Here is a 49,392-nt window from a genome sequence, read left to right as displayed (position 1 = left end):
TCCGGAGGCGATCCGGGCGGAACTGGCGCGGGGCGGGGCGTTGCCGCTGGGCCAGATCCTGCGGTTGCGGATCCGGCACATGACCGACGGGGTGTTCCTGGGATCGAAGGAGTTCGTGGACCAGATGTGGGAGTGGCACCGGGACAAGTTCGGCAAGCGGCGCAAGAGCGGCGCACGGATCATCCGCGGCGCCCCCATCCCGGGGCTGACCGTATTGCGGGATCTGCAAGTGGATGCGGTGGGGTGAGGCGCTTCGTCTGAGCCGCCCTCTCCCGTTCTTCCCTTTCCTCCGGCGCCGTTACAATGGCTGGGCCGGAGGCGGTTCGTCGGAATCCCAACCCTCGAAACTGTGGTTCAACCACCAGTCCGTCTGCCGCGGATTGCCCCGGAACCACCCGGCGCTGTTGTCTGCCCGAACCACATTCATCCCCCCCTGGTGCGGCATGTTCTGCGCCCGATGATACGGGATCTCCCACACCAAAACCGCCTTGGAGGGACTTCGGATGTCCGAGGCCGGCCGGCCGCTGATCGCCTTCTCCCCGTACACCCGCCGGTGCGGGTCGTAATACATGTGGTTCCACACGTAGCTGACCCCGTCGTTGTCGAAGAAGAAGTCTCTCCCGAACGTGTCGTCTCCCGACCCGCGCACCACGATCCTCACCTTGAGGCCCGACGGACAGGCCAGCACGCCCGGAAACGGACGATGCTGCCTTCGATCGGCGACCTGAGGTTTGACCGTGTTGGTTCCGAGATAGGGTTGGAACATCTCCGGCATCCACTGGTCTCCGATCCGGTACCCGTTGCCCCACGCCTTGCCCCAGTTGAGCATGCGCGCAATGCGGTCCTGGTAGTCCCCGGTGTACAGCGCTGATGCCAGGCCGATCTGGCGAACGCTGTTGAGACAGTAGGTCTGGCTGGCCTTCGACTTCGCACGGGCCAGGGCCGGCAGGAGCATGCTGGCCAGGATGGCGATTATGGCGATCACCACCAGCAACTCGATCAATGTGAACCCCGCCGCACCTGTCGCCGGCCGGAGTCTCGGACCCGCAACGCGGTGTCTCCGCCTGAATCGCCAAGGGTTCATGGTTCAAATCCTTCCCCCGTCACTCCCGGAAATCCACCGCCCTGCCACCGCCCTGCCACCAGGCAGCCCAGGCACGCCTACCGCGCTGTACGCACCTCCCGCCAGAGGTCCGTCACGATCGCCTGCGCCTTCAGATACCTGGCATGTCCATCGAGAAAAACCGCATTGGCCCCCTGACTGTGCCGCTGCGCCGCCACCCGTCGCTCCCCGCTCAGCCGTAGGGGTCCAGGCCCCTCGCGGTAAGGCAAATGACCGGGCGCCCAGACGTCGTTGAGGTCGGTGATGGCGTCCCGGTAGCCGGTGATGATCGGGCGCCAGTTCCCGTTCTCGTTGTCCGTCAGGTGAATCGTATCGCTTGGAATCTCGAAGGCCGTGATCTTCGACGGACCCACCTGCTCCGACCCCGTCCGATCGTGCGGTCCAGCGAACTTCCAGGCATTGATCACGTACGTGATGATCTGCCGCCTCCGGGAATCGGTGTTGGGATACCCCGCGCACCGGTAAATGCGCACCGCCCGGTAATCCTGGTCGGTCACCCCCTGGGGCATGTATGGCAGGTAGGCCAGGAACCACGGATATCCGTTCCCCCGCGGGATGTACCCGTCGTTTTCATCCGAATAGAGGAGCATCGCGATGCCCATCTGCTTCAGGCTGTTGATGCAGTGGATCGCCTGCCCCTTCGCCTTGGCCTTTGCCAGGGCGGGCAGCAGCATGCTCGCCAGAATCGCGATGATGGCGATGACCACCAGCAGTTCGATCAGGGTGAACCCCCAACGCCAACGCCCGGTGCCGCCCCCCACGGTCCGGGTCTGAGAATGGAAATAGTGCATGGCCGTTCCGGATTCGAAGGATGCCACTCCGTTTGCCCGTCCCCCTGTGCCCAGGCAAGCTTCGATTTTTTCCAGGCGATCCGGCGTGCTTGACAGACACTCGACAGCAGCCCCACCCTCCGCAGTGGTGACGTAGCCCAATTCGTTATGCGCCTCGATCCACAACTCCCTGTCTTAATCACCCTGGCATGGTTGACGGCGCTGGTTCCCGCAACGGCGCAGATCGTTCCAGTATCCCAGGCCCGGTCCGTGTCCGCGGAAGCCAAGGCGGAAATCCTCGGCAATTGGGATTGGAACCAGGACGCAGCGTCCGCGCCGGATTATTCGCCCTTCCTCGCCGAGGTCGATCCCCTGACGGTCATTGTCTCCGGCTCCGAATTGGTGTTCGCCCAAGGCGTCGCCCGGCAGGATTCGGTCATCGGCTCCTTCGTCGTTTCCGCGTCCGGTGCGGCCAGCTCTTCGACGACACTCCTGCCGATCGTCGAGAAGCGGGGCATCGCTGCGGCTGAATCGATGTTCGATCTGGTGTTCTCCGTGCCCGATCTCAGCACGGCTTCCCTCGTCGGCCTGGTCGATACCCAGGCCATCGTGACGGGCGGCGCGTCCGTTCCCTTGCTGGCAAACGAGCTGTTCCTGTACGATGTCTCCAACGATCTGCTGCTCTTCCAAACGCTGACCAACGACGAATTCTTCTCGTGGAACGGCCTGCTCGATCCCGGAATCTACCGCCTGTTCGCCTCGGCCGATTCCTTCGCCGAGCAGTGGTCGTCCCCCCTGAACGCCCGAACGGTGGTGGGAATCAGTTCCTACGAACTCGAGTTCACCCTCGCAACGGTCCCCATCCCCGAATCTTCAACCGTCTTCGGCGCGGCCGCCCTCGGCCTGATATGCGGATGCACATGGTGGATCCGCCGCCGCGCCCGACTCGACTGAGGACTAGGACCGAGGACTAGGACCGACAAGGAAGGGACCGGCAGGAAACATCCGCGAGTCGCGCATGTTCCCCCGCTCGCGCGTGTGTTCGTTCCCCCGCTCGCGCATGTGTTCCCCCCGCCAGTCCCCCCGCCAGTCCCCCCGCCACCTGACGGTTACACTTTGACCCAGGCCTTCGTCTTCGCGGACTGATCGACGGCGTCGAGGACCCTCTGGCATTCCAGCCCGTCGGCAAAGGTTGGATGGGTGTTGCGACCCTCCACCACATTGGTGATCAGATCCGCCACCGTGTGCACAAAGGTGTGCTCGTACCCGATGATGTGGCCGGGAGGCCACCATGCCTTCCAGTAGGGATGCACCCCGGGTTCGCTCACCAGGATATCCCGGAAGCCCTGCTTTCCGGCCGGATCCGCCGCGCTGTAATACTTCAGGCGGTTCATGTCCTCGAAGGCGAACATGATGGAGCCCTTGTTGCCATTGATCTCGAACTCCATGCCGTTCTTGTGCCCGGTGGCGAAGCGGGTCGCCTCGATGTTGCACACTGCCCCGTTCTTGAAGCGGCCTACAAAACTCACCGCGTCGTCGACGGTCACCTTGCCCATCTTGGTTCCCGCCTTGGCGCTCAGGCCGGCCCCCACCTCGGCGAGAACCGGGCGCTCCTTGACGAAGGTCTCCATCAATCCGCACACCTCCTTCATGCCACCGATCAGATAGTGCGCGACGTCGATCAGGTGCGCCGCGAGGTCGCCGTGGGACCCGGACCCGGCGACGGCCTTCTGCAGGCGCCAGACCAGCGGGAAGCTCGGATCCACGATCCAGTCCTGGGCATACCGCGCCCGGAAGTGGAAGAACCGGTCGCCAAGGTCGCCGTTCTCGATCATCTGGCGAGCGAAGGCGATGGCCGGGGCCCGCCGGTAATTGTGGCAGACCATGTTGATGGTCTTGTTCTTCTTCGCGGCGGCCACCACGGCCTCGGCCTCGGCCACATTCATCGCCAGGGGCTTCTCGCAGAGCACGGCCTTGCCCGCGTGGCACGCCGCAATGGCCATCTCGGCGTGCTGATTGTTCGGGCTGGTGATGTCGATGATATCGATGTCCGGGTTGTCCAGCAGCGCCTGGAAGTCGTGCTCCACATGGTTCCATCCGTACAGGGCCGCGTGCCGGGTGGCCGCCTCGCGGTTGCGCCCGCACAAGGTGTGCATCTCGACGCGGGCGGGCAGTTCCGGAAAGAAATGGTTTACCTGGCGCCACGCATTCGAATGCGCCTTGCCCATGAAGTTGTACCCGACCATGCCGACCCGGAGAACTTTGTCTGCCATACGTTGGTGAAGGTTGAAGTGCTTCCTCGATAGGTGCTGGTTCCGAAATTCCGCGCCGATACTCACCCGGCCCTGCCCGCAGCGTCAACGCCCGCCAAAACGGGGATTGTTCCGCCCGACTCCATCCCTGTACCCTTCCGCATCGATCCGGTGCGCGGTCCGCCGCATCCCGGGCCGTTCGGGAATCCGGCAACCGCCGGACCCCCACCGTTTCATGCTCGTTCACCTCCTCAAATCCAAAGTCCATCGCGCCACCGTCACCGCGGCCAGTCTGGATTACGAAGGCAGCCTGACCATCGCCTCGGACCTGATGCAGGCGGCGGATCTCCTCCCTTACGAGCGCATCCTCTGCGGCAACATGGCCAACGGCGCCCGCTGGGAAACCTACGTCATTCCCGGACCCCCGGGCTCCGGCGCCATCGAACTCAACGGCGCCGTCGCCCGCCTCGGCCAGGTCGGCGACCGCCTTACCATCATGGCCTTCGCCTCCGTCGATGCCGCCTCCGCCGCCGGTTGGCGACCCCGCGTCCTCGTCCTCGACGAACACAACCGACTTCTGCCCACCCCGTCCCGCTCAGCCCCCCTCCCCTCATGACCACCGGCCAAGTCGCCGAATCCCTCGGCGGAACCGTCCACGGCGACCCCAGCCTCCCCCTCACCGGATTCGCCCCGGCCAACCTCGCCCGCCCCGGCGACCTGACCTTCGCCGAAAACGAACTCTACCTCGCCGCCGCCGAATCCAGCGCCGCCTCGGCCATTCTGGTCGGACCCGGCATCGAATCCTCGCCCAAGACGCTCATCCGCGTCCCCAACGCCCGCATCGCCTTCGCCAGGGTCCTGCCCCTCTTCTTCCCGGAACCCGCCTACCCCGCCGGCATCCATCCCTCCGCCGTGGTCGCCCCCTCTGCCATCATCGCGCCATCCGCCCACATCGGACCCCACTGCGTCGTTGGCGAACACACCCGCATCGGCGAACGCTCCGCCCTCCTCGGTGGCAATCATGTCGGCGACGACTGCCGCCTCGGCGACGACTGCCGCCTCTTTCCCAACGCCGTGCTCTACCCCAGAACCGAACTCGGACATCGTGTCCGGATTCATGCCGGCGCCGTCATCGGCTCGGATGGCTACGGCTACGTGTTCGACGAAGGTCGCCACCGCAAGGTCCCCCAGGTCGGACAGGTGATCGTCGGGGACGACGTCGAAATCGGCGCCAACGCCGCCGTGGACCGCGGCGCGCTCGGAGCCACCGTCATCGGTCAGGGAACCAAGATCGACAACCTCGTCCAGATCGCCCACAACGTGGTCACAGGCGAACACTGCCTGATCATCGCCCAGGTCGGCATTGCCGGAAGCACCCGGCTGGGTTCCTACGTGACCCTCGCCGGCCAGGTCGGCCTCGCCGGGCACCTCAAGCTCGGCAACCGCGTCAGCGTCGGCGCGCAGTCCGGCGTCATGCATTCCATCCCCGACGGAGAACGCTGGCTCGGCGCTCCGGCTGTCCCCGAAAAGCAGGCCAAACGCCAGTATATCGCCATCCATCGCCTCCCCGACCTCGCCCGCCACGTCGAGCGGCTCGAGGAACGCATCCGTCTCCTCGAACACTCCCGCGCCGAACCCCACGGCCCCACCCCCACCCCCGCTCCCGCCCCATAACGCAACCCCCGGCAACCCCGCCCGCAGTCCCACCCGAGCCCATGCGCTACATCGAACCCCATGCCCACATGGTCAGCCGGGTGACCGACGACTACCTCTCCCTGGTCACCTCCGGCTGCGCCGCCGTCTGTGAACCCGCCTTCTGGGCCGGCTTTGACCGCAGTTCGCCCCAGGGTTTCCACGACTATTTCCTCCAGCTCACCGAGCACGAACCCCGCCGCGCCGCCCGCTATTCGCTGCCCCACTACTGCTGGCTCTGCCTCAATCCCAAGGAAGCCGAGGACCTCACCCTCGCCCGCGAAGTCCTCGCCCTCATCCCCCAATTCCTCGATCGTCCCGGCGTCCTCGGCATCGGCGAAATCGGTCTCAACAAGAATTCCCGCAACGAACGCGAGGTGCTCGAACTCCACATCGACCTCGCCGCCCGCCACGACCAGCTCATCCTCGTTCACACCCCCCACCTCGAGGACAAACGCAAGGGCACCCAGCTCATCCTCGATTCCCTCCGCAACCATCCCCGCATCCGCCCGGACCGCGTCATCATCGATCATGTCGAGGAACATACCGTCCGCTCCGTCCTCGACCGCGGCCACTGGGCCGGCATGACCCTCTACCCGGTCAGCAAGTGCACCCCCGCCCGCGCCATCGATATCCTCGACCGCTACGGCACCGACCGGCTCTGGATGAATTCCGCCTGTGACTGGGGCGAAAGCGTCCCCCTGGCCATCCCCCAGACCGCCCTCGAAATGCGCCGCCGCCGCTGGCCCGCCGACGTCATCGACCGCGTCCTCTTCCAGAATCCCGTCCGTTTCCTCAGCCAGTCCCCCCACTTCCAAGTCCCCCCCGGCTGACTCCCACCCGCGCCTCGCCCGCCCCGCCCCGCACCGCCGCCCCGCACCGCGGCTCCTGCCGCACTAGAACGGCGGATTCGCCGGCGGCTGATAATCCCGGTGCCAGGAAAGTTCCCACATCTTCCGCGGCCGCACTCCCTCCGCGTGTCCATCCTGGAAGACAAACTGGATCGTCGTCTTCACGCTCGCCCCGGCCGGCAGGGTCCGGCCGCTCCGGGCCTCCGAGGACTGGCTGTGGCGGGCGATCAGGTACCGTCCCATGCCCCCATCATTCCAACCGTAGTATCCGTTGAATGACGGTCGCTGCTCCGCCCGCGGCCAGGCATCCACCCACATCGAGTCGCCCAGCACCGGGGTCATGGCCGCCTGCGTGACGTCGCTCTCCGCCTTGAAGGCCCGGTTCTCCTCCGCCCAACCCGACGGCCAGCCGCCCGCGTACAACCACGAATTGAACGCATACCCGCCATGGTATCCCGGTTCGATCCCGCTCGTGGCCGGCCCGTTGGTCCGCCAGATCCATGCCTCGTCCAGCGTCCCCAGCTCCGCAAACCGCGACGGCCCCGAGCCCTTCAGGGACTTCCGCGGCGCCTTGGCCCGCTGTTCCCGGGACACCGGGCACAACCGCACCTTATGAGCCCCCGCATGGTGATCGACGTACGCCCGCATCCACAGATCCTGGTACTGCGCGTACGGCACGGTCTTTCCGAAGTCGTTCACATACACGAAGTGGGCCAGGCCCATCTGCTTGAGATTGTTCAGGCAACTGATGGCCATCGCCCGCGACTTCGCGCTCGCCAGCGCCGGCAACAACATGCTCGCCAGGATCGCAATGATGGCGATCACAACCAGCAGTTCGATCAGCGTGAACGCCCGTTCACCCCGGGAGGACGGTCCTTTCATGGCTACCCTCTGCTACCCCCTTCCTCCCCCGCCCGGCAAGGCGATTCCCGGGCAAAGCCTGGCGCGTCGTGCATCCCGGAGTTGTGGGGAGCGGTGCGAATTTCGCGAAGCCTCGCCTCGGAGGGCCGGGTTCCACGAGGCCGCAAGGGTGTGGAGCGTTGGGTTGAGGACTCGCGGAGCTCGTCCCTCCGATTCGCTGCCTCCTCACCCACAACTCCGGGATGCACCCCCCCGGCGCATCTTCGGCGTCCTCACGTGCCCGTCGGAGTCCAGGCGACCACCTCGACGACGGCCCGGTTCTTGGCGACGTGACGCGCAGGCAGGACACCCCGCCAGTTGACGTTCGGATAGACCAGCGCGTGGCGCCCGAGAATCGTGCCCGGGTTCAACACCGCGTTGCACCCCACCTGGGCGTGGTCCCCGATCAGCGCCCCAAACTTCCGCAGCCCGCTGTCCACCCGCCGGCCCTCGTGCTCCACAAACACCGTTCCCTCCACGATCTTCAGGTTGGATATCTTCACCCCGGCCCCGAGATGCGCCCGATGGCCGAGGATCGAATCCCCCACGTAGTTGAAGTGCGGCACCTGGCAGCCATTGAAGAGCACGGCGCTCTTCAGTTCGCAGGCGTTCCCCACCACGCAGTCGTCCCCCACCAGGGTGTTCCCTCGAATGTAGGCGTTGTGCCGGATGCGGCAGCGGCGCCCGATGACCGTCGGACCCTGAATCATCGCCCCATCCTCGACCACCGTCCCCTCGCCGATGAACACGTTGTCCCCCACCCACGCCACCCCGTCACACGTGTTCCGCAATTCCGACCGGGCCACCGACTTCACGTAATCCCCCAGTCTCCGCAGGGCGTCCCATGCCGTCTCGCAACCCTCGAACAAGGCCGCGTGCTCCGTCTCGCTCAAATCAAACAGGTCCGAAGGCGCAAACATGACCCCCGATCCTGCGCCGTCCCCCGCAGTCCGTGCGAGTCCCCAATTCCAGCCTGGGCTGCTGGCTCCTCGGAGCGGCCATGATCGCCGCTGCCATCTTCACCTCGCGCCGGGATTGAACCGGCGCCTCCCGTCGCAGTTCGTACCCGCGACTCGAACCCGCGACTCGAACCCGCAGTTCCAACCCGCGGCCCGTCACTCGACCCGGGGAGCCGGCTGGTTTTGCCGGGTCTGCCGGCGGGAACTGGGCAGGAATGGCAGGACGAAGACCTCCTCGAAGTCGTAGCCACCCTGGAAATCCTCCCGGCGGTCCTCGTCCCGCTTCCGCAGGAACCGGTGCTCCACCAGGTTGAACACGATGTCCCCAAAATCCTCGCAGCGACGGATGCCCCAGGCATCGAGCACGGTCATCGTCATCGGGCCGAACTGGCGCAGGGCCAGATCCCGGATCCCCTGCAAAAGCTGCTGCCCCGTGACATGGCGGGGAACTTCGCTCGGGAGGTCATTGACGATGTGCTGCTGGGTGTAGTCGAGCGCTTCCCTAAGAAAGTCGTACGCATCCGCGTGATAGCGCGGATCGGCCTCGACAATCCGCTCGACCACCTCTTCAAAGCTCACGTTCTGCATCGATTTCCTGAATTGGCCGGATCTCGTCCGTCGGGTGCGCCAAACGCCACGTCTGCACCGCCCACCCCACCAGCAGCAGGAGCAGGACGCCTGCCAAAACCTTTTGTTGCTGCCCCGTCAGCGCCAGCACGCGCGGACGCTACCAACCCCCTCCGCTTCCGGCAATCCCTGCGGTTGACTTTTCCCGCCCACCCCACTCGTCCCCGCACGACGCGCAATGCCCGGCCCATCCGGGGGCCTGGCTCCGGTTCATCCCGGCCAGACGCTCCAACCGGCGGTCGAAACAGGGACTGCACCGCCGGAACGTCTCGAGTCCCCAGAGGTCCGCGAAAACCCGACCTCGCCCCAGTCGATGCACCCCTTCCCAGGCCTGTTCCAACGCCCCCAATCGCGGAGCGGTGAACTGTCCGAGCCGTTGCAGCGCTTCCAGTGCCCCGTTGCCGGGTCGGACGGGGATCAGCGACACCACTCCGGCACCGCACTCGAAGGCGAAGGCCGCCGAACGCACCGCCCAGGCGACGGTCTCGGACGGCTCCTCGAACGGAGGCTGCACCAGCACGAAGACGCGCAGAGCAACCCCTTCGCGGCGCAACGCCGAGGCGGCCCGCCGGAATCCATCGAGGGTCACCCCTTTGTTCAGCCGCTCCAGCACCGCCGGATTGGCGGTCTCGAGTCCCATCGCGACTTCCAGTTCCGCCCCCCCGCCTTCCGCCCCGCCCCGTCCCTGCCGAAGCAGATCCCGCCAGCGCCAGACACGGTCGCCGATCCAGCGCGGGTGCGACTCGACAATCACCCGATCGAACCCTCGCACCCGCTCCGCCAGGGACGCCCATTCCCCACCGGGAATCGCGCCGGGATCGAAGAAACTCCCGGCGTTGTACAGCTTCACCCATCGCGGCCGGGCCTCCCGGACAGCCTCGTCCCCGGACGCCACCTCCCATTGCGCCGCCAGATCACCCGGACCAACCCGCCGTTCCAGGGTGTGCTTCCACAGATCGCAGAACACGCAGCGCCACGGGCACTCCCGGTTGGTGAGGAACACCGTCAGGATCGGAATCTCCCGCCCCTCGCCGTCCGGCTCCGTCTCCACCAGCCAGCCAGCCGGCCGCCGCGGATCCACCGGAACCCGCGCCCCGCGTCGCTCGACCACCCACCGATTGCGATCCCGGACGGCCTCAGGATAGGCCTCAAGATAGGCCTCGGGATGGGAGTCTTCACCGGGTGACCCCGACTCCCTCGGGCCACCCATGGCAGCGGGCGAAGGTGCCGTTTTCTCGGTGGACATGAGGATCGACCGGCGATCGGCGCGACCCGGCCCGGAGTCCCCGTCCGGGGTCCGACCGCCCACCGGCACTAGATGAACTCGTTGTAGAGCGCTTCCAGCCACTCCTGCCGGCCGGACTCGAGGTCCTTGACCTCGCCCAGATTGAGCGCATGCCGTTCGCAGTCGGCGAAGCCCGCCTTGCCCGACTCGATGCGCGCCCCGATCCCGTCATCCCAGCTTCGGTACCGGTTCCGGACAAACTCGGCGAGGCGCCCGTCCTTGCGGATCGCCGCGGCGATCTTCAACCCGCGCGCAAAGGCGTCCATGCCGGCGATGTGGGCATGAAACAGATCCTCGGGCGTGAAACTTTCCCGCCGGACCTTGGCGTCGAAGTTGGTCCCGCCCGTGGTGAATCCCCCGTGGTTCAGCAGGGTGAGCATCACCTGGCTGGTGAGGTAGAGGTCGGTCGGGAACTGGTCGGTGTCCCAGCCCAGCAGCACGTCGCCCATGTTGGCGTCGATCGACCCCAGCGCCCCGGCGGCGGCGGCCACCTCGAGTTCATGCTGCATGGTGTGACCGGCCAGCGTGGCGTGGTTGGTCTCGATGTTGAGCTTGAAGTGGTCGAGCAGCCCGTATTCGCGCAGGAAGTTCAGACACGCCGCCGCGTCGGAATCGTACTGGTGCTTGGTGGGTTCCTTGGGCTTGGGCTCGATGTAAAACGGCCCCTTGAACCCGAGCTTCTTCTTGTAGTCCACCGCCATGTGCATGAACCGCCCGAGATGGTCCATCTCCCGCTTCAGATCCGTGTTCAGCAGCGTCGAATACCCCTCGCGCCCGCCCCAGAACACGTACCCGGCACCCTTCAGCTCGTGCGTCCACTCCAACGCCTTCTTCACCTGGGCCGCCGCGAAGCAGAAGACGTCCGCGCTGCAGCTCGTGGCCGCCCCATGCATGTAGCGGGGATGCACGAAGTTCTGCGCCGTCCCCCACAACAACCCGATCCCCGTGTCGTCCTGGAGCGACTTCAACACCTTGCCCACCGCGTCGAAATTCCGGTTCGACTCCGCCAGCGTCTTCCCGTGCGGCGCCACATCCCGGTCATGCCAGCAGTAGTACGGCGCCCCGATCTTCCCGACGAACTCGAACATCGCCCGCGCCCGCGCCACGGCGTCCTTGACCGTCCCCTCCCCGGTCTGCCACGTCCGCCGGGCCGTCCCCCACCCGAACATGTCGGCCCCGCTGCCGCGCATGGTGTGCCAGTACACCACGGCGAATCGCAGATGGTCCTTCATCGGCTTGCCCTCGACCCGTTCGTCGGGGTTGTAGTGCCGGAACGCCAGCGGGTTCTTGGTGTCGGGACCTTCGAAACGGATGGCCCCAATCCGGGGGAAAAATGCCTTGGGCATGGTGGTTCAGGTTCTCTTTCAGGAACCCGCGAACCCTACGAACCCCCCGCCCAACGTGTCCAGCGGCGTCGTGTCCTGCCAATTCACCGCTCCCGCCCCAGCACCCGCAGGTATTCCCAAATGGCCTCGAACTGACGCGCCGCGTCCCCCCCCAGAATCCCCTCCAGCGCCGTCCTTCCGTCGTCCCCAATGAACCGCGGCATCATCGTGTCCGGCACCAGCCGCGACGGATCGCGCACATAGCGCCAGTAGAACTCCCGACGCAGCCGGTCCGTGACCACCGAGAAGTTCACCGTCTCCGTATCCGGCCCCGCCAGCGCCGCACGTTCTCCCACCCCGTGACAGGAGACGCACGAAAACCCTCCCTCGACGCCGATCAACCGCCGCCCGATCTCCGCCAACGCGGCATCCGGCTCCCCCGGCCCGGCCCGGTCCGACAACCGATCTCCATACCCGTGCTGCCGGGCCATCCCCTCCGCCATGCCCGCCGAAATCCCCCGAAACGCCGGCATCCGGACCACCGAACCCGGACGTGTGGCATAGCCCAGTTCCCCGGCCAGCAGACGCCGCACCCAGTCCGTCCGCAGCTTCTCACCTGCGAAGGTCAGGGACGGTCGCTCCCGATGAACCCGGCTTCCGGCGCCGCTGCCATCCTCGTCCAATGCCTCCTCCCGTCCGCCAATCCACCCCGCCAACCGGTCCGGAATCCCGTCCCGCCCGTGGCACGCCGCACAGTTCATGGCCGCATGCTGACGCTCGGCGAACTCCGCCGGCGTGTCCCACCTCAGTGCCGCGTCCCATCCCCACCCGCCCAACGCCCTCAAGGCCGACAGCTCCTCCTCCGCCCAGCGCCAGCGGGGCGCCCCGCCCCGGTCCGTGGCGTTGTCCGCCAGACAGCCCCGGGATCCGTCGGCCGCGGCAAGATCCGACAACGCCAGCCCCGGTCCCGGCCGCATCCCGCCCGGCACCTCGTGGCATTGCAGACACTGCCGCTCCGCCACCAACCGCCGTCCGCGCACCGGATCCCCAGGCCGGCTGTGACCGCCTTCCAACCCCTGCCCCCCCGTGCCCGACAGCAGCCAGGCGGCCAGTTCCGCGCCTTCCTCCTCGCTCAACCGAAAGTCCGGCATGCGCGTGGCCGCGTGATGCCGGTCGGGCTGCCGCAGGTATTCCGCCAGCGCTTCCGGCCGCCACTTGGCCCCAACCTGACCGAGACTCATCCGCACGTCGTCCGGGCCGGACCCCGCCTCGCCGGGCGCGAGATGGCACGCCACGCACCCGAGATCCACGAATCGCCGCGCCCCCTGCGCCACGCCCTCACCCTCCGCACCCACGCCCCGGCGACCCTCGCGCCCCGTCGATCCACGGTCCGGCCCCTCCGATCGCAAGGTCGCCAGGTACGCCGCCAGGTCCCGGGCCTCGTCCCGCGCCCCGACCCCATGCAGCACCGCCGGCATCCGCGCGTCCGCCCGCTGTTCCTGCGGATCGAGAATCCAATCGGCCATCCACGCCTCGTGCAACCGGTCCCCGATCCCCTCGAACGAAGGCCCCTTCCAACCCAGTTCCGGCATCGCGCCCGCGTGCCATCCCGCACCGGGCTCGTGGCAGGCACCGCAATGGCGTTCCCCAAACAGCCGTCGTCCCTCCCGCACGACGTCCCACGGCCCGGCTTCCGCCAACCCGGCATCATGACTGAAGGACGTCGGCGGGATCGGTTCCCGTGGGTGCCGTTCCGACCTCCAGTACACCCGGCACACCGCATCGCCCGTGACCGGACTCTCATACTCGAGTTCGAAAGGGTTGCGCCCCCCCGACAACGCCACCGGCGCTCCCGACAGCACTTCCCCAACCTCCACCCGGCCCCCCAGCACCAACACGCCGCCGATCCGCAGCCGAACGTCGCCCCGTCCCTCCACCTCGAACGTCATCCGATCGTTGAGATCCAGATTCAGAAATCCCTCCCACCGCGCCCGGAACGGACCAGGCGGCACCAATCCCGACGGCGATTCCCCGGACGCCACCCGCAACGCGGCCAACCGCACCGTCTGCACATCCTCCCGCGCATCGCCCGCTCCGCCAGAGGAACGCACCGTCCTCCGCAACCCCGGCTTCTCCCGATCCGCCCCGATGCCCGCCCCCGCCAGTCGCGACGCCGCCACCGGACCGATCACCTCCGCGCCTTCACGCGACCCCTTCCAGTGAATCGTCCCGTGGACAAAATTGCGGACCGGCGCCCCGTCCTCCCCGCGCACCTCGAACTCCAGGTGCCACTGCATCACCGGCTGAAGTTGCGGGACCCGAAGAAACACGGTCCTCCGATCCGCAGCCAGGAGGACCTCCGAAATCCGCCAGGTGTCGCGCCCTTCCTGCCCGTCGAGCCGCAGATCGGGCGAGCCATACCGCGCCGACCACCGGTAGTTCCAGGCCTTCAGATCGTAGTTTCCCGGATCGGTTGCGCTGACCGGGTCCAGCGGATCACTAAAGCCAAGTACGATCCCGTCCCGGGCGATATGCAGGCGGTCGGGCATGCGCAACGGCTGCCCCGTGTGGCGGATCCGGACAAACGCCCCCGGACGCGTCTTGTTCCCGGCCCATCCGTACAGACCCGCCGTGTAAAGCTGCCGGTTCCAGGGATGAAACACGCCCCGCATGATCCCGGTGTCGAACTCGACCGGGAACCGGGTGACCGCCCCTTGACGGCGCCCGTCCTCCCCCCGCTCGTGCAGCACCAGGAACATCTGCCCCATGCCGTAGGACAGCGTGATCAACTGGTCCCGCAAGGGTCCCCAGCGGTCGGTCGGCACCCACAACTGCGTCCCGCCCGACCGGTCCACGAAGTTGTGCATCCAGCACAGCGGCTCGTCGTAACCCTCACGCCCGTCCGGATTCGCCGCCCAACTGTTGCCGTACCAACCGCCCTCCCGGACCCAGTTGAGCCGGTTCGCCGGCATCCAGTGGCCCTGGTTGTCGATGGTGGTGAAGTCCCCGCCCGGCCCGATCCCCAGCCCGCTGACCGCCCGAAACCCGCGGGCCACCACCTCCGACCGCGTCCCGTCCCGCGACACCCGGATCAGACTCCCATGCTGCGCATGCAGCGACGGCAGGGCGTGCCGGGCGCACTTCACGTAGTAGAAATCACCGTCCGCACCCCGTTTGAGATCCACCGCGAACTCGTGGAAATGCTCGCTGACCAGCGCGTCGTTGTTGAAGTTCTCGTAGAAGTCGGTCTCCCCGTCCCCATTGAGATCGTGCAGCAGCGTGATCTGGTCGCGGCCCAGCACAAAGATCCGCCCGTCCACAATCTGGAGTCCCAATGGCTGAAACAATCCCGTGGCGATCCGCCGCCACGTCAGCCGCTCGAGGCCTCCTCCAATTCCCCCCACAATCCACACATCCCCGCTCCACGTCGCCACCGCGGCCCGGTCCCCGTCGGGGAACAATTCCAACGCCCCGAACCGCATCCACGACCGCCAGGGGTTGTCCTCGGGCACCGTCAGTTCGTCGATCGCGTAAGGCCCCTCCTCCGCCCCAAGGCGCCCCGCCGTCACCAACTCCTGCTGCCACAAGCCCGGCCCGCCCCGCGTGTACCGCCCCAGTTCCTCCGGAGACGCCGTCCCCGCCACCTGCGCTGCAAATTCCTGCAGCCCCGATTCCGGCCCCCGCCAGATCAACAGCTTCCACCGCGAAACCGCACCCGACGGAATGGCCAGCCGCAGTCTCCCGTCGCCGCCCGTCCGCCACTGCGCGTCGCCCGGCCCGCCCCGGACACCCACCGCCAGCAGACCGCCCCCATCCCCCCCCTCTCCCGTCTCCCGCCCCAGAATCGCCAATAGCCCGGTGGCCGGTCCCTCCCCCGTCACCCCGGACACATCCGCCACGCGCCGGAAGGAGATCCGGCCGCCCGGTTCACCCGCCACCTGCACCTGAAGCCCTCGCGCGCCCGCACCCACCTCGAGGGACCGGGTGAACACCGTCCCCGCCCCGCCATGTTCCAGTGAAGGCCGGTCGAGCACCGTCCGCTCGCCCACGGTGTACGAAAACACCACCGTCCCGCCGTGCCGGTAAAGTCCCTTCCAATGCGCCCAGTCGCGTGGCAGCGGTCCGAACGGTTCGGGACGCGGATCCGCCCACCCCTCCTCGTTCGATGCCCAACCGGGTTCCGCCGGATTCGTGAACACCGGGGTCCCGTCCAGGTTCGGGTAGGTCCAGTGTTCCCCGTCGTACACCAACCCCCTCAGGGCCACGAAATTCCCCGTCCATCCCGCCGCATACCGCAGCAGATCCGTGTCGAACACCACCGCCTCGTTCGCCGTGCCGCCGTGCGCCCGGCCCAGGTTCACGGCAATGCCCTTGTAGGCGATATTGGTCCGAGCCCCCGGAATCCCGATCGAAGCGGTGAGATACGGCCCGTAATCCATTGCCTGCCATGGCGGAAGATCCGCTGCACCCACCGCGCCCGCCCACGCCACCCCCCCCCATCCAAGTCCTCGCCAAAGCAGCCGCCCCACCGCCCGGCCCAGACTCCCAATCCCTTGCCGGCCTCCGCCGGTCCTCCTCCCGGTCCCGGTGTCTGAATCAAGCATGGCCATGGCGTGCCCCTCTTCTGCCCGGTTTCGCCCCTGCTTGTCACTCCCCACCACCCATCCAGCCCAAACCCCGTGCATCCCGAAGTCGAGGGGAGAGGTGCGAACGTCGCGAAGCGTCGCTTCGGAGGGCCGAGTTCCACAAGACCGCAAGACTGTAGTGCGTTGGGTTGAGGACTCGGGGAGTTCGTCCCTCCGATTCGCGCACCAGATAGTAAGACAGACTAATTATTATTGACCCGGAGTATTATTGACCCAGAAAATAAACCAGTCTTGTTTTATAGACTATAACCAATGCATTACGTCAGACTCTTTACTATTGACGATTGACGAACCCGAACGAACGGAACGTGGGCGCCCGACCGCGTCACGTCGTCAATAGCTCAGAGCCTGCCTTATTATTGAACGGTGGAAGTACACGAAGCCGATCTGCTGGAAGTTCCCTCTCGTCAGGCTTCAGGCTCGCCAGGAATGCGGACCCACGCCCGGAACCCACGACGCCCGGCCAGGTCAGTCCGTTCCCACCGGGCGTCGTCCCGCCTTCTTCTCCCCGCGCCGCGCCTTGTCGGCCAGGATGCGCGCCTTGGATCGACGGCTCCGCGGCCGGTTGCGGCGACGCTGCTTCTCCCGTCGAGCCCGCTCCTCATCCGCCCGCCTCACCCGCTCGGCCTCGAGCTTCTCGATCATGAGGCGCCAGGCGAGCGCCCGGTTGCGCCCCTGCTGGCGCGTGTCCTGACATCGCACCTGGGTGCCGGTGGCCCGATGCACCAGCACCACGCAGGTCGAGGTCTTGTTCACGTTCTGACCCCCGTGCCCGCTGGATCGCACGAACGTTTCATCGAAGTCCGCCGGAGCCACCCCCAACGCCTCCATTCGGCGCATCAGCGCCTCGTCCCATGCCCCGCTCTCGGTCATCGTCGTTTGCCCCTCCGTCCGCGCCCCTTCGGATACGTCATCTCACGCCCCCCTCCCCCGTCGCCTCCCAACCCACTCCCCTGCTTCAGCGCCTGGATCTGGTCCCGCAACAGGGCCGCCTTCTCGAACTCGAGCCCGTTCGACGCCTCGATCATCTCCGCCTCGAGTTCCCGGAGGGTCTCCACCACGTCGTAGTTCCCGCCCGCATCCCGGATCACCCCGATCGCCCGCGAATTCTCCGCCTGTCCCGGCGCCAATCCCTCCTCGACCGCCCGTTGCACGCTCCGCGGCACGATCCCGTGTTCCCGGTTGTGGTCGAGCTGCCGCTGCCTCCGGTGCGCCGAAATCGTCAGGAACCGGTCGATGCTCCCTGTCCGCACGTCCGCATAGAGAATCACCCGCCCCTTGAGATGCCGCGCCGCCCGCCCCGCCGTCTGCATCAGACTCGTCGTGGACCGCAGATAGCCCTCCTTGTCCGCATCCAGAATCGCCACCAGCGCCACCTCCGGCAGGTCCAGGCCCTCCCGCAGCAGATTGATCCCCACCAGCACGTCGAACTCCCCCTTCCTCAGCGCCCTCAGGATTTCCACCCGCTCGATCGCATCGATCTCGCTGTGCAGATACCGCACCCGGATCCCCAGGTCCCGAAGGTAATCCGTCAACTCCTCCGCCGTCCGCTTCGTCAGCGTTGTCACCAGCACCCGTTCCCCCGCCTCCACACAGCGTCGGGCCTCCTCGATCAGGTCGTCGATCTGACCCTTCAGGGGGCGCACCACCACCTCCGGATCCACCAGTCCGGTCGGTCGCACAATCTGCTCCACCACCCGCCCCCCGGCCCACTCCATCTCCCGCGCCCCGGGCGTCGCACTCACATAAAGCGTGTCCGGCTGCATCCCCTGGAACTCCTCGAACCCCAACGGCCGGTTGTCCAGCGCGCTCGGCAACCGGAACCCGTGATCGACCAGCACCTTCTTCCGCGCCATGTCCCCCGCGTACATCCCCCCGATCTGCGGCACCGTCGCGTGCGATTCATCAATCACCAGCAGGTAGTCCCTCGGAAAGAAGTCGATGATGCAGAACGGCCGCGACCCCGGTGGCCGCGCCGCAATGTGCCGCGAATAGTTCTCGATCCCCGAGCAGAACCCCAGCTCCTCCATCTGTTCCAGATCGTACTCCGTCCGCATCTTGATCCGCTGCGCCTCGATCAGCTTCCCGTGCTTCTCGAACCACGCGACCCGCTCCCCCAACTCCTCCCGGATGGTCAGGATCGCCCGCTTCATCTTGTCCAGCGGCGTGACAAACTGCTTCCCGGGGAAAATCGTCAGCGCCGTCAGCGTCTCCGTCGCCTGCCCCGTCAGCGGCTCGAACCGCGTGATCCGCTCCACCTGGTCCCCGAAAAACTCGATCCGCACCGCGTCCTCGCTCGCCGCCGGCCGCAACTCGACCGTGTCCCCACGCACCCGGAATTCCCCGCGCTCGAAGGCGATGTCGTTCCGGCTGTATTGCAGATCCACCAGCCGCCCCAGCAGGGTCTCCCGGCTCATCTCCGCCCCGGTCACCACCGGAAACAACATCGCCTCGTAGTCGTCCTTGCTCCCAATGCCGTAAATGCACGACACACTCGCCACCACGATCGTGTCCTGCCGCGACAGCAGCGAACTCATCGTCGAAAGCCGCAGCCGCTCGATGTTCTCGTTGATGCTCGAATCCTTCTCGATGAACGTGTCCGTCCGCGGCAGGTACGCCTCCGGCTGGTAGAAGTCGAAGTAGCTCACGAAATACTCCACCGCGTTCCGCGGGAAGAACCCCTTGAACTCCGCGTACAACTGCGCCGCCAGCGTCTTGTTGTGCGAGATCACCAGCGTCGGCCGCTGCACCTGCTGGATCACGTTCGCCACCGTGAACGTCTTCCCCGAGCCCGTCACCCCCAGCAGCACCTGGTGCCGGTGCCCCTTCTCCAACCCCGCCGTCAACGCCTCGATCGCCGCCGGTTGGTCCCCCGCCGGCTCGTACGGTGCCTCCAGTTCGAATCGCACCCCCGCACCCTACCCGCCGCCCCAGCCCCAGGCGAGCCGCCGGAATCCACTCGAGATCCCCAACCGCAGCCAATGGGAAGGTCGTCAACCCAGTGCATCCCGGAGCTGTGGGTAGAGGTGCAAACTCCGCCAAACGGCGCTTCGGAGGGCCGAGTTCCACGAGGCCGCAACGGTGTGGAGCGTTGGATCGAGGACTCGCAGAGCTCGTCCCTCCGATTCGCTGGCTCGGTGCCGACAACCTGGGGATGCACCGTCGTCAACCCAGCCTTGCCCTCACACGAAGGATGGCCCGATCTCAATTCGCCAGCGGCTGACTGCTCCGCAGGTAGGCGAACAGGTCGCGGATCTCCTGGTCTTCCATCCCGTCCAGCAGCCCCTCCGGCATCAGCGACATCCCCGTGCCCCGCATCTCCGCAATCTCGTCGCGCCTCAACACCACGTCCTGCCCGTCCAGGCCGCGCATCACCAGCACCCGCTCGTCCTGCCGCACCAGGAATCCGCTCAACGACCGGTCGTCCCGCGTCTCCACCAGCAGGTTCTCGTACCCCTCCCGGATCTCCACACTCGGATTCACAATCCCCAGCAGCAGGTTCTCCAGGTCGTCCCGCCGGAACGGTGTCAGATCCGGCCCGATGTCCCCCCCATCATGAAACAACCGATGGCAGCTCCCGCACGCGGCCCGGAACAGCACCTTGCCCCGGTACGGATCCCCGGACCCTCCGCGAATAACCCGCACCCACCGCGCAATCTCCCCGTCCTTCTCCGTGTCCACCGGCCGCTGCGCCTCCGGCCAGCGCCGCGCAATCCTCTCCCGCAACCCCTCATCCCGGTGCCGGACCATCCGCCTCGCCCAATCCAACGTCACCCAACCCGGGTCCACCCGGCCCGCCCCGACCGCCTCCACCAGTTGCACCGACCATCCCGGCCGCGCCGTCAACAGACTCAGAGCCGCCGTCCGTGTCGCCGGTGTCGCCCACCCCTCATCGCCCAGTCTCGCCACCACCGCCGTCCCGATCTCCGGACGGTCGAACCCCGACAGCGCAGCCAGGGCGGCCACCCGGACCGGTTCACGGGACGAATCCACCGCGGTCATCAGGGACGGGATCGCCCCAACCTCCCTGAGTTCCCCGAGCGTCTGGATCACCTGCACCCGCTGCCCTCCGTCCCCCCCCTCGTCGATCACCTGCCCCAGCGCCGCACCCAGCGCCTCGCGCCGCCCCGTCCGCAACTGCAGGGCCAGCGAGCCGCCCCCGGCCTTCGCCAATTCCTCCACCAGCGGCCCCGGCAACCCCGCCAGACTGCGATCCCGGAACGCCTGCTCGAATCCCGCCACCAACCGCGCCCGCGCCTCCGCATGCGGTGCCCGCCTCAGCCACTCCGCGCAGGTCATCAAGTCCTCCGGCGTCCCCGGCATCGCGTACCGCCGCATGATCCGCTCCAAGAGATGCCGCCGCACCAGCGGACGGTCCCAGGTCGTCGCCGTGTCCATCAACGCCATCACCGCCCCCCGCTCCGCCGCGTGGGCCTCGATCGCCCACCACACCATCAACGGCTGGCGCGCATCGTCCGCATCCTCCGCCCTGTCCAATAACCCCCTCACCAGGGCCATCGCCTGATCCGTCGGCAACCGCCGCGCCGTGGCCGCCAGTTGAAGACGCACTTCCGGATTGGACTCCCCGGCCGCCAGCGCCAGCACCCCGGGAAACAACCCCTCGGGCACCCGTCCTTCATCCCCCAGCAACCGCACCGTCCACTCCCGCACCGCCGCCTGCCCATGGCGCAATCCTGCCCGTGCCGCCTCGCCATCCAGCCCGCCCACCGCGTGCAACGCCCAGAGATGCTCCAGCGCCCGCGGCCCGTCGATCGACCGCAATCCCTCCCGCAACATCGCCGTCACCGACCGGTCCCGCCGGTCCCCCAACACCCGCAACGCCGTGTGCCGCACCCACCGGTTCGGATCGGACAGCAATGCCACCAGCCGGGTCCCGCTGGCCCGTCCCAAATCCTCCGCCCGCACCGGCCGCCCCCCGGCCTCGCGCAGCCGGTACACCCGGCCGTTCCCCGCATCCATGTTCCCCTGGTAATTGCGCCAGTGGTTGATCTGGAAGTCGTACCAGTCCGCCACATACAACGCGCCGTCCGGCCCGTGCTTGATGTCCACCGGCCGGAACCACGGATCCGACGACACCACCGCATGGCCCACATCCCGTGTCCGAAACGTCGATCCCTCCCTCTGGACCTCGCTCATCACCACCCGTCCCTGCATCGGTTCCACCCCGAACAACCGCCCGTCAAAGGCCCCGCTCAACGCCGCCCCTCCGTAGATCACGAAGGTGTGGGTGAACCGCTCGACGTTCGGGTGGCTCATCATCGGGTAGTACCCGAACGCATGCGGATTCGAAAGCTGCCCGTGCTTCTCGAACCCCTTCTGCAAATACCCGCCCTGCACATAGTGGAAACCCCGCGTGTTCCCGCCGTTGTGACCCGAGAAAATCCTCCCCCGATCGTCGATCTCCAACCCGAACGCATTCCCCCCGCCCTCCGCAAACACCTCGTACCGGCGCTGCTCCGGATGATACCGCCAGATGTTCTGCCCCAGCGTGTGCACCGGCTCGTCGTCGCTCCCCGGACGCCGCACCCGCCCCGACACCGTGCTGCCCTGCGCCGCGTACAGCCATCCGTCCGGACCCCAGGTCAGGCTGTTCACCACGGAATGCGTGTCCTCCAGTCCGAATCCCTCCAGATGCACCTCGGGATCCCCGTCCGGCACATCGTCCCCGTCGCGATCCGGATAGAACAACAGGTACGGCGGGTTCAACACCCACACCCCGCCCCGCCCCACCGCCACCGCCGTGGCAATGTTCAACCCGTCCACAAACACCGTGTGCCGGTCATACCGCCCGTCGCCGTCGGTGTCCTCGTGGATCGAAATCCGGTCCCTCCCCCGGAAGTGGTTCGGCGGCGGCGGCGGCACCCGGTCGTACACCGCCCGCCAGAACTGATCGTGACTCACCAACGTCAGTCCCGCCGGCTCCGGATACTGCCGGTACTCCACCAGCCACAGCCGCCCCCGCTCATCGAAACTGATGTGCAACGGCTGCGCGATTCGCGGCTCGCTCAACAGCAGCTCCCACTCCAGTCCGTCCCCCACCGTGAACCGCCGCGCACTCTCCGCCGGTTCCAACGGCGGTGCCGCCGGCTTCAACCGCTCATATCGCGCTTCCCCCGACCCGGCCCCCACCCCCGCCTCAGGCACCGCCCGCCCCATCGCCCAGAACATCCCGTTCAACAGCAACCGCCGGAACGCCGCCCTCTTGAAGTCCTCCGGATGCCCCAGCGACGTGTAGAACACCCTCGCCTGGCGCGGCCCAGCCAGGTTCAGCCACGCCACCGGTTCCTCCGGCTGACCCGGAATCGCCCCCACCACCAGCGGACGCGCCCCCTCCCCCAGAGGACGCACCCGGTACAGCGATCCCACGCTCGTCTCCCCCGTCCAGTCGATCCCCGCCAGCACCGGATGTCCCTCCCCCTCGGGCGCCGCCCGCAGTGCCGTCACCGGACCCGACCCATGATGTCCGCGATAATTCCCACCCAGCACTTCCGGATCGAAGGTCTCCCAGGACGCCCCATGCCGCGCCTCGTCGCCCCGCGGCGCAAACGCATGGCTCGCCGTTCTCAATCCCACCAGCGGCCGCCCTTCCGCCACATGCCGCCGCACCGTCTCCAGCGCCTCCGGCGCCAACGCCCGCCGCCGCACGCTGACCACCAGCAGATCCGCCCCGTCCATCGCTTCCATCAACCCCGGAAACCGATGCTTGAACCCCGGGTCCGCGTGGATCACCCGCACCTCGAATCCCCGCGACCGGATCTCCTCCTCCGCAAACACCGGCAGCGTCTCCCACGTGAAATACTCGTCCTCCCCGATCAGGAACACGACCCGCGGACGCCGCTCCTCCTCGTTCCCGCTCCCGCCTGTCGTCCCCTGCGCCCAACCCGACGCCCCGACCCCCATCAGCACCAATGCCAATGCCACCACCGCCACACCACGGATGGCTCCTCGCCCCGCCGTCACTCGCATCGCGCTCATGGGAATGCCGCGACCCTACCCGCCCCACCGCGCCGGACAAAAGCGTGAACCCACCCGCCGCATGCCCCCCGGTGCATCCCGAAGTCGCGGTTGAGGAGGCAGCCAATCGGAGGGACGAGCTCCGCGAGTCCTCATCCCAACGCACCCCATCGTTGCGGCCTCGTGGAACCCGGCCCTCCGGGGCAACGCTTCGCGAAATTCCCACCCTCCTGGCGACTCGTACTCAGCCCGAAGGGCGGTACTCGTCCTCGTCCTCGTCCTCGTCCTCGAACCCGCAGGCGCACCTCTTCGATTGTTGCCTTGTGGCGGGTGCGATGGGTTCGGTCTTGTTCGAACCTCCCGTTCCGCGTGGGCGCTCGGAAGGGCGATCACGATTACGATTACGATTACGAGTACGAGTACGAGGGGAACCCGGGCGCATCTCCATGGTGTCGGTGAGGAGGCAGCAAATCGGAGGGACGAGCTCCGCGAGTCCTCATCCCAACGCACCCCATCGTTGCGGCCTCGTGGAACTCGGCCCTCCGAGGCGATGCCTCGCGAAGTTCGCGCCTCTACCCACAACTCCGGGATGCACGGCCATTCCCCCGTTTTACAGATCCGAATCGCCATGATACGCTCGCCACCGTCAGTGTCCCCATGAACTCCTTGCTGTGCCGGACGGTGATGGTCCTGAGTCTCCTGCTCATCCCGGCCGGCCCCGCCGCCAGCCTCCCACCCGCCGATCCGTTTCTCGACCCGGTTCCACCGCGGCTGTCCCTCCACCCGGGCCCGGAAGCCTGGCGGATCGAGTGGACGCCCTATCCCCACGCCGAAACCTATCGCCTGCTGCGTGCGCCTGCGGTCGTCGGTCCCTATGTCGCGGAAACCGACCGGATCGAAGGCCTCGATTGGCCGGTGCCCGTCGGCGGTGCGATGGAATTCTATCAGGTCGAGGCCGTCCCCCTCTCCCCGGCCAGTCTCCTTACCTCGATTGCACTAAGTCGCCTTGCCTACGGACCCACACCCTCCGAACTGGACCGCGTCCGCGCCATCGGCCCGGAAGCCTATCTCGCCGAGCAACTCAGTCCCGAGTCCATTCCCGAAGATCTCCCGCACGACCGGCGCACGCCGTCCGCAGACTGGCAGTTCGTCACGACAACCGGCACCGGATCCAGCTCGACGCTCTACATCTACCTCATCGCCTCCGGGGAAGGTTATCTCGACGACCTCCAACTTGTCGCCGGCACCGAACCTGGCGCCGGCCCCAACCTCATCCGCAACGGAGACTTCGAGGAACCGCTGTCCGGGGAGGACTGGGTGGTCGGCGCCAACCATGCCGCCTCGGAACGCACCGCCGCGGTGCGGCGTTCCGGGCAGTACGCGCTGCACCTGCGCGCCTCCTCCCCCGGATCCACCCGCGCCTCAGCCATCGTCCAGACCCTCACTCCCAGCCTCTCGTCGAGCCGCTCCTACACCCTGAGTTATTGGTGGCGCCCCTCCGAATCCCGGCCGGCGCCCCTGGTGATCCGCCTCTCCGGCAGCGGCATTGTCAGCCAGCCCGGCACCCTGCGCGACCGCTTGAGCGAGGGTTCGGCCGACCTTGCCGACCTGCGCGCCTGGCACACCCTCAACGCCATCCACGCCCGGCGCCAGCTCCTCCAGATCCTCCTCCAGTTCTTCGACAATCACTTCGTCACCCAGCACTCGAAATCCGCCCGGTATCTCGATGCCTACCACAGCGGCGGCGCCGAGGAGTATCTGGCAACGGAACTCGAGTTCCGGGAACTGGAACGCTGGCGCCAGGTGCTGCTCCGCCCCGACGGCACCTTTCGCGAACTTCTCACCCTCAGCGCCGAAAGCCCGGCGATGATCCTGTATCTCGATACCGTCAACAACCGCGGCGGCAACGGCCGCATCGCCAACGAAAACTACGCCCGCGAACTCCTCGAACTCTTCACCTTCGGCGCCGACAACGGCTATGACCAATGGGACATCGAACAGATGGCCCGCGTCTGGACCGGCTGGTCCGTCCGCTATGTCCGCCCCGACCAGGCCGCCAATCCCTTCGCCCCCCTCTCCGACCTGCGACGCCCCGGGGCCGCCCCCAACGCCACCCGCCCCAACGATCTCATCGGGACCTGGTCCCTGGTCTTCAAGGATTACAACCACGACACCGGCCCCAAGCATCTCTTCTATCTCGTCCCGCCCTCCGGGGATCCCGCCGACCCCGGGGTGCCACGCACCTACCCGGCCCGGTTCGGCCCCCAACTGGCCGGCCTTCCCTATGCCCTCACCGTGCCGGGCCTCCGCGGTACCAACGGCATCCGCGAAGGTTACCAGGTGCTCAACCACCTCGCCGACCAGCCGTTCACCCAGGAGTACCTCAGCGTGAAGCTGTGCCGCCTGTTCGTGCACGATGACTTTCATCACGGTCACTACGACTACTCCGCCCCCGATCTCTCCCCCGAGGCCGCTCTGGTGAAGGCCTGCATGGACGCCTGGGCCGCCACCGAACCCAAAGGGCAGATCCGTCATGTCCTCACCACCCTCTTCGCCTCCGATCCCTTCCGCCGTCACGGCGCCGCCCAGCAGAAGGTGAAGACCCCCTTCGAATTCGCGGTCAGCGCCGTCCGCGCCCTGATGACCGACCCGTCCCAGGGCGCCCCCGCGACCCTGGTCGATCCGGCCGCCCTCCATGATCTCATGGACCGCGCCGGCGCCATGGAACTCTTCGACCGCACCGATCCCGACGGCTATCCCGAGTCCGGCCCGCCCTGGATCAGCGCCGGCACCCTCGCCGAACGCATCCGTTTCGCCCAGGCCCTGCTCATGCCGGTGGCGTCCGGGTATTCCGCGCGGACGGGCGAGGTCGGCTTCAGCCTGGTCCATCCTCTGGCCCTCGTGGAACAACGGCTCCCCGCGGAACTCCGCGCCGATTCCCACGCCGTTGCCGATCTCTTCCTGGGCCTGCTCTTCCCCGCCGAAGGGCGCGCCAACCTGGCGTTCTACCGCGACCTCGCGGTGCGCTTCCTCGACACTTCCAACGACGGTGTCCGCTCCGATCCCTTCGCCCGGCTCGCCACCACCGGCGCCCCGTCGCCCTACGAAATCCGGCTGCGCGGCATGGTCGCACTCCTCCTCTCACTCCCGCTGATCCACGAACAATAGGCCCGCCATGCACTCCCGGTTCTCGATCGTCTCCCGGCGCCGGTTCCTCGGCCGCGTCCTGCCCCTCGGCGCCTGGGCCGCCCTCTCCTCCCTCACCGACGTTCCGCTCGTCGTCCGACGTGCCCTCGCCGAAACCTCGTTGGGCCGACGCGGCAGGAAGCTGCTCTTCCTCTTCCTCCGCGGCGGGAACGACGCCCTCAACTCCGTCCTGCCGGTCGGCGACGACGCCTACGGCCCGTCCATCCGGCCCACGCTCGCCATCCCCACCGATCCCGGCCTCGACTACTCGGCCAAAGGCCCCTGCGACTTCCCCGAAAGCGGCCCCAACCGCCCCACCTTCGACTACGGCTACGCCCTGCGCTCAGGCAACGGCTTCGCCGCGCTCCATCCCTCCCTCAAGTTCCTCGCCCCCCTCTACAACGCCGGCGAACTCGCCATCCTCCATCGCGTCGGCTACCCCCAGCAGTCGCGTTCCCACTTCGACTCCCAGAACTACTGGGAGACCGGCAATCCCAACGACGACTTCAGCCGCGACGGCATCCTCTACCGCACGCTCATCGAGTCCGGGCTCACCCAAACCTCCCCCCTCACCGGCGTCTCCTTCCAGTCCTCGCTCCCCCTCATTCTCCGCGGCTCCCAGGCGGCGATGACCAACCTTTCCGACCCCGGCCGCTACAGCCTCCGCGGCATCCCCAACAACGCCGCCGGCACCGCCAAGGCGGAAGCCGCCCTCCGCGCCGCCCTCGAAGCCCCCCTCCCCGACAAGCGCAACCGCGACCTCCTCCACCTCCAGTACCGCAATCTCGCCGAGACCCTTTCGATCTTCGCCTCGCTCGACTTCAGCGAGGCGGGCAACACCTTCCGCGATGCCATTGCCACCGACGGCGACACCGACCCCTACCACCTGTTTCCCACCACCAACGCCAAAAACGGCGGCTACGCCCTCCATGGCAATGACCCCTCGAAATACGTCGTCCCCACCGGCAGCAGCAGCTTCTTCGCCCGGCTCAAGTCGGCCGCCATCGTCCTCAACAAAACCGATGCCATCGTCGCCGGCACGGAGTTCGGCGGATTCGACACCCACAGCGACCAAGGCGGCGTGACCGGTTCCCACGCCAACCTCCAACGCCGCATCGCCTGGGCCCTCTACGCCCTCCAACGCTACTTCACCCGCTACGCCGATCGCGCCCACTGGAGCGACGTGGTGGTGGTCACCCTCTCCGAGTTCGGGCGCACCACCCTCCAGAACGACGATGCCGGCACCGACCACGCCGAGGCGGGCGTCATGTGGGTGGCCGGCGGCGCCCTTCGCGGGTACGGCCGTTCCGACCATGGCTCCGGCCTGTTCGGCATCTCCCCCGGCGACCGTGCCAACGGCCAGTCAGTCCCCTGGATCAACGGCCCCAACGGCTCGATGTTCGGCGTCAAGCGTCGCTACCTGAAACGTGCCATCGACTACCGCTCCGTCCTCGGCGAACTCATCCGCGATCACCTCGGCGCCTCCCCCGACCAGCTCGGCCGCATCATCCCCGGCTACCGCGATCCCGCCGAACACCTCCAGTCCGGCGGCATCTCCGGCCTCGATGCCGCCCGCATCCTCGGCGAACTCAACCTGGTCCCCACTCCCCCCCTTCAAGCCCGACGCAAATCCAGCGTGAACGGAAGATCCGCATCCGGATGAGGTTCGGCCTTCCGAGGCGTCATCGGCCCGGGCGTGTGCCCGTGCCGGAAGAAGCGCGACAGCCGCCGGCTTTCCGCTTCGTAGGCGTTGACCGGCAGGGTCTCGTAACTCCGCCCGCCGGAATGCATCACATGGTACGTGCATCCGCCCACACTCCGGCCGTTCCACCCATCCACCACGTCGAAGACCAGCGGCGCATGCACCCCGATCGTCGGATGCAGGCAGCTCGCCGGCTGCCACGCCCGGTAGCGGACGCCCGCCACCCGTTCCCCCCGCGTGCCAGTCGGATGCAGCGGCACCGCCACCCCCCCCACGGCGAGGACAAACCGTTCTGGAATCCAGCCCCGCACCCGGACCTGGACCCGTTCGAGCGACGAATCCACATAACGCACCGTGCCCCCCGCCGCCGGTTCCTCCCCCAGCACATGCCAGGGTTCCAGCGCCTGCCGGACTTCGAGGTGGATGTCGCGCACCTCGAGATCCCCGATCTGCGGAAACCGGAACTCGAAGTGCGGCGCAAACCATTCCTCCCGCATCGGACATCCGTCGTCCCGCAGTTCCGCGATGACCTCGCCCAGATCCCGCCAGATGAAGTGCGGCAGCATCCACCGGTCATGGATCTCCGTGCCCCACCGCACCAGGCCGCCCTCGTAAGGTCGCTTCCAGAACCGCGCCACCAGCGCCCTCACCAGGAGCTGCTGCGCCAGGCTCATCCGGGCATGCGGCGGCATTTCAAAGCCCCGCATCTCGAGCAGACCCAACCGTCCCGCCGGCCCCTCGGGCGCGTACAGCTTGTCGATGCAGAACTCCGCCCGATGCGTGTTCCCGGTCCCATCCACCAGCAGGTTCCGGAACAGCCGGTCCACCAGCCATGGCGGCACCTCGCCCGACCCGGGCACCTGGCGGAACGCGATCTCCAGCTCGCGCAACGAGTCGTTCCGCGCCTCGTCCACCCTCGGACTCTGACTCGTGGGCCCGATGAACAGGCCGCTGAACAGAAACGACAGGCTCGGGTGATTCTGCCAGTACGCCACCAGGCTCCGTAACAGGTCCGGACGCCGCAGCAACGGCGAGTCCGCCGGACTCGCCCCCCCGATCACCAGGTGGTTCCCCCCGCCCGTCCCCGAATGCCGCCCGTCCAGCATGAACTTCTCCGCGGTCAACCGCGTCTCCCGCGCCTCGGCGTACAGCACCTCGGTGTTGCGCGTCAGTTCCTCCCACGTCCGTGCCGGATGCAGGTTGACTTCGATGACGCCCGGGTCGGGCGTGATCTTGAGCGTGTTCAACCGCGGGTCGCGCGGCGGCGGGTAGCCCTCGATCACCACCGGCCGATCCAGCGCGCCAGCCGTCTCCTCCACCGTCGCCAGCACTTCCAGGTAATCCTCCAGCGTCTCCATCGGTGGCAGAAACACGTGCAGCCGCCCCTGCCGCGGTTCCACGCACAGGGCGGACCGGACCACCCAGGACGCCGATTCGCCCCGCCGCAAAGGCGCCATGCCCTGCGGATCCCCTGCCCGGGTTCCCGACTCGGCCCCCATCGGCCTCACCATCGGCCGACGTGGCGGAGTCGCGCCGCTCACCCACCGTTGCCGCGCCGGCAACGGACCCCGCGGCTCCCATGGATCCCTTTCGATCACGTGCGGATACTCCCCCTCGACCACCCAGGGCAGCGAATCGAGCGGCAACCGGAGGCCCATCGGGGAATCGCCCGGAATCAGGTAAAGCCGTTCCGGCCGGACCGTCCACGGGCCGCTCACCCAGACCCCGTTTCCATCCCGCCCGTCGCGACGCAACGGAAGCACATGCCCCACCACCCGGTCCAACCCGGCCTCGAATAGGCGGGCCAGCCGCGCCCGCTCCTCCTCGTCCCGCAGGTTCGACTCGAAGGGATCCACATTCGCCGGCAGCCGCCGTTCCTTCCACAGGTGATACCAGACATCCTCGTAGGCCGGCCGGATCCACGTCACCCCGCACCCCAACCGCTCCGCAAGCGCCTCGATGAACACCGCCGAATCCCGGTCCGTGAATCCGTAGTCCCGCCGCCGGTCGGCCAGCAACTCGTCCCGCACCCACACCGGTTCCCCATCCTCCCGCCAGTAACACACGTGCGCCCAGCGCGGCAGCGGTTCGCCCGGGTACCATTTCCCCTGCCCGTAGTGCCGGAATCCGCCCGGGATCAGGCGCCGCTGCAACCGCTGCAGCAGTTCGTCCGCCATCCGGTCCTTTCCAGGCCCCAAGGCCGCCAGATTCCATTCCTCCCCGTCCATGTCGTCGATCGAGACAAAGGTCGGCTCCCCTCCCATCGTCAGCCGGCAGTCGTGCCGCGCCAGCACCGCGTCCACCCATCGCCCCGCCCGCTCGATCTCACTCCATTCCTCCTCCGTGTAAGGCCGTGTCACCCTCGGTGACTCGTGAATCCGCGACACCCGCATGGTCACTTCGAGGGTGCTCTCACACGCCTCCACCAGTCCCGACACCGGCGCCGCGCTCTGCGGATCCGGCGTGGCCGCCACCGGGATGTGTCCCTCGCCCGTCAGCAGCCCCGAGGTGGGATCCAGCCCGATCCAGCCCGCCCCCGGCAGGTACACCTCGCACCATGCATGCAGATCCGTGAAGTCCTTCTCCGGACCGCTCGGGCCATCCAGCGACTTCACATCGGGCGCGAGTTGGATCAGGTACCCGCTCACAAACCGCGCCGCGAATCCCAGGTGCCGCAGCACCTGGCACAGGAGCCAGGCGCTGTCCCGGCACGAGCCGGTCCCCTTCTCAAGGGTCGTCTCCGGTGTCTGAACCCCCGGCTCCAGCCGGATCAAATACCCGATGTCCTTCCACAACCGCTGGTTCAGTCCCACCAGGAAATCGATCGTCCGCATCCGCCGGTCTTCATCCTTCCGCGCCGCCGCCGTCCCCGCCACAGGCAGATGCCCTCCCCCATGATGAACGTCCATCCCCACCTCGGAATGAGCGGTCCCCGTCAGCGTCCCCGCCTGCCCGCCTTCCGCTCCGGCAACGGGCGCCCCGAGCAGCCAGGCCCGCAGTCCCTCCAGGTACGTCGCCAGCCGCGGCGTCTCCGGCAGCCGCACCTGGAATGGCGCCAGCTCATGCGCCAACTCCGGGGCGTATCGAAACGGCACATGCTCCGCCTCCGGTTCGAGAAAGAAATCGAACGGGTTGAACACCGCCATCTCCGTCACCAGATCCACCTCGACCACCAACTCCCTCGCCGGTTCCGGGAAAACCACCCGCGCCAGGTAGTTCGACTGCGGATCCTGCTGCCAGTTGATGAAGTGCCCCCCCGGCTCGACCCGCAGCGAATAACTCAGCACCCGGGCCCGCGTATGCGGCGCCGGACGCAGCCGGATGACCTGGGGGCCGATGGCAACAGGGCGTTCATACCGGTAGTGGGTGCGGTGATGCAGGGCGACATGGATGGCCATGGGAAATGGGAGGGTTGATCCGACGAAACAGGCTCCGTCCCCGCACCGCCGCCCAGGGGGGCTCTGGTCGGTACCGTCGGGGACAGGAAACGGGGGTTGGCGCTACGACTGCTGTTGTTGCTGCTGCTGCTGCTGCTGCCGTTCCACTTCGGGATCGGCATCGAGATAAGGCAGGAAGATGTAGGCCTCGAACAGCGCGTCGCCGATGGCGTTCAGCCGCACCTGGACCTGGTCGAGATACTCGTGCAGGCCCATGTCGAAGATCTCCTCCACCGTCCCGAACTGCAGTTCCCCCAGCAGGCGCCCGGAATGCTTCTCGGCGTCGTTGGTGAACCGGTGCGACGGCGTCCCCCCAATCCGCCGCAAGGCGGCGTCCAGGGTTCCAACACAGGTCCGCACTGATCGCGGAAACTCATCCGACAAGACCAGCAGCTCGACGATCCGCGCCGGGTGGAGATCCGCGCCATACGTCTGCCGGTATCCGTCCATCGCGCTGCACGACCGGAGCACCGCCACCCATTCCAGGGCGTCCGTTTCGTTGATCGGCCCCGGCATGCCCCGGGTCGGCAGCGTCTGGTACCGCACATCCAAAATCCGGGTGGTCTTGTCGGCCCTCTCGATCATCCGTCCCGCCCGCATGAAGTGCCACCCCTCGTTCTCGAGCAGCGTGCCCTGCACCAGCCCCTGCAGATACAGCGACGACCGTTTCACCTCGCTGCAGAAGTCGTCCGGAGCATTCATCCAGACCTCCCGCGCCTGCGCCGAACGCAGGAACAGGTACAGCCGGTTGATCTCCTCCCACATCTCCTGGGTGATCTGGTCCCGCACCATCCGCGCATTCTCCCGCGCCTGCGCCACCGAACTGACGATCGAGTTCGGGTTCTCCGGACGGAACACCAGGAAGTCGGTGATGGTCTGGCCATTGGCCTCCGGGTACAGCTCGAAGAAGACCTTCTCGTCCCCGGTGCTCTGCACGATGGGCACCCAGTGCTCGGTCAGCCGCCGGTCATCCAGGTTCCGAAAATCCAGCAGCATCTGCAGATTCACATCCACGATGCGCGCCGTGTTCTCGGCCCGCTCGATGTAGCGGCTCATCCAGAAGAGGGAGTTCGCAACGCGGCTCAGCATGGTCGTTCCCCCCGTGTCATTCGTCCCCGTACAACACCCAGGTGTCCTTGCTCCCCCCGCCCTGGGAGGAGTTCACCACCAGCGACCCCTCCCGCAACGCCACCCGCGTCAACCCGCCCGGCAACACAAAGATCTTCTCCCCGCTCAATACAAACGGCCGCAGATCAATGTGCCGCCCGCTGAACGCCCCGTCACAATAGGTCGGGTGCCGCGACAGGCTGATCACCGGCTGGGCAATGTAGTTCCTGGGATCCGCCACAATGCGCTCCCGGAACGCCGCCAGTTCCTCCCGCCCCGCCTGAGGCCCCATCAGCATCCCGTACCCCCCCGACTCATTCGCCGCCTTGACCACCAGCTCCGGCAGATGCTCCAGGATGTATCGCCGGTCCTCCTCCTCGCTGGCCAGGTACGTCGGCACGTTCTCGAGTATCGGGTCCTGGCCCAGGTAGAACCGGATGATCCGCGGCACGAAATAGTACATCACCTTGTCGTCCGCGATCCCCGTCCCGATCGAGTTCGCCAGACTCACATTCCCCGCCCGGTACGCGTGGATCAGCCCCGGCACCCCCAGCGTCGAGTCCTTCCGAAACACCGTCGGATCCAGGAAATCGTCGTCGATGCGCCGGTAGATCACATGCACCGGCTTCAACCCCTTCGTCGTCCGCATGAATACCCGCGCATCCTGCACCACCAGATCCCGCCCCTCGACAATCTCGATCCCCATCTGCCTCGCCAGATACGTGTGCTCGAAATACGCGCTGTTGAACGGCCCCGGCGTCAGCAGCACCACCGTCGGTTCCGCCACCCCGGCCGGCGCGATGTAACGCAACGTCTTCAACAGCACGTCCGGATAGATCGCCACCCCCCGTACCCCCACCGCCTCGAACATCCCCGCAAAGCTCCGCCGCATCGCCCGCCGGTTCTCCAGCACGTACGACACCCCCGAGGGACATCGCCCGTTGTCCTCCAGCACCAGGTACTTCCCATCCCGGTCCCGGATCAGATCCGTCCCGCAGATGTGCATGTAGATGTCCCGCGGCACCTGCGAATTGACAAACTCCCTCCGGAAATGCCTCGCCGACAACACATACGACGGCGGGATCACCCCCTCCCGCAAGATCCGCTGCTCGTGGTAGATGTCGTGCAGAAACAGGTTCAACGCCGTGATCCGCTGGATCAACCCCGCTTCCACCCGCTCCCATTCCTTCGCCGGAATGATCCGTGGAAACAGGTCGAACGGGAAAATCCGCTCCGTCCCCTCCTTCTCTCCGTACACGTTGAACGTGATCCCCTGCCTCAGAAACGCCAGGTCCACCGCCTGCCGCTTCTGCTGGAACTCGTCCACCGTCAATGAGTTGAATCGCTCCAGAAAACGCCGGTAGTGCGGACGCACCGCGCCCTCCCCGTTGACCAGTTCGTCGTAGAACGCCCCGCCCTCGTATCGGTCCAGCAACACGCACGCAAAACCTCGCGTGCCGCCCGTCCGGACTCAAGCCCAAGCCATCGCCCATTTCTGAATTCCGTTCATTCGATCCATGAACGGGAAGCACCATGGAGCCCCCACCATGGAGCCCCATCCGTATCGTCGGTCCTTCCGCCGCCCTTGTCGCGCTATCTCGATCGGGTTCCTCCTCGACCGGGAATCGGTCCGGAGACTACGCTCGTTCCCCCGGTCGGCGCATTGTTCCGGAAGGGCAACAAGGAAGGCCCCAACACGAAAGGCCCTTGCGGCCTTCGGAAGGGTTGAAGATCGGTCATCCATGGAACCACCCGAACCGGGCCAGCACCCGACAGGAGATCGACCGGAACCGCCGGAGGGTACCCGGCCCCGGGAAGCATCCGAGTGGGACACGCTCGTCGCCTTCTTCCGGCGTCTGGGTCCCGCGGCGTGGCTGGGCCTGGCCTGGGGCGCGCTTCCGCCCCTCGGTGGCTTTCTGGTGCTGTTCAACCTGGGACCGATCTCCGAGGTGCTCCGCGGCGAAGCCGAGGCCGGGACGGTGCGGCTGGCCCTGGGCATGGCGGTGTACATCGCCTTCTTCATGGTGAGCGCCGGTTGCGGGTTCCTGCCCACCTACTCCCAGGCGATCCTCGCCGGCTATGCCTTCGGGGTTCCGGCCGGGTTTGGCGCGGCCTGGGTCGGATTCGGCGGCGCGTCCATGGTGGGCTTTCTGATCTCCGGGAGGCTCGCCCGGGCCCGTATCGAGCGCGAGATCCAGCGCGAGGCCAGGGTCCGGGCCATTCGGGATGCGTTGGTGGGATCCGGTTTCGGCAGGGCCCTCCTAATCGTGACGCTCGTCCGGGTGCCGCCCAATTCGCCGTTCGCGCTGATGAACCTGGCCCTTTGCGCCTCCGGGGTCGCCAGGCACACCTACCTGCTGGGAACGCTCCTCGGCATGGCGCCCCGGACCTTTGCCGCAGTCCTGGTGGGCAGCCAGATCGTCGATTGGTCGGATGTCGGGAAGCCGCGCTGGATGATCGTCGGCGGGATTATTCTGACGATCACCGCGCTGGGGTTGATCGGGACCATGGCGAACCGGGCCCTGAAGCGGGTGACCGGCCCCTAGCCGGCTCTTCGGCCCGTTCAAAGTTCGGACCCCGACGCCCCCGCAAGCACCTCGTCCAGAATCTTGAGGAGCGACGCCGCCGAATACGGCTTCGCCAGAAACCGATGACACCCCGCCTGCGTGGCGGCATGGGTCTGGCTCTCGTTCCCCACGCCGCTGGTCGCCACCGTAATCACCGCCGGGTTCATCGCCTTCAACGCCCGGATGGTGGAGGCCCCGTCCAGCATGGGCATCATCATGTCGGTCAGGACCACGGCAATCTCCTTCCCCTGCTGCGCGTACAGGGCCAGCGCCTGCGGACCGTCCTCGGCCAGCAACGTCCGGTACCCGAACGCCTCCAGCGTGCACTGGGTGATCTGCCGGATCGCCGACTCGTCATCCACCACCAGCACCAGCTCGCCGCGGCCCCGAGGCAGAATGCCCGCCGTCGGCGACGCCGGCACGTCCCGCACATCCTTCCCCGCCGGCAGATACACACGGAAGGTCGTCCCCTTCCCCACCTCGCTGTACACCGTCACGAAGCCGCCGTGCGCCTTGACAATCCCCTGCACCGACGCCAGCCCGAGACCCGTTCCCTTCCCGATCTCCTTGGTCGTGAAGAACGGATCAAAAATGCGCTCCAGCAGCTCCGCCGGAATCCCGGTCCCGGTATCCACCACCGTAAACACCACGTAGGGACCCGACGTCGCCTCCGGATGCATGCGCGCCTGATGATCGTCCAGGACCAAATTGCCCGCGCTCAAGGCCAGCACCCCCCCCGCTCCCATCGCATCGCGGGCATTCAAGGCGAGGTTGGTGAACACCTGGTGCAGTTGCGTCCGGTCCCCCAGGATCGTCCAGGCATCCGGATCGACCGTGACCCGGATCTCGATCGCCTTGAGGAACGTATCGTTGAAGATCCGTGCCAGGCTGGCCAGCAGTTCGGCCGGCCGGATGGGCGCATGCTGCCCCTCCACTCCCCTCGCAAACATCAGCACCTGCCGAACCATGTCCGCCCCCCGCTGCGCACTCTCCGCCAGCGTCTGCAGGATCGCCCGGCCCTCCTCGTCGCCAACCTTCTCCCGCAACATGTCCACCGACATCACGATCGGGGCGAGCACGTTGTTCAGGTCGTGGGCAATCCCTCCCGCCAGGGCTCCGATGCTGTCCATCCGCTGGGATCGCAGCACCCGAACCTCCAGTTTCTTGCGTTCGGTGATGTCGGTGGCAATCAGCAGCACCGACTTCGCCGCCCCCCCTTCATCCCGCACCAGCGTCATCCGGGTATCGGTCAGGACTTCCTGCCCCGACCGAGTCTGGGTGGTCAACTCGCCCATCCATTCGCCAGTCTCCAGGACCTGGCGCCACGCCGATTCCACCCCCCGCGGCTCCCGGTACAAAAATTCGCGGACATCCCGGCCCATCACCTGGTCCGACATCCACCCATACGACCGCTCGGCGCTCCGGTTCCAAAACCCCACCTTCCCCTCCATGTCGATCGCCAGAATGGCGTCCCGCGCCTCGTCGAGGAGCACCGCCTGCTCGCGAATCCTCATCTCGCTCCGAACCAGCTCCCGCGTGCGCCGGTCCAGTTCCACCGCAACCCGGTGCCGCTCAACCGCAAACTGCAACGCCTTCCCCAGCAGATGCGGATCGGCATCCCCCTTCACCACGTAATCCTGCGCCCCCCGCGCCAGTATCCGCGACACCAGGTCGGCGTCCCGCGTCCCCGTCAGAACTACCAGCGGCAGCTCCGGCGCCTCGCGCCTCAGCCGATCCACCGTCTCGATCCCCTGGCTGTCCGGCAGGTTCAAATCCAGCAGCGCCGCGTCGTACCGGACATCCCGCAGCCGGTCCAGGGCCTCCGTCAAACGCGCCACACTCGTCAGTCGAAGCCGGGGTGTCTCCAACTGCCCCGCCATGTCGCACACCAGCAGGGCATCGGTGGGATTGTCCTCCAGAAAGAGGACCTCCAAATGCCGCCCGGTCTTCTCGCCATTCATGAACGCCTCCTGCTCCTCCTTTGCCGCCCTACCTGCCGACGCCGACTCCCGCCCGGCCCGGGCCACGCCTTACGGGTCCTGGCGGGGCAGCGACACCACCCCGAACCAGAACTCCCGGATGGACTGGATGACTTCGGCGAACTTGTAAAACTCCACCGGCTTGGCGACGTAGCAGTTGGCGTGCAGATCGTACGACCGCGCAACGTCCTCGTCCGCCTTCGAGGTGCTCAGGATCACCACCGGAATCGACTTCAGCTTCGGGTCGGCCTTGATCTCCGCCAGCACTTCCCGCCCCCCCTTCCGTGGCAGATTGAGGTCCAGCAAGACCAGGTCTGGCCTCGGCGCATCCGCATGCCGGCCCGTGCGCCGCAGAAACGCGATCGCCTCGACGCCGTCCTCCACCGTGAACAGGCGGTTCATCACCTTCGAGAACTCCAACGCCTCCCGCGTCATCAAGGCGTCCGTCGGACTGTCCTCGACCAGCAGAATGTCGATCGGCTTGTCGCTGCCCGTCATCTTCATGTCGTGTGACTCGCGCCGAATGCCGCCACCCTTCGAGTTTCAAGATGCCCCCAGCAAGGTAAAAAAAAAGGTGGTTCCCTCGCCCGGCTTCGATTCCACCCAGATGCGTCCCCCATGCCGCTCCACGATCCGCCGGCAGATCGCCAGCCCGATCCCCGTCCCCGGATACTCCCGCCGCGTGTGCAGCCTCTGGAAGATCCGGAACAGTCGCTCGAAGTACTGCGGCTCGATCCCGATCCCGTTGTCCCGGACCGAAATCTCCCACCACCCCCCACGCCGCTCGGCCCCAATCTGCACCCGGGGCGCCTCCGGACCCCGGAACTTGATCGCGTTCCCGATCAGGTTCTGGAACAACTGCGTCAACTGGGTCGGGTCCGCCTCCACCTCCGGAAGCGGGTCGTTCACGATCCGCCCCCCGCTCTCCTCCAACGCCACCGCAAGATTGCGCAGCGCCTCCGCCAGGGCCGTCCCCACCGTGATCCTCTGGAACTTCCCGCCCCGCGTCCCCACCCGGGAGAACTCCAGCAGATCGTCGATCAACTTCCGCATGCGCTGCGCCCCGTCCACCACATGCCCGATCAACTCGTCCGCCCCCGCGCCCATCTGTCCCCCATACTTCCGTTGCAGGATCTGCACGCACCCCGCCACCGCCCGCAACGGCTCCTGCAGATCGTGCGAGGCCACATAGGCGAACTGCTCCAGATCGTGATTCGACCGCGCCAGTTCCTCCGTCCGCCGCTGCAACGCCTCCTCCGCCAGTTTGCGCTCGGTGATCTCCGCCCGGATCGCCACGTACTGGCGCGGGCGCCCCGCCTCATCCAGAAAGGGCACGATCGTCGTGTCCACCCAGTAGTGCGTCCCATCCCGGGCCCGGTTCTTGAGTTCCCCGTGCCACACGCCCCCCCTGCCGATGGTCCGCCACAGGTCCCGGATGAACTCCTTCGGGTGATGCCCCGAGTTGATCAGCCGGTGGTCCTGCCCCAGCAATTCCTCCCGCGCATACTTCGATATCGCACAGAACTTGTCGTTCACGTACGTGATCCGGCCCCGCGCATCCGTGATGGCCACGATCGCATGCTCGTCCAGCGCCGCCTTCAAGTCCTCGATCTCCCGAAACGACACCTTCAACCGCTCCTCCACCTCCGCAATCCGCCGGTTCTGCTCCCGCCGATCCTCGCTCACGTCCCGCGCAATCTCCGACACCCCCGCCCATCCACCCGCCCCGTCCCGAATCGCCGACCGCGTCACCGACACCTCGACCTCCCGCCCGTCGCGACCCAGTCGCACCGTCTCGTAATGCGGCACCCGCTCTCCCGCCTTCAATCGCCCCCACACCGCCTCCTCCCTCGCCCTCGACGATTCCGGAATCAATTCCGCCAATGCCCTCCCCAGGATCTCCTCCGCCTCATACCCCAGCAGCCGGACCGCCCCGTCGTTCCAGAACATAACCCTTCCAGAAGCATCGGTGCCCAGCACCGCATCGTCGGTACCCCGCAACAGAGCCTCGCTCAGCCCAGCCCCGGGAATCGCCACCTCCAATGAGTCGGACTTCTTCACGTCAGTGTCCCCACCCATGCCCGCCCCGCCCCGTTTTCGCAAGCCCGGTCTCGTCCCCCCCTCCGCATTCCGGAGTGACACCTTCCGGAGGGACGAGCTCCGCGAGTCCTCATCCCAACGCTCCACACCGTTGCGGCCTCGTGGAACTCGGCCCTCCGAAGCGCCGCTTCGAGGAGTTCGCACCCCTCCTCCCAACTGCGTGATGCACGGGGACGTTCCACCACACCGGACCCATTCTTGCACCCGGCACCCGAATCGGTACGCTGCCTGCATGGAACTGGACAACGCCATCGGTCAGGCCATCAACAACCAGATCAACCTCGAGTTCGCCTCCGCCTACGCGTACCTCGGGATGGCGGCCTACTTCGAGCACGAAGGATTTCCCGGCTTTGCCGCCTGGATGCGCCTCCAGGGCCAGGAGGAACTCGGTCATGCCTCCAAGTTCTTCGACTACCTCCTCGACCGCGGTGGCCGCGTGGACCTCAAGGCCATCGGCGCCCCTTCGGTTTCCTACGGATCCCCCCTCGCCGCCTTCGAAGCGGGCCTGGCCCACGAGCAGAAGGTCTCCGCCTCGATCTGCGCCCTCTACGAACTCGCCCAGCAGCACAAGGACTACCCCACCCTCTCCTTCCTGCGATGGTTCCTCGATGAACAGGTCGAGGAGGAAAAAACCGCTTCCGACATGATCGCCCGTCTGCGTCTGGCCGGCGATTCCGCCCCGGGCCTGTTCCAGCTCGACCGCCTCGCCGCCACCCGCGCCGAAGCCAAATGACAGGCAAGGGCCGTTGGCCCGCCACAACCGGCTCCGCCGCCGGCTCGGACAGGCCCCCGACCTTGCTGCTTGGCCACAGCTCAGGAGCGGTCAACCCCGACCCCGCCCGCCCGCCGCCTCCGTCGTGGCGTCCTGCGTTCCGTCCGGCATGAGCCGGGCCACCGGACGCTGTCGCCATCGCGGAATCTCGAGGTGGTACGCCGCCTGCGCCAGCAGATGGCTCGCCACCGGAATGGTCCCCAACTGGAACAGGATGGCCAGCGCCAGCTTCAGTCCCGAGCCGGTGTCGCCCAGCTTCACCCACGTCCCCATCAGAATCAGCGCGATGCCCAGACTCACCGCCTTGGCCACCGCGTGCGCACGGCATAGCGGATCGGGCAGCCGCAGCAGTCCCACCGCGGCGATCAGCATCATGATCACCCCCGCCACCAGCAGGATCCCCGTCATCACCTCAACCACGAGCCCCTCCTTCCCCAGCCGGCCGCTCACGCGTCCGCCGTTCAAGATTCCTCTGCAAGAACCGCGTCAACGCCACCGTCCCCAGGAACCCCAGCAGCGAATACACCAGGATCAACTCGAAGTACGCCGCCGTCTCCCGCAGCACCGAGACGATGGCCATCACCCCCACCCCCGATACCGCGATCAAGTCGAACGCCAGCATCCGGTCCACCACCGTCGGCCCCTTCGCCAACCGTACCAGGCCCAGCAGGACGGTCAGCCCCAGCGCCCCCAGACAAATGTGTAGCAGCGTGTCCATCATCGGGTGCACCGAAGCAGGGGGTTTCTCAAACCCACGTCAATCGACCGTCGCACCGCCTCCGGATCCCCCGCGTCGAAGGCATGCAGCAACAACGTCCGCCGGTCCGCCGACACGCTCACCGTCGTCGTCCCCGGCGTCAGTGTGATGCAGTGCGACAACACCAGGATCTCCAACGGCGTCAGTCCCGTCACGTCGTACTCGATGAAGTTCGGATCGATCCGGTCCCGCGAACGAAACAACACCGCCCTCGCCAGCTCGAGGTTCGCCGCCACAAACGCCCTCACAAAACAGACCGCAAAGGCCATCTGCGCCAGCAGCCGCCGCGAATAGTGCCGCCCCGGAAACAACCGCTCGCCAATCGCCACACACCCGAAGCCCAGCGCAAATCCCACCACGAAGGTCGCCAGCGACGGCTGCGGACTGATGAACGTCCACAACAACGCCAGAGCCAGATTGAGCAGGAACGGCGTCATGGCGTCCCTCCCGGAAACGGCAGGAACTCCCCCCCCGCCGCCGCTCCGTCCCCTGGAAGCGGTACCGGCAACACCCCCGGTATCCCCTCCTCCAGGCTCTTTCCACGCAAACCGAAAACCGCGTCCCGGTACCCCTCCTGGTCCAGCGTCATCTCCGCCGCCCGCCCGGCCAGTCGCAACAGCGGCTCGGCCCCCAACCCGATGGTCAGCGAAATCGCCGTCATCGCCCCGGCCACCACGGTCAGTGGCCGCCACCGCCGGTCCTCCCGCACCACCCGCACTTCCGCCTCCTCACGCCAGAAGGCCGCCAGCCAGATCTTGAGCATGCTGAACAACGTCAGGACGCTGGCCACCAGCGACGCCCCAACCAGCCAGTACTCCCGCTGCGCCAGGCCCTCGACGACGATCAGATACTTGCCCCAGAACCCGCTCAACGGCGGCAGACCCGCCAACGACAACGCCTGTGCCAGAAACACCACCCCAAGCCACGGCGTCGCCTTCCACAGGTGGCTCATCCGGTTGAGATCATCCGTCCGGTTCAATAGCGCAGCCACGCCCCCCACCAGAAACAACGACGATTTCACGATGATGTGATGCGCAATGTAGAAGATGGCCGCCGCCACGCTCAACGGCGTGAACAGCCCCAGCGCCAGCGTCATGAAGGCCACCTGGCTCAGAATGTGGAATGACAGAATGCCGCGGATGAAGTTCCTCGAGATCGCCCCCAGCACGCCCAGCAGCATGGTCGCCCCCGACATCCACGCAATCAGCCCGTGCAACGCGCTCATGTCGTGCGGCAACACCGTCGTGCACATCCGGATCAACACATAGATCCCCACCTTCGTCAGCAACCCCGCAAACACAGCCGCCACCGGCGTCGCCAGCGTCGGGTAGCTGTGCGGCAGCCAGAAGTAGAGGGGAAACAATCCCGCCTTCAGACCGAACACCAGCACGAACACCAGCCCCAGCGCCATCAACCGCGGGTCGCCCGACATGTCCGCCGCCCGCGCCGACATGTCCGCGAAGTTCAACGTCCCCAGCATCGCATACGACAACCCGGCCGCGCACAGGAACACCGTGCTCCCCACCGCATTCAACGCCAGATACGGAAATGCCTGCTTCACGTCCCAGTCGTCCGCCTCCAGCGTCAGCAGCGCGTAGCTCGCCAGCAGCAGCACCTCGAAGGCGACAAACAGGTTGAACAGGTCGCCCGTGACAAACGACAGGTTGATCCCCATCGCCAGAAACTGCAGCAGCGGCAGCCGCAACGGATGACTCCTCCGCCCCGGCATCTCGATGACCCCGTACACCGCCCCGGCCAGGATGGTCACCGCCGACAGCGTCAGCATCAGCCCCGCCAGCAGATCCGCGACAAACACAATCCCGTACGGCGCCACCCACGCTCCCAGGGGCAACGCCAGCACCCCCTCGTCCCAGCTCCGCCCCACCAGCATCACCGCAATCACCAGCTGCCCCGCAAAGGAGCCGATCGCCAGCACCCGCTGAAGCGTCGGGCGGGTCCCCAGAAACAACAGCACCAGCGCCGTCATCATCGGCACCAGCACCGGAAGCGCCACCAGGTTCATTTCGACTTCTCCCGTTCGTCCGGTTCGTCCGCAAACAGCTCCCGCGCATCCGTCGTCCGGCCGTCCAGGAACAGCCGGTACAGCAAGGTCACCAGATACGCCGTCACCCCGAACCCGATCACGATCGCGGTCAGAATCAGCGCCTGAGGCAGCGGATCCACCGCGTTCACCCCGGGTTCCATGATGGGTGCCTGCCGCCCTCCCGGTTCGCCCGACATCATCAGCACGAACAGATTGGCGGCGTTGGTGAAGATGATGAACCCGAAGAGGATCCTCACGAAGCTCCGCTGCAGCACCAGCCACAGCGCCACCGCAAACAACACCCCGGTCAGCACTGCCGTGTCAGCCTGCATCGTCCCCCTCCTTTCGAGCCGCCAGCGGGTCCCGGCCCAGTTCGTCAATCGCCTCCTCCACCGCCGCCGCATAGTGCCCATCCTCGCGCGGCCCGAACGGATGCATCCCCTCGGACGAGCGCCCCAGCACGACGATCATCTTCACCGACACCCCGACCACCACCAGGAACACCCCGGCATCGAAGGCCAGCGTCGTCCCCACATGCCACTCCCCAAACCAGGGCAGCTCCAGATGCCACATGAACTGCTCCAGCGGCGGCCGCCCCACCACCATCGGACCCAGCGCCGTCAACCCCGTCAGAAACAACCCCACGAAGGCCACCCGCGCCGCATCCACCCGGATCACCTGCTCCATCTCCCGCCATCCCAACGCGAGACTCAGCATGATGAACGCGATCGCCGAAACCAGGCCCCCGATAAACCCGCCCCCGGGCAGGTTGTGGCCCCGCAACAGCAGGTACACCGCCAGGATGTGCAGCACGAAGAACAGCGCCTTGGCCACCAACCCGAAAATCATCGAGCGCGACGGGTTCATCGGGCTTCCCTTTCCTCCGGTTCAAGCTGTGTCCCCAATCCCGGCGGCCCCATCGCTCCCGCCGCCCGCTCCTCCGGACTTCGCCGCCGCCGGAACAGCAACCCCAGGCATCCCAGCATGGCGATCACCAGCACCGTGATCTCCCCCATCGTGTCCACCCCGCGGAAATCCACCAGAATCGTGTTCACCGCGTTCATCCCCTCCGCCAGCGGCACCGTCGCCCGCGTGAACCACGGACCGATCGGTTCCGGATGCGGCCGTGCCGTCATCAACAGCCCCAACAACGTCATCATCGATCCAAACCCCACCGCCACCCCCGTCACCCCGGCCTGCTTCCACGACCACCGCCGGTCCCGCTCCTCCCCCTCCTGCGCCGAACGCGGGAACCGCGCCAGCAACACCACCACCAGGATCAGCGTCACCGTGTCCACCAGGATCTGCGTCAACGCCAGATCCGGCGCATGGTAGAGCACGAAGTACAGCGTGTTCAGAAACCCGAACACCGAGAGCGAGATCAATTGCGCAGGCCAGGTCCGCAACACAATCACCCCCAGCGCACTCAGGGCCATCAACAGCGCCACCACCACCCGCAACCCGTCCCAGTGCTGGCGCGACAGCCGTTCCCCCAGCATTTCGGTCAGGGGCGAAGCCGGCAACCGTACCGCCAGATACCCCCCCACCATCAGCACGGCGAAGGTCGCCGTGATCCGCAGCCACGCCTGCGGCGTGTCCGACCCCACCGCCTTGGTGAGGCCCTTCGCCAGTTGGCCCAGCCCGTCCACCCCGCGCTCAAACAGCAGATCCCACCGCAGCCACTTCGGCGTCCTCGCCCATCGCCAGCGCGCCCGTGTCCCCAGAACCACCAAAATCGTCCCCGCCGCCACCAGCGCCACGCTGGTCAGAAACTCCCGGTTGATCCCGTGCCACACATGCAGCTCGGACAGCGTCTCCACATGAAGTCCCGCGACGACAAACCGCTGCAACCCCGCGGACAACCACCCGGGCGCCACCCCGAAGATCAGCGCGGCCCCCGCCAGCAGCAGGGGCGGCACCAGGATCGGCCACGTGGGCGCGTGGAAATGCTCCTTCACCCGCGGCCCCTCCGCACCCAGGAAGATCCCCACGAAAAGCCTGAACGAGAACGCCACCTTCACCAGGGACGTCAGCACCACACTGACGATCGCCCACCACCCCAATCCCCCATGCACCAGCGGGCTGTCGAAGATCTCCTTCAACATGAGTTCCTTGCTCAGAAACCCGGTGGTCCCCGGCAACCCCGCCATCGACGCACAGGCCACCGCCATGACCGTCCCCACCACCGGCATCCGCCGCCACAAGCCCCCCAATTCGCGGATGTCCTTGAGATGCGTCGCGTGAATCACAATCCCCGCCAGCATGAACAGCGACCCCTTGTAAAACACGTGATTCAAAATGTGCAGATAGTCGTGCTCCACCCCACCCGCCCCACCCAGCCCGTAATACCCGATCAGGAACCCCAGCTGGCTGACCGTCGAGAACGCCAGAATCGCCTTCAACTCGCAGGCCAGCAGTGCCAGCACCGCCCCCAGCAGCAGCGTCGTGAAGGCAATCGTCCCCACCAGCGGCGGCCACCACGGATGCTCCTGGAAAATGGGAAACAGTCGCGCCGTCAGAAACACCCCGAGCTTCACCATCGTCGCCGAATGCAGATACGCACTCACCGGCGTCGGCGCCGCCATCGCGTTCGGCAGCCAGATGTGAAACGGGAACTGCGCCGACTTCCCAAAGGCCCCGAGCAACATCAAGACCATCGCCACCCCGGCCAGCGGATGCTCGAGGATCCCCGGCGTGACCATCAATTCCCGCAAACTCAGCGTCCCCCCGATCTCCCGCAGCAGCACAATCCCCGCCAGGGCCGCCAGCCCCGTCCCCGCCGTCACCAGCAGCGCCATCCGCGCCCCCCGCCGCGACCCGTCCTCCCCATGCAGGAACCCGATCAGCAGAAACGACGCGATCCCGGTAAGCTCCCAGAAGACAAAAAGCAGCAGCAGATTGTCCGACAACACCGTCCCCAGCATCGCTGCCATGAACAGCGTGAGATACGCGTAGAACCGGCCGTGATGCTCGTAGTGGTCGTCCAGGTAATGCCCCGCATAGAAAAAGATCAGCACCCCCATCCCGCTCACGATCAGCCCGAAAAACAACCCCAGCCCGTCCGGAAGGAATGCCAGGTCCAGCCCAAGCGTCGGGATCCAGGCCCACCGCACGTCCGGCACCGGCCCGCCCGCCTGCGCCTGCAGCGCCAGGCTCAGCAGCGAAAGGAAGGACACCAGCGGCAGTGCGATCGCCACCCACGCGGTCTTCCGTCCGAGGCGCCGCCCCACCCAGGCCACCGGCAACGCCGCCACCAGGGGAAGAAACACCGCCAGAAGAATCGCCAGGGAGGGAGTCATGTCGATTGCGCCCACAAGTAGCCCACGTATCCACCGTATCCGGCCAGCAGAAGCGCCCCCTCCGGCCGGCTCACCCGCAGCCCCGTCCGCATCAGCGGCAACAGCAGCACCGCCACCCCCGTCATCACCAGCAGGTCCACCGCCGCCATGCCTGTCGCCTCGATCGGCCGCAACACCCCGCTGATCCCAAGGATTCCCAGAAGATTGAAGACGTTCGACCCCACCACGTTCCCCACCGCGATCTCGTTCTCCTTGCGCCACGCCGCAAGCAGCGACGTCGCCAGCTCCGGCAGACTCGTCCCCGCCGCCACAATGGTCAGCCCAATCACCGCCTCACTGACTCCAAGGCGCCGTGCCATCCCCTGCGCACCCTCCACAAAGTAGTGCCCGCCCGCAATCAACAGGGCGAGCCCGCCCACGATGAACAACACGTCCCGGCCCAGGCTGCCTCCGGACGCCGGCAACTCCGCCGCGAACTCGCCGGCCAAGGGATCCGTCCGCTGACGCCGGGCATCGCTCAGCGTCCACACCGTGTAGCCGGCCGCTCCCACCAGCAAAACCATCGCCTCCCAACGCCGCAGCGCCCCGTCCCACAACAGCAGCGTCCCCACCGCCGTGACCCCGATCATCACCGGAATCTCCCGGCGCACGATCCTCGAATCGGCCCTCGCCGGTTCGATGAGCGAACATAATCCCAGGATGCACGCGATGTTCATGATGTTGGAACCGACCACGTTCCCCACCGCCAGGGATCCCTGCCCCAGCCAGGCAGCCTTCACCGAAACCACCAGCTCCGGCGCGCTCGTCCCGTAGGCCACCACCGTCAATCCGACCACCAGCGGCGATACGCCAAACCTCATGGCCAGCCGCGAACTGCCCCCCACCAGCCCCTCGGCCCCGAAATACAGCAGCGCCAGTCCCAACCCAATCCATCCAAGATCAGCCAGCATATCGGTGATTTCGGTGATATTGGTGATCTCAGAACACGCTCGGTCGCGGTCGCTGCTCCCCGCACCCCATCCCGCTCGAAAGCACCGCACGCCTCGCAGGACCCGCAGGGATTCCGGGATCGGAAGAAGCCTCCCTTCCGGCGCCGGTGCCCGCCTCGTTCGCGACGCTCTCCCGAGCCCCGGCGCGGAAATCAGATGTCAGCTTCCCGCCCCGTGTCAAACCGCGGATGCATCTTGCAGACCTTTTCCCGCAAATGCACCCGATCCACTCCGCTTCGCCACGAACTCGTTGTCGCTGCGACCAACGCCGTTACGCTCTCAAACGCGATGGCGCCCTTCCTCGCCCTCATCCTCCTGCTCCTCGCTCCGCCCGGCGCCGACGCGGATTCCGTCCCGACCTCCCAAGCCTCGTTCCCGCCCTCCCTGGACCACTACGCCGACACCCACCTCACCCGCCTGCCGGAGATCCTCGCCCACCGGGTCCGAGCCCATCCGTTCAACGCCACCGCAACCTTCCTCTTCGCCCTCGCCATCACCCACACCTTCGCCGCCCGTCGCTTCCGAAGCTGGGCCAGCACCATCGAGGAACACCACCAGTCCCGCTGGTGGAACGAGGTCCGTCAGGCCGAACTCGAAGGTCGCCCGCCACCCCGAAAAACAACCTCCATCCGGGGACGTTCCCTCCACTTCTTAGGCGAGATCGAGGTGGTCTTCGGCCTCTGGGCTGTCCCGCTCCTCGCCCTGCTCGGCTGGCAGCACGGTGTCGCCAGCGCCGTCGAGTACCTCGAGAACCGTGTCCAGTACCACGAACCCCTCTTCGTCGTGGTCATCATGACCCTCGCCGCCACCCGGCCCGTCGTGCACCTCGCCGAATCCCTCCTGCGTCGCGTCGCCAGTCTCGGCGGCGCCACCCCCGTCGCCTGGTGGTTCGTTCTCCTCACCCTCGGCCCCCTCCTCGGCTCGTTCGTCACCGAAGCCGGAGCCATGACCCTCACGGCCCTCCTCCTCGGCCGCCACTTCTATCGCTTCAATCCCTCGCCCCGCCTCGCCTACGCCACCCTCGGCCTCCTCTTCGTCAACATCTCCGTCGGCGGGACCATGACCCATTTCGCCGCGCCCCCGGTCCTCATGGTGGCCGATCGTTGGAACTGGAACCTCCCCTTCATGGCCCTTCACTTCGGATGGCAGTCCGCCCTCGGCATCCTCGTGTCCACCACCGTCGTCCTCACCCTGCTCCGCCGTGACTTCGCCATCCTGACCGACCCGGCCCGCCCCGAACCCGCCGGGATCGAACCCGCCGAAACCAATCTCCGCCCCGTCCCCGGCTGGATCACCCTGGTCCACGTCCTGGCAATGGCCTGGACGGTCCTCAACAATCATCACCCGGTCCTGCTGGTCGGAGGCTTCCTCTTCTTCCTCGCCTTCTACACGGTGACCGAGGACTTCCAAAGCCCGTTGGAACTGCGCGGCCCCATCCTGGTCGGGTTCTTCCTCGCCGGCCTCGTGGTCCACGGTGGCCTCCAGCAATGGTGGATTGCCCCAGCCCTCGGCGGCCTCGGGGAATGGCCGCTATTCCTCACCTCCGGAATCCTCACCGCCTTCAACGACAACGCCGCCCTCACCTACCTCGCCACGCTCGTACCCGGCCTCACCGAATCCATGAAACACGCCGTCGTCGCCGGCGCCGTCGCCGGTGGCGGCCTCACCGTCATCGCCAACGCTCCCAATCCCGCCGGACAGTCCATCCTCGCCAGCTTCTTCCCGGGCGGGGTCTCCGCCCTCCGCCTGTTCCTCGGCGCCCTCCTTCCCACCCTGGTCGTCGGCTTCTGCCTCATGCTCCTCCCCCACTGACCCGCCTCGGCGCTTCGCACCGCATGCCCATCGTCCAAATCGCCATCGCCATCGCGCAACGACTGGGCCAGGCCCTTCCACCCCTCCCCACCCCCCAACCCCACCCGCAACACTCCACCCAATCGCCAGGAACTCCGTGCATATGCACGATTCTTACGTTCATTTCCAGGTCCCTCCGCCGTCGCCAAGCCCCTTCCCAGCCAACCACGGCCACCACCCCTTCTATGCCACTCCAC

37 protein-coding genes and 1 pseudogene are annotated in these 49,392 nt (G+C 66.9%); 10 read left to right on the top strand and 28 right to left on the bottom strand.

Annotation, left to right across the window (positions count from 1 at the left end):
- Positions 1 to 247: hypothetical protein (locus KF833_20920; protein ID MBX3747778.1), on the top strand; the 247-nt coding region annotated here is incomplete at its 5' end.
- Positions 248 to 298: 51 nt separating this feature from the next.
- On the opposite strand, the gene KF833_20915 is transcribed toward KF833_20920, so the two are convergent.
- Together KF833_20915 and KF833_20910 are read right to left on the bottom strand one after the other, a co-directional pair.
- Complete coding sequence (locus KF833_20915) at positions 299 to 1,084, bottom strand: type II secretion system protein (protein MBX3747777.1); 786 nt, start codon at positions 1,082 to 1,084, stop codon at positions 299 to 301.
- A 77-nt stretch (positions 1,085 to 1,161) separates the two neighbouring features.
- A complete protein-coding gene (locus KF833_20910) occupies positions 1,162 to 1,914 on the bottom strand; it encodes a prepilin-type N-terminal cleavage/methylation domain-containing protein (protein MBX3747776.1) in 753 nt (250 codons plus the stop codon).
- 249 nt (positions 1,915 to 2,163) lie between these two features.
- Between KF833_20910 and KF833_20905 the strand changes: the two genes are divergently transcribed.
- Positions 2,164 to 2,847, top strand: a complete 684-nt coding sequence (locus KF833_20905) for a hypothetical protein (protein ID MBX3747775.1) — start codon at positions 2,164 to 2,166, stop codon at positions 2,845 to 2,847.
- Positions 2,848 to 3,002: 155 nt separating this feature from the next.
- On the opposite strand, the gene KF833_20900 is transcribed toward KF833_20905, so the two are convergent.
- A complete protein-coding gene (locus tag KF833_20900; protein ID MBX3747774.1) occupies positions 3,003 to 4,166 on the bottom strand; it encodes a Gfo/Idh/MocA family oxidoreductase in 1,164 nt (387 codons plus the stop codon).
- A 214-nt stretch (positions 4,167 to 4,380) separates the two neighbouring features.
- On the opposite strand from KF833_20900, the gene KF833_20895 reads away from it, so the two are divergent.
- Genes KF833_20895 through KF833_20885 form a run of 3 tightly spaced genes read left to right on the top strand, consistent with a single transcriptional unit; the run spans position 4,381 to position 6,670 of the window.
- On the top strand, positions 4,381 to 4,761 hold the full coding sequence (locus KF833_20895) for an aspartate 1-decarboxylase (protein ID MBX3747773.1): 381 nt from the start codon (positions 4,381 to 4,383) through the stop codon (positions 4,759 to 4,761).
- Positions 4,758 to 5,819 (top strand): UDP-3-O-(3-hydroxymyristoyl)glucosamine N-acyltransferase, encoded by a 1,062-nt coding sequence (lpxD, locus tag KF833_20890; GenBank protein MBX3747772.1) that lies wholly within the window; start codon positions 4,758 to 4,760, stop codon positions 5,817 to 5,819. The genes KF833_20895 and lpxD overlap by 4 nt, the downstream gene beginning before the upstream one ends.
- Before the next feature lie 41 nt (positions 5,820 to 5,860).
- A complete protein-coding gene (locus tag KF833_20885; protein MBX3747771.1) occupies positions 5,861 to 6,670 on the top strand; it encodes a TatD family hydrolase in 810 nt (269 codons plus the stop codon).
- A gap of 63 nt (positions 6,671 to 6,733) precedes the next feature.
- Here the strand turns inward: KF833_20885 and KF833_20880 are convergent, their stop codons facing one another.
- The 10 genes from KF833_20880 to KF833_20835 all read right to left on the bottom strand — a co-directional run bounded on the left by KF833_20880 (position 6,734) and on the right by KF833_20835 (position 23,426).
- Positions 6,734 to 7,570, bottom strand: coding sequence for a type II secretion system protein (locus tag KF833_20880; GenBank protein ID MBX3747770.1), 837 nt, complete (start codon positions 7,568 to 7,570; stop codon positions 6,734 to 6,736).
- Between the two features lie 251 nt (positions 7,571 to 7,821).
- Complete coding sequence (locus KF833_20875; GenBank protein MBX3747769.1) at positions 7,822 to 8,508, bottom strand: UDP-N-acetylglucosamine diphosphorylase; 687 nt, start codon at positions 8,506 to 8,508, stop codon at positions 7,822 to 7,824.
- 195 nt (positions 8,509 to 8,703) lie between these two features.
- Complete coding sequence (locus KF833_20870) at positions 8,704 to 9,135, bottom strand: hypothetical protein (protein ID MBX3747768.1); 432 nt, start codon at positions 9,133 to 9,135, stop codon at positions 8,704 to 8,706.
- The gene (locus tag KF833_20865; GenBank protein ID MBX3747767.1) at positions 9,116 to 9,265 is read right to left on the bottom strand and encodes a hypothetical protein; all 150 of its coding nucleotides are present in this window, start codon (positions 9,263 to 9,265) and stop codon (positions 9,116 to 9,118) included. Before KF833_20865 ends, KF833_20870 begins: the two co-directional genes overlap by 20 nt.
- 9 nt (positions 9,266 to 9,274) lie before the next feature.
- Positions 9,275 to 10,420, bottom strand: coding sequence for a radical SAM protein (locus KF833_20860; protein ID MBX3747766.1), 1,146 nt, complete (start codon positions 10,418 to 10,420; stop codon positions 9,275 to 9,277).
- 68 nt (positions 10,421 to 10,488) lie between these two features.
- Positions 10,489 to 11,805 carry a xylose isomerase gene (gene xylA / locus KF833_20855; GenBank protein MBX3747765.1) on the bottom strand — a complete coding sequence of 439 codons (1,317 nt, stop codon included), beginning with the start codon at positions 11,803 to 11,805 and terminating at the stop codon, positions 10,489 to 10,491.
- Between the two features lie 83 nt (positions 11,806 to 11,888).
- Positions 11,889 to 16,223 carry a c-type cytochrome gene (locus tag KF833_20850; GenBank protein MBX3747764.1) on the bottom strand — a complete coding sequence of 1,445 codons (4,335 nt, stop codon included), beginning with the start codon at positions 16,221 to 16,223 and terminating at the stop codon, positions 11,889 to 11,891.
- Between the two features lie 675 nt (positions 16,224 to 16,898).
- Positions 16,899 to 17,270: a peptide chain release factor-like protein gene (locus KF833_20845; protein ID MBX3747763.1), complete on the bottom strand. Its 372-nt coding sequence runs from the start codon at positions 17,268 to 17,270 to the stop codon at positions 16,899 to 16,901.
- A gap of 29 nt (positions 17,271 to 17,299) precedes the next feature.
- Positions 17,300 to 19,339 (bottom strand): excinuclease ABC subunit UvrB, encoded by a 2,040-nt coding sequence (gene uvrB, locus KF833_20840; protein MBX3747762.1) that lies wholly within the window; start codon positions 19,337 to 19,339, stop codon positions 17,300 to 17,302.
- A gap of 295 nt (positions 19,340 to 19,634) precedes the next feature.
- Positions 19,635 to 23,426 carry a ThuA domain-containing protein gene (locus KF833_20835; protein MBX3747761.1) on the bottom strand — a complete coding sequence of 1,264 codons (3,792 nt, stop codon included), beginning with the start codon at positions 23,424 to 23,426 and terminating at the stop codon, positions 19,635 to 19,637.
- A 636-nt stretch (positions 23,427 to 24,062) separates the two neighbouring features.
- Between KF833_20835 and KF833_20830 the strand changes: the two genes are divergently transcribed.
- Together KF833_20830 and KF833_20825 are read left to right on the top strand one after the other, a co-directional pair.
- Positions 24,063 to 26,573: a DUF1800 family protein gene (locus tag KF833_20830; protein MBX3747760.1), complete on the top strand. Its 2,511-nt coding sequence runs from the start codon at positions 24,063 to 24,065 to the stop codon at positions 26,571 to 26,573.
- 7 nt (positions 26,574 to 26,580) lie between these two features.
- A complete protein-coding gene (locus tag KF833_20825) occupies positions 26,581 to 28,254 on the top strand; it encodes a DUF1501 domain-containing protein (GenBank protein MBX3747759.1) in 1,674 nt (557 codons plus the stop codon).
- Here KF833_20825 and KF833_20820 read toward each other — a convergent pair.
- The 4 genes and pseudogenes from KF833_20820 to KF833_20805 all read right to left on the bottom strand — a co-directional run bounded on the left by KF833_20820 (position 28,206) and on the right by KF833_20805 (position 34,272).
- Positions 28,206 to 31,202, bottom strand: a complete 2,997-nt coding sequence (locus KF833_20820; GenBank protein MBX3747758.1) for a transglutaminase family protein — start codon at positions 31,200 to 31,202, stop codon at positions 28,206 to 28,208. The genes KF833_20825 and KF833_20820 overlap by 49 nt on opposite strands.
- Positions 31,203 to 31,325: 123 nt before the next feature.
- Positions 31,326 to 31,691: pseudogene (locus KF833_20815) on the bottom strand (IMP dehydrogenase).
- Between the two features lie 102 nt (positions 31,692 to 31,793).
- Positions 31,794 to 32,819, bottom strand: coding sequence for an alpha-E domain-containing protein (locus KF833_20810; protein MBX3747757.1), 1,026 nt, complete (start codon positions 32,817 to 32,819; stop codon positions 31,794 to 31,796).
- 16 nt (positions 32,820 to 32,835) lie between these two features.
- Entirely contained in the window at positions 32,836 to 34,272 is a 1,437-nt protein-coding gene (locus tag KF833_20805) for a circularly permuted type 2 ATP-grasp protein (GenBank protein MBX3747756.1), read from the bottom strand.
- Between the two features lie 307 nt (positions 34,273 to 34,579).
- Here KF833_20805 and KF833_20800 point away from each other — a divergent pair, with 307 nt between their 5' ends.
- Positions 34,580 to 35,383, top strand: a complete 804-nt coding sequence (locus KF833_20800; GenBank protein MBX3747755.1) for a TVP38/TMEM64 family protein — start codon at positions 34,580 to 34,582, stop codon at positions 35,381 to 35,383.
- Between the two features lie 17 nt (positions 35,384 to 35,400).
- Here KF833_20800 and KF833_20795 read toward each other — a convergent pair whose 3' ends face one another.
- The 3 genes from KF833_20795 to KF833_20785 form a co-directional block, all read right to left on the bottom strand.
- Positions 35,401 to 37,365: a response regulator gene (locus KF833_20795; protein ID MBX3747754.1), complete on the bottom strand. Its 1,965-nt coding sequence runs from the start codon at positions 37,363 to 37,365 to the stop codon at positions 35,401 to 35,403.
- Between the two features lie 69 nt (positions 37,366 to 37,434).
- Positions 37,435 to 37,887, bottom strand: coding sequence for a response regulator (locus KF833_20790; protein ID MBX3747753.1), 453 nt, complete (start codon positions 37,885 to 37,887; stop codon positions 37,435 to 37,437).
- Between the two features lie 39 nt (positions 37,888 to 37,926).
- Positions 37,927 to 39,444, bottom strand: coding sequence for a PAS domain S-box protein (locus KF833_20785; protein ID MBX3747752.1), 1,518 nt, complete (start codon positions 39,442 to 39,444; stop codon positions 37,927 to 37,929).
- Positions 39,445 to 39,715: 271 nt separating this feature from the next.
- Here KF833_20785 and KF833_20780 point away from each other — a divergent pair, with 271 nt between their 5' ends.
- Complete coding sequence (locus KF833_20780; GenBank protein ID MBX3747751.1) at positions 39,716 to 40,216, top strand: ferritin; 501 nt, start codon at positions 39,716 to 39,718, stop codon at positions 40,214 to 40,216.
- A gap of 90 nt (positions 40,217 to 40,306) precedes the next feature.
- Here KF833_20780 and mnhG read toward each other — a convergent pair whose 3' ends face one another.
- Genes mnhG through KF833_20740 form a run of 8 tightly spaced genes read right to left on the bottom strand, consistent with a single transcriptional unit; the run spans position 40,307 to position 47,305 of the window.
- On the bottom strand, positions 40,307 to 40,720 hold the full coding sequence (gene mnhG, locus KF833_20775) for a monovalent cation/H(+) antiporter subunit G (GenBank protein ID MBX3747750.1): 414 nt from the start codon (positions 40,718 to 40,720) through the stop codon (positions 40,307 to 40,309).
- The gene (locus KF833_20770; protein ID MBX3747749.1) at positions 40,668 to 40,976 is read right to left on the bottom strand and encodes a Na(+)/H(+) antiporter subunit F; all 309 of its coding nucleotides are present in this window, start codon (positions 40,974 to 40,976) and stop codon (positions 40,668 to 40,670) included. The genes mnhG and KF833_20770 overlap by 53 nt, the downstream gene beginning before the upstream one ends.
- Positions 40,973 to 41,449, bottom strand: coding sequence for a Na+/H+ antiporter subunit E (locus tag KF833_20765; GenBank protein MBX3747748.1), 477 nt, complete (start codon positions 41,447 to 41,449; stop codon positions 40,973 to 40,975). Before KF833_20765 ends, KF833_20770 begins: the two co-directional genes overlap by 4 nt.
- The gene (locus tag KF833_20760; protein MBX3747747.1) at positions 41,446 to 43,035 is read right to left on the bottom strand and encodes a hypothetical protein; all 1,590 of its coding nucleotides are present in this window, start codon (positions 43,033 to 43,035) and stop codon (positions 41,446 to 41,448) included. Before KF833_20760 ends, KF833_20765 begins: the two co-directional genes overlap by 4 nt.
- Positions 43,032 to 43,388 (bottom strand): NADH-quinone oxidoreductase subunit K, encoded by a 357-nt coding sequence (locus KF833_20755; GenBank protein MBX3747746.1) that lies wholly within the window; start codon positions 43,386 to 43,388, stop codon positions 43,032 to 43,034. Before KF833_20755 ends, KF833_20760 begins: the two co-directional genes overlap by 4 nt.
- Positions 43,378 to 43,923 carry an MnhB domain-containing protein gene (locus tag KF833_20750; GenBank protein ID MBX3747745.1) on the bottom strand — a complete coding sequence of 182 codons (546 nt, stop codon included), beginning with the start codon at positions 43,921 to 43,923 and terminating at the stop codon, positions 43,378 to 43,380. Before KF833_20750 ends, KF833_20755 begins: the two co-directional genes overlap by 11 nt.
- The gene (locus KF833_20745) at positions 43,920 to 46,355 is read right to left on the bottom strand and encodes a DUF4040 domain-containing protein (protein MBX3747744.1); all 2,436 of its coding nucleotides are present in this window, start codon (positions 46,353 to 46,355) and stop codon (positions 43,920 to 43,922) included. Before KF833_20745 ends, KF833_20750 begins: the two co-directional genes overlap by 4 nt.
- Positions 46,352 to 47,305: a calcium/sodium antiporter gene (locus tag KF833_20740; protein ID MBX3747743.1), complete on the bottom strand. Its 954-nt coding sequence runs from the start codon at positions 47,303 to 47,305 to the stop codon at positions 46,352 to 46,354. The genes KF833_20745 and KF833_20740 overlap by 4 nt, the downstream gene beginning before the upstream one ends.
- A 327-nt stretch (positions 47,306 to 47,632) precedes the next feature.
- Between KF833_20740 and KF833_20735 the strand changes: the two genes are divergently transcribed.
- Positions 47,633 to 49,156, top strand: coding sequence for a putative Na+/H+ antiporter (locus KF833_20735; GenBank protein ID MBX3747742.1), 1,524 nt, complete (start codon positions 47,633 to 47,635; stop codon positions 49,154 to 49,156).
- The last annotated feature ends 236 nt before the right edge of the window (positions 49,157 to 49,392 follow it).

This window comes from Verrucomicrobiia bacterium, from assembly GCA_019634625.1.
Lineage (GTDB): Bacteria > Verrucomicrobiota > Verrucomicrobiia > Limisphaerales > CAIMTB01 > CAIMTB01.
This window is presented reverse-complemented; position numbering and strand designations above follow the sequence as displayed.

Excerpts from the sequence above, each read along its gene's own strand:
- KF833_20765 (MBX3747748.1), bottom strand. The coding sequence starts at position 41,449 with ATGACGCCGTTCCTGCTCAATCTGGCTCTGGCGTTGTTGTGGACGTTC.
- KF833_20780 (MBX3747751.1), top strand. The coding sequence starts at position 39,716 with ATGGAACTGGACAACGCCATCGGTCAGGCCATCAACAACCAGATCAAC.
- KF833_20820 (MBX3747758.1), bottom strand. The coding sequence starts at position 31,202 with ATGGACGTTCATCATGGGGGAGGGCATCTGCCTGTGGCGGGGACGGCG.
- KF833_20740 (MBX3747743.1), bottom strand. The coding sequence starts at position 47,305 with ATGCTGGCTGATCTTGGATGGATTGGGTTGGGACTGGCGCTGCTGTAT.
- KF833_20915 (MBX3747777.1), bottom strand. The coding sequence starts at position 1,084 with ATGAACCCTTGGCGATTCAGGCGGAGACACCGCGTTGCGGGTCCGAGA.
- KF833_20750 (MBX3747745.1), bottom strand. The coding sequence starts at position 43,923 with ATGAACCCGTCGCGCTCGATGATTTTCGGGTTGGTGGCCAAGGCGCTG.
- KF833_20835 (MBX3747761.1), bottom strand. The coding sequence starts at position 23,426 with ATGAGCGCGATGCGAGTGACGGCGGGGCGAGGAGCCATCCGTGGTGTG.
- KF833_20760 (MBX3747747.1), bottom strand. The coding sequence starts at position 43,035 with ATGAACCTGGTGGCGCTTCCGGTGCTGGTGCCGATGATGACGGCGCTG.
- KF833_20860 (MBX3747766.1), bottom strand. The coding sequence starts at position 10,420 with ATGTCCACCGAGAAAACGGCACCTTCGCCCGCTGCCATGGGTGGCCCG.
- KF833_20795 (MBX3747754.1), bottom strand. The coding sequence starts at position 37,365 with ATGAATGGCGAGAAGACCGGGCGGCATTTGGAGGTCCTCTTTCTGGAG.
- KF833_20830 (MBX3747760.1), top strand. The coding sequence starts at position 24,063 with ATGAACTCCTTGCTGTGCCGGACGGTGATGGTCCTGAGTCTCCTGCTC.
- xylA (MBX3747765.1), bottom strand. The coding sequence starts at position 11,805 with ATGCCCAAGGCATTTTTCCCCCGGATTGGGGCCATCCGTTTCGAAGGT.
- KF833_20880 (MBX3747770.1), bottom strand. The coding sequence starts at position 7,570 with ATGAAAGGACCGTCCTCCCGGGGTGAACGGGCGTTCACGCTGATCGAA.
- KF833_20735 (MBX3747742.1), top strand. The coding sequence starts at position 47,633 with ATGGCGCCCTTCCTCGCCCTCATCCTCCTGCTCCTCGCTCCGCCCGGC.
- KF833_20885 (MBX3747771.1), top strand. The coding sequence starts at position 5,861 with ATGCGCTACATCGAACCCCATGCCCACATGGTCAGCCGGGTGACCGAC.
- KF833_20755 (MBX3747746.1), bottom strand. The coding sequence starts at position 43,388 with ATGCAGGCTGACACGGCAGTGCTGACCGGGGTGTTGTTTGCGGTGGCG.
- KF833_20895 (MBX3747773.1), top strand. The coding sequence starts at position 4,381 with ATGCTCGTTCACCTCCTCAAATCCAAAGTCCATCGCGCCACCGTCACC.
- KF833_20790 (MBX3747753.1), bottom strand. The coding sequence starts at position 37,887 with ATGAAGATGACGGGCAGCGACAAGCCGATCGACATTCTGCTGGTCGAG.
- KF833_20825 (MBX3747759.1), top strand. The coding sequence starts at position 26,581 with ATGCACTCCCGGTTCTCGATCGTCTCCCGGCGCCGGTTCCTCGGCCGC.
- KF833_20745 (MBX3747744.1), bottom strand. The coding sequence starts at position 46,355 with ATGACTCCCTCCCTGGCGATTCTTCTGGCGGTGTTTCTTCCCCTGGTG.
- KF833_20910 (MBX3747776.1), bottom strand. The coding sequence starts at position 1,914 with ATGCACTATTTCCATTCTCAGACCCGGACCGTGGGGGGCGGCACCGGG.
- lpxD (MBX3747772.1), top strand. The coding sequence starts at position 4,758 with ATGACCACCGGCCAAGTCGCCGAATCCCTCGGCGGAACCGTCCACGGC.
- KF833_20845 (MBX3747763.1), bottom strand. The coding sequence starts at position 17,270 with ATGCGCCGAATGGAGGCGTTGGGGGTGGCTCCGGCGGACTTCGATGAA.
- KF833_20800 (MBX3747755.1), top strand. The coding sequence starts at position 34,580 with ATGGAACCACCCGAACCGGGCCAGCACCCGACAGGAGATCGACCGGAA.
- KF833_20900 (MBX3747774.1), bottom strand. The coding sequence starts at position 4,166 with ATGGCAGACAAAGTTCTCCGGGTCGGCATGGTCGGGTACAACTTCATG.
- KF833_20870 (MBX3747768.1), bottom strand. The coding sequence starts at position 9,135 with ATGCAGAACGTGAGCTTTGAAGAGGTGGTCGAGCGGATTGTCGAGGCC.
- KF833_20770 (MBX3747749.1), bottom strand. The coding sequence starts at position 40,976 with ATGATGGACACGCTGCTACACATTTGTCTGGGGGCGCTGGGGCTGACC.
- KF833_20850 (MBX3747764.1), bottom strand. The coding sequence starts at position 16,223 with ATGGATTACGGGCCGTATCTCACCGCTTCGATCGGGATTCCGGGGGCT.
- KF833_20875 (MBX3747769.1), bottom strand. The coding sequence starts at position 8,508 with ATGTTTGCGCCTTCGGACCTGTTTGATTTGAGCGAGACGGAGCACGCG.
- KF833_20810 (MBX3747757.1), bottom strand. The coding sequence starts at position 32,819 with ATGCTGAGCCGCGTTGCGAACTCCCTCTTCTGGATGAGCCGCTACATC.